The organism is Microcoleus sp. N3A4 (assembly GCF_036701805.1).
Taxonomy (GTDB): Bacteria; Cyanobacteriota; Cyanobacteriia; order Cyanobacteriales; family Microcoleaceae; genus Microcoleus.
The window spans coordinates 57,672-113,139 of sequence record NZ_JAUBRJ010000007.1 but is presented as its reverse complement, the minus strand read 5'-3'; the positions used below and the strand labels follow the sequence as shown (position 1 = coordinate 113,139).

At 46.1% G+C, this 55,468-nt stretch carries 55 protein-coding genes and 28 tRNA genes (2 of these 83 only partly in view); 15 read left to right on the top strand and 68 right to left on the bottom strand.

Annotated elements, in window-relative coordinates; translation table 11 throughout:
• The 7 genes from QUA56_RS06575 to QUA56_RS06545 all read right to left on the bottom strand — a co-directional run.
• A protein-coding gene (locus QUA56_RS06575) for a carbamoyltransferase (RefSeq protein ID WP_333354763.1) crosses the window boundary here: on the bottom strand, nucleotides 1-1,792 show its 5' portion. The gene continues 185 nt to the left of window position 1, outside the view; only the first 1,792 of its 1,977 coding nucleotides appear in the window; the start codon lies at nucleotides 1,790-1,792; the stop codon falls past the left edge of the window.
• Between the two features lie 168 nt (nucleotides 1,793-1,960).
• The gene (locus QUA56_RS06570) at nucleotides 1,961-2,446 is read right to left on the bottom strand and encodes a hypothetical protein (protein WP_333354760.1); all 486 of its coding nucleotides are present in this window, start codon (nucleotides 2,444-2,446) and stop codon (nucleotides 1,961-1,963) included.
• Nucleotides 2,447-2,683: 237 nt separating this feature from the next.
• On the bottom strand, nucleotides 2,684-3,604 hold the full coding sequence (locus tag QUA56_RS06565; protein WP_333354757.1) for an NAD(+) kinase: 921 nt from the start codon (nucleotides 3,602-3,604) through the stop codon (nucleotides 2,684-2,686).
• A 370-nt stretch (nucleotides 3,605-3,974) separates the two neighbouring features.
• Nucleotides 3,975-5,633: a hypothetical protein gene (locus QUA56_RS06560; protein ID WP_333354754.1), complete on the bottom strand. Its 1,659-nt coding sequence runs from the start codon at nucleotides 5,631-5,633 to the stop codon at nucleotides 3,975-3,977.
• Between the two features lie 88 nt (nucleotides 5,634-5,721).
• Nucleotides 5,722-9,897, bottom strand: a complete 4,176-nt coding sequence (cobN, locus tag QUA56_RS06555; protein WP_333354751.1) for a cobaltochelatase subunit CobN — start codon at nucleotides 9,895-9,897, stop codon at nucleotides 5,722-5,724.
• 24 nt (nucleotides 9,898-9,921) lie between these two features.
• Nucleotides 9,922-10,659, bottom strand: a complete 738-nt coding sequence (locus QUA56_RS06550) for an ABC transporter ATP-binding protein (protein ID WP_333354748.1) — start codon at nucleotides 10,657-10,659, stop codon at nucleotides 9,922-9,924.
• A gap of 214 nt (nucleotides 10,660-10,873) precedes the next feature.
• Nucleotides 10,874-11,686, bottom strand: coding sequence for an ABC transporter ATP-binding protein (locus QUA56_RS06545; protein WP_333354746.1), 813 nt, complete (start codon nucleotides 11,684-11,686; stop codon nucleotides 10,874-10,876).
• A 202-nt stretch (nucleotides 11,687-11,888) separates the two neighbouring features.
• Here QUA56_RS06545 and QUA56_RS06540 point away from each other — a divergent pair, with 202 nt between their 5' ends.
• Both QUA56_RS06540 and QUA56_RS06535 read left to right on the top strand, forming a co-directional pair.
• Nucleotides 11,889-12,749: a Uma2 family endonuclease gene (locus QUA56_RS06540; RefSeq protein ID WP_333354744.1), complete on the top strand. Its 861-nt coding sequence runs from the start codon at nucleotides 11,889-11,891 to the stop codon at nucleotides 12,747-12,749.
• 72 nt (nucleotides 12,750-12,821) lie between these two features.
• The gene (locus QUA56_RS06535; RefSeq protein ID WP_333354741.1) at nucleotides 12,822-14,690 is read left to right on the top strand and encodes a tetratricopeptide repeat protein; all 1,869 of its coding nucleotides are present in this window, start codon (nucleotides 12,822-12,824) and stop codon (nucleotides 14,688-14,690) included.
• A gap of 193 nt (nucleotides 14,691-14,883) precedes the next feature.
• Here QUA56_RS06535 and QUA56_RS06530 read toward each other — a convergent pair whose 3' ends face one another.
• Nucleotides 14,884-15,519, bottom strand: coding sequence for a L,D-transpeptidase family protein (locus tag QUA56_RS06530; protein ID WP_333354738.1), 636 nt, complete (start codon nucleotides 15,517-15,519; stop codon nucleotides 14,884-14,886).
• Between the two features lie 672 nt (nucleotides 15,520-16,191).
• Here QUA56_RS06530 and QUA56_RS06525 point away from each other — a divergent pair.
• Both QUA56_RS06525 and QUA56_RS06520 read left to right on the top strand, forming a co-directional pair.
• Nucleotides 16,192-16,692, top strand: a complete 501-nt coding sequence (locus QUA56_RS06525; protein WP_333354735.1) for an autotransporter — start codon at nucleotides 16,192-16,194, stop codon at nucleotides 16,690-16,692.
• Nucleotides 16,693-16,789: 97 nt separating this feature from the next.
• Entirely contained in the window at nucleotides 16,790-18,145 is a 1,356-nt protein-coding gene (locus QUA56_RS06520) for a PQQ-dependent sugar dehydrogenase (RefSeq protein WP_333354732.1), read from the top strand.
• A gap of 427 nt (nucleotides 18,146-18,572) precedes the next feature.
• Here the strand turns inward: QUA56_RS06520 and QUA56_RS06515 are convergent, their stop codons facing one another.
• The 5 genes from QUA56_RS06515 to QUA56_RS06495 form a co-directional block, all read right to left on the bottom strand.
• Entirely contained in the window at nucleotides 18,573-19,139 is a 567-nt protein-coding gene (locus tag QUA56_RS06515; protein WP_333354729.1) for a DUF924 family protein, read from the bottom strand.
• A 144-nt stretch (nucleotides 19,140-19,283) separates the two neighbouring features.
• Nucleotides 19,284-19,640, bottom strand: coding sequence for a peptidoglycan-binding domain-containing protein (locus tag QUA56_RS06510; RefSeq protein ID WP_333354726.1), 357 nt, complete (start codon nucleotides 19,638-19,640; stop codon nucleotides 19,284-19,286).
• A gap of 202 nt (nucleotides 19,641-19,842) precedes the next feature.
• Nucleotides 19,843-20,403, bottom strand: a complete 561-nt coding sequence (locus QUA56_RS06505) for a peptidoglycan-binding domain-containing protein (RefSeq protein ID WP_333354723.1) — start codon at nucleotides 20,401-20,403, stop codon at nucleotides 19,843-19,845.
• A 15-nt stretch (nucleotides 20,404-20,418) separates the two neighbouring features.
• On the bottom strand, nucleotides 20,419-21,057 hold the full coding sequence (locus QUA56_RS06500) for a ThiF family adenylyltransferase (protein ID WP_333354900.1): 639 nt from the start codon (nucleotides 21,055-21,057) through the stop codon (nucleotides 20,419-20,421).
• 211 nt (nucleotides 21,058-21,268) lie between these two features.
• Entirely contained in the window at nucleotides 21,269-22,096 is an 828-nt protein-coding gene (locus QUA56_RS06495; RefSeq protein ID WP_333354720.1) for a hypothetical protein, read from the bottom strand.
• A 257-nt stretch (nucleotides 22,097-22,353) separates the two neighbouring features.
• Here QUA56_RS06495 and QUA56_RS06490 point away from each other — a divergent pair, with 257 nt between their 5' ends.
• Nucleotides 22,354-22,746, top strand: coding sequence for a DUF4189 domain-containing protein (locus QUA56_RS06490; protein ID WP_333354718.1), 393 nt, complete (start codon nucleotides 22,354-22,356; stop codon nucleotides 22,744-22,746).
• A gap of 141 nt (nucleotides 22,747-22,887) precedes the next feature.
• On the opposite strand, the gene QUA56_RS06485 is transcribed toward QUA56_RS06490, so the two are convergent.
• Entirely contained in the window at nucleotides 22,888-23,229 is a 342-nt protein-coding gene (locus QUA56_RS06485; RefSeq protein ID WP_333354715.1) for a hypothetical protein, read from the bottom strand.
• 441 nt (nucleotides 23,230-23,670) lie between these two features.
• Between QUA56_RS06485 and QUA56_RS06480 the strand changes: the two genes are divergently transcribed.
• On the top strand, nucleotides 23,671-23,925 hold the full coding sequence (locus QUA56_RS06480) for a DUF433 domain-containing protein (protein WP_333354713.1): 255 nt from the start codon (nucleotides 23,671-23,673) through the stop codon (nucleotides 23,923-23,925).
• A gap of 73 nt (nucleotides 23,926-23,998) precedes the next feature.
• Here the strand turns inward: QUA56_RS06480 and QUA56_RS06475 are convergent, their stop codons facing one another.
• The 13 genes from QUA56_RS06475 to QUA56_RS06415 all read right to left on the bottom strand — a co-directional run bounded on the left by QUA56_RS06475 (nucleotide 23,999) and on the right by QUA56_RS06415 (nucleotide 32,942).
• Complete coding sequence (locus QUA56_RS06475) at nucleotides 23,999-24,625, bottom strand: Uma2 family endonuclease (protein ID WP_333354710.1); 627 nt, start codon at nucleotides 24,623-24,625, stop codon at nucleotides 23,999-24,001.
• A 58-nt stretch (nucleotides 24,626-24,683) separates the two neighbouring features.
• Nucleotides 24,684-25,097 (bottom strand): type II toxin-antitoxin system prevent-host-death family antitoxin, encoded by a 414-nt coding sequence (locus QUA56_RS06470; RefSeq protein WP_333354707.1) that lies wholly within the window; start codon nucleotides 25,095-25,097, stop codon nucleotides 24,684-24,686.
• Between the two features lie 280 nt (nucleotides 25,098-25,377).
• Entirely contained in the window at nucleotides 25,378-25,836 is a 459-nt protein-coding gene (locus QUA56_RS06465; RefSeq protein WP_333354704.1) for a DIP1984 family protein, read from the bottom strand.
• Nucleotides 25,837-25,909: 73 nt separating this feature from the next.
• On the bottom strand, nucleotides 25,910-27,349 hold the full coding sequence (locus tag QUA56_RS06460) for a hypothetical protein (protein ID WP_333354701.1): 1,440 nt from the start codon (nucleotides 27,347-27,349) through the stop codon (nucleotides 25,910-25,912).
• Nucleotides 27,350-27,376: 27 nt separating this feature from the next.
• Complete coding sequence (locus tag QUA56_RS06455; protein ID WP_333354698.1) at nucleotides 27,377-27,898, bottom strand: hypothetical protein; 522 nt, start codon at nucleotides 27,896-27,898, stop codon at nucleotides 27,377-27,379.
• An 83-nt stretch (nucleotides 27,899-27,981) separates the two neighbouring features.
• Nucleotides 27,982-28,039, bottom strand: a tRNA-Leu gene (locus tag QUA56_RS06450).
• A 39-nt stretch (nucleotides 28,040-28,078) separates the two neighbouring features.
• Nucleotides 28,079-28,765: a hypothetical protein gene (locus QUA56_RS06445; RefSeq protein ID WP_333354695.1), complete on the bottom strand. Its 687-nt coding sequence runs from the start codon at nucleotides 28,763-28,765 to the stop codon at nucleotides 28,079-28,081.
• 397 nt (nucleotides 28,766-29,162) lie between these two features.
• Nucleotides 29,163-29,233, bottom strand: a tRNA-OTHER gene (locus QUA56_RS06440).
• 210 nt (nucleotides 29,234-29,443) lie between these two features.
• A complete protein-coding gene (locus QUA56_RS06435) occupies nucleotides 29,444-29,644 on the bottom strand; it encodes a hypothetical protein (RefSeq protein ID WP_190657014.1) in 201 nt (66 codons plus the stop codon).
• Between the two features lie 704 nt (nucleotides 29,645-30,348).
• Nucleotides 30,349-31,311 (bottom strand): GNAT family N-acetyltransferase, encoded by a 963-nt coding sequence (locus QUA56_RS06430; RefSeq protein ID WP_333354692.1) that lies wholly within the window; start codon nucleotides 31,309-31,311, stop codon nucleotides 30,349-30,351.
• A 210-nt stretch (nucleotides 31,312-31,521) separates the two neighbouring features.
• A tRNA-Lys gene (locus QUA56_RS06425) sits at nucleotides 31,522-31,595 on the bottom strand.
• A gap of 303 nt (nucleotides 31,596-31,898) precedes the next feature.
• Nucleotides 31,899-32,117 carry a hypothetical protein gene (locus QUA56_RS06420; protein ID WP_333354689.1) on the bottom strand — a complete coding sequence of 73 codons (219 nt, stop codon included), beginning with the start codon at nucleotides 32,115-32,117 and terminating at the stop codon, nucleotides 31,899-31,901.
• A gap of 252 nt (nucleotides 32,118-32,369) precedes the next feature.
• Entirely contained in the window at nucleotides 32,370-32,942 is a 573-nt protein-coding gene (locus QUA56_RS06415; RefSeq protein ID WP_333354686.1) for a dihydrofolate reductase family protein, read from the bottom strand.
• A gap of 236 nt (nucleotides 32,943-33,178) precedes the next feature.
• Here QUA56_RS06415 and QUA56_RS06410 point away from each other — a divergent pair, with 236 nt between their 5' ends.
• The 3 genes from QUA56_RS06410 to QUA56_RS06400 all read left to right on the top strand — a co-directional run bounded on the left by QUA56_RS06410 (nucleotide 33,179) and on the right by QUA56_RS06400 (nucleotide 34,097).
• Nucleotides 33,179-33,343, top strand: coding sequence for a ribbon-helix-helix domain-containing protein (locus tag QUA56_RS06410; RefSeq protein ID WP_333354683.1), 165 nt, complete (start codon nucleotides 33,179-33,181; stop codon nucleotides 33,341-33,343).
• A 77-nt stretch (nucleotides 33,344-33,420) separates the two neighbouring features.
• The gene (locus QUA56_RS06405) at nucleotides 33,421-33,651 is read left to right on the top strand and encodes a hypothetical protein (protein WP_333033740.1); all 231 of its coding nucleotides are present in this window, start codon (nucleotides 33,421-33,423) and stop codon (nucleotides 33,649-33,651) included.
• A gap of 119 nt (nucleotides 33,652-33,770) precedes the next feature.
• Nucleotides 33,771-34,097, top strand: a complete 327-nt coding sequence (locus QUA56_RS06400) for a hypothetical protein (RefSeq protein ID WP_333354681.1) — start codon at nucleotides 33,771-33,773, stop codon at nucleotides 34,095-34,097.
• Here QUA56_RS06400 and QUA56_RS06395 read toward each other — a convergent pair.
• The 27 genes from QUA56_RS06395 to QUA56_RS06265 form a co-directional block, all read right to left on the bottom strand.
• Nucleotides 34,067-34,633, bottom strand: a complete 567-nt coding sequence (locus QUA56_RS06395) for a 3'-5' exonuclease (protein WP_333354679.1) — start codon at nucleotides 34,631-34,633, stop codon at nucleotides 34,067-34,069. The two genes, QUA56_RS06400 and QUA56_RS06395, sit on opposite strands and share 31 nt — an antisense overlap.
• 226 nt (nucleotides 34,634-34,859) lie before the next feature.
• Nucleotides 34,860-34,945: transfer RNA gene (locus QUA56_RS06390), tRNA-Ser, on the bottom strand.
• Between the two features lie 164 nt (nucleotides 34,946-35,109).
• Nucleotides 35,110-35,183, bottom strand: a tRNA-His gene (locus tag QUA56_RS06385).
• A gap of 5 nt (nucleotides 35,184-35,188) precedes the next feature.
• Nucleotides 35,189-35,261, bottom strand: a tRNA-Ala gene (locus QUA56_RS06380).
• Between the two features lie 61 nt (nucleotides 35,262-35,322).
• Nucleotides 35,323-35,399 (bottom strand) — tRNA-Ala (locus tag QUA56_RS06375).
• A gap of 7 nt (nucleotides 35,400-35,406) precedes the next feature.
• Nucleotides 35,407-35,480 (bottom strand) — tRNA-Arg (locus QUA56_RS06370).
• A gap of 475 nt (nucleotides 35,481-35,955) precedes the next feature.
• Nucleotides 35,956-36,028 (bottom strand) — tRNA-Arg (locus QUA56_RS06365).
• A gap of 66 nt (nucleotides 36,029-36,094) precedes the next feature.
• Nucleotides 36,095-36,165 (bottom strand) — tRNA-Gly (locus tag QUA56_RS06360).
• A gap of 50 nt (nucleotides 36,166-36,215) precedes the next feature.
• Nucleotides 36,216-36,659, bottom strand: a complete 444-nt coding sequence (locus QUA56_RS06355; RefSeq protein ID WP_333354676.1) for a retroviral-like aspartic protease family protein — start codon at nucleotides 36,657-36,659, stop codon at nucleotides 36,216-36,218.
• 145 nt (nucleotides 36,660-36,804) lie between these two features.
• Nucleotides 36,805-36,876, bottom strand: a tRNA-Thr gene (locus QUA56_RS06350).
• 95 nt (nucleotides 36,877-36,971) lie between these two features.
• Nucleotides 36,972-37,045 (bottom strand) — tRNA-Leu (locus tag QUA56_RS06345).
• Nucleotides 37,046-37,149: 104 nt separating this feature from the next.
• Nucleotides 37,150-37,223: transfer RNA gene (locus tag QUA56_RS06340), tRNA-Leu, on the bottom strand.
• 28 nt (nucleotides 37,224-37,251) lie between these two features.
• A tRNA-Leu gene (locus QUA56_RS06335) sits at nucleotides 37,252-37,327 on the bottom strand.
• 4 nt (nucleotides 37,328-37,331) lie between these two features.
• Nucleotides 37,332-37,405, bottom strand: a tRNA-Pro gene (locus QUA56_RS06330).
• 1 nt (nucleotide 37,406) lies between these two features.
• Nucleotides 37,407-37,490: transfer RNA gene (locus QUA56_RS06325), tRNA-Leu, on the bottom strand.
• 23 nt (nucleotides 37,491-37,513) lie between these two features.
• A tRNA-Leu gene (locus QUA56_RS06320) sits at nucleotides 37,514-37,590 on the bottom strand.
• Between the two features lie 29 nt (nucleotides 37,591-37,619).
• Nucleotides 37,620-37,693: transfer RNA gene (locus tag QUA56_RS06315), tRNA-Gln, on the bottom strand.
• Nucleotides 37,694-37,698: 5 nt separating this feature from the next.
• A tRNA-Gln gene (locus tag QUA56_RS06310) sits at nucleotides 37,699-37,777 on the bottom strand.
• Between the two features lie 10 nt (nucleotides 37,778-37,787).
• Nucleotides 37,788-37,862, bottom strand: a tRNA-Asn gene (locus tag QUA56_RS06305).
• Nucleotides 37,863-37,868: 6 nt separating this feature from the next.
• Nucleotides 37,869-37,941, bottom strand: a tRNA-Phe gene (locus QUA56_RS06300).
• Between the two features lie 9 nt (nucleotides 37,942-37,950).
• Nucleotides 37,951-38,035 (bottom strand) — tRNA-Ser (locus QUA56_RS06295).
• Between the two features lie 8 nt (nucleotides 38,036-38,043).
• A tRNA-Tyr gene (locus tag QUA56_RS06290) sits at nucleotides 38,044-38,117 on the bottom strand.
• 35 nt (nucleotides 38,118-38,152) lie between these two features.
• A tRNA-Tyr gene (locus QUA56_RS06285) sits at nucleotides 38,153-38,234 on the bottom strand.
• Between the two features lie 13 nt (nucleotides 38,235-38,247).
• Nucleotides 38,248-38,322: transfer RNA gene (locus tag QUA56_RS06280), tRNA-Lys, on the bottom strand.
• Nucleotides 38,323-38,327: 5 nt separating this feature from the next.
• Nucleotides 38,328-38,402 (bottom strand) — tRNA-Glu (locus QUA56_RS06275).
• A gap of 79 nt (nucleotides 38,403-38,481) precedes the next feature.
• A tRNA-Cys gene (locus QUA56_RS06270) sits at nucleotides 38,482-38,555 on the bottom strand.
• Nucleotides 38,556-38,763: 208 nt separating this feature from the next.
• Nucleotides 38,764-38,837: transfer RNA gene (locus tag QUA56_RS06265), tRNA-Asp, on the bottom strand.
• Between the two features lie 435 nt (nucleotides 38,838-39,272).
• Here QUA56_RS06265 and QUA56_RS06260 point away from each other — a divergent pair.
• From QUA56_RS06260 to QUA56_RS06250, 3 genes are all read left to right on the top strand, one after another.
• The gene (locus QUA56_RS06260; protein WP_333354673.1) at nucleotides 39,273-39,407 is read left to right on the top strand and encodes a hypothetical protein; all 135 of its coding nucleotides are present in this window, start codon (nucleotides 39,273-39,275) and stop codon (nucleotides 39,405-39,407) included.
• A gap of 233 nt (nucleotides 39,408-39,640) precedes the next feature.
• Nucleotides 39,641-40,573 carry a polysaccharide deacetylase family protein gene (locus QUA56_RS06255; protein ID WP_333354671.1) on the top strand — a complete coding sequence of 311 codons (933 nt, stop codon included), beginning with the start codon at nucleotides 39,641-39,643 and terminating at the stop codon, nucleotides 40,571-40,573.
• 294 nt (nucleotides 40,574-40,867) lie between these two features.
• Nucleotides 40,868-41,674 (top strand): biotin--[acetyl-CoA-carboxylase] ligase, encoded by an 807-nt coding sequence (locus QUA56_RS06250; RefSeq protein ID WP_333354669.1) that lies wholly within the window; start codon nucleotides 40,868-40,870, stop codon nucleotides 41,672-41,674.
• Between the two features lie 490 nt (nucleotides 41,675-42,164).
• Here QUA56_RS06250 and QUA56_RS06245 read toward each other — a convergent pair whose 3' ends face one another.
• Both QUA56_RS06245 and pdxA read right to left on the bottom strand, forming a co-directional pair.
• On the bottom strand, nucleotides 42,165-45,773 hold the full coding sequence (locus tag QUA56_RS06245) for an OmpA family protein (protein ID WP_333354665.1): 3,609 nt from the start codon (nucleotides 45,771-45,773) through the stop codon (nucleotides 42,165-42,167).
• Between the two features lie 120 nt (nucleotides 45,774-45,893).
• Complete coding sequence (gene pdxA / locus QUA56_RS06240; RefSeq protein ID WP_333354662.1) at nucleotides 45,894-46,991, bottom strand: 4-hydroxythreonine-4-phosphate dehydrogenase PdxA; 1,098 nt, start codon at nucleotides 46,989-46,991, stop codon at nucleotides 45,894-45,896.
• A gap of 70 nt (nucleotides 46,992-47,061) precedes the next feature.
• Between pdxA and petM the strand changes: the two genes are divergently transcribed.
• From petM to QUA56_RS06225, 3 genes are all read left to right on the top strand, one after another.
• A complete protein-coding gene (gene petM, locus QUA56_RS06235) occupies nucleotides 47,062-47,166 on the top strand; it encodes a cytochrome b6-f complex subunit PetM (RefSeq protein WP_172189541.1) in 105 nt (34 codons plus the stop codon).
• 196 nt (nucleotides 47,167-47,362) lie between these two features.
• Nucleotides 47,363-48,340, top strand: coding sequence for an NmrA family NAD(P)-binding protein (locus tag QUA56_RS06230; protein ID WP_333354659.1), 978 nt, complete (start codon nucleotides 47,363-47,365; stop codon nucleotides 48,338-48,340).
• Nucleotide 48,341: 1 nt separating this feature from the next.
• Nucleotides 48,342-49,259 (top strand): NAD(+) kinase, encoded by a 918-nt coding sequence (locus tag QUA56_RS06225; protein ID WP_333354657.1) that lies wholly within the window; start codon nucleotides 48,342-48,344, stop codon nucleotides 49,257-49,259.
• Here QUA56_RS06225 and QUA56_RS06220 read toward each other — a convergent pair.
• The 12 genes from QUA56_RS06220 to QUA56_RS06165 form a co-directional block, all read right to left on the bottom strand.
• A complete protein-coding gene (locus QUA56_RS06220) occupies nucleotides 49,223-49,447 on the bottom strand; it encodes a hypothetical protein (RefSeq protein WP_333354654.1) in 225 nt (74 codons plus the stop codon). The two genes, QUA56_RS06225 and QUA56_RS06220, sit on opposite strands and share 37 nt — an antisense overlap.
• 85 nt (nucleotides 49,448-49,532) lie before the next feature.
• A complete protein-coding gene (locus tag QUA56_RS06215; RefSeq protein ID WP_333354651.1) occupies nucleotides 49,533-49,940 on the bottom strand; it encodes a hypothetical protein in 408 nt (135 codons plus the stop codon).
• A gap of 3 nt (nucleotides 49,941-49,943) precedes the next feature.
• Nucleotides 49,944-50,156, bottom strand: coding sequence for a hypothetical protein (locus QUA56_RS06210; RefSeq protein WP_333251646.1), 213 nt, complete (start codon nucleotides 50,154-50,156; stop codon nucleotides 49,944-49,946).
• Nucleotides 50,157-50,335: 179 nt separating this feature from the next.
• Nucleotides 50,336-50,557, bottom strand: coding sequence for a hypothetical protein (locus QUA56_RS06205; protein ID WP_333354649.1), 222 nt, complete (start codon nucleotides 50,555-50,557; stop codon nucleotides 50,336-50,338).
• Between the two features lie 239 nt (nucleotides 50,558-50,796).
• Entirely contained in the window at nucleotides 50,797-51,921 is a 1,125-nt protein-coding gene (locus QUA56_RS06200) for a PD-(D/E)XK nuclease family protein (protein WP_333354646.1), read from the bottom strand.
• 380 nt (nucleotides 51,922-52,301) lie between these two features.
• Complete coding sequence (locus QUA56_RS06195; RefSeq protein ID WP_333354643.1) at nucleotides 52,302-52,697, bottom strand: type II toxin-antitoxin system VapC family toxin; 396 nt, start codon at nucleotides 52,695-52,697, stop codon at nucleotides 52,302-52,304.
• Nucleotides 52,694-52,933 carry a DUF2281 domain-containing protein gene (locus QUA56_RS06190; RefSeq protein ID WP_333354641.1) on the bottom strand — a complete coding sequence of 80 codons (240 nt, stop codon included), beginning with the start codon at nucleotides 52,931-52,933 and terminating at the stop codon, nucleotides 52,694-52,696. The genes QUA56_RS06195 and QUA56_RS06190 overlap by 4 nt, the downstream gene beginning before the upstream one ends.
• 230 nt (nucleotides 52,934-53,163) lie before the next feature.
• Entirely contained in the window at nucleotides 53,164-53,529 is a 366-nt protein-coding gene (gene vapC / locus QUA56_RS36755) for a type II toxin-antitoxin system VapC family toxin (RefSeq protein ID WP_445242877.1), read from the bottom strand.
• 34 nt (nucleotides 53,530-53,563) lie between these two features.
• Nucleotides 53,564-53,764 (bottom strand): type II toxin-antitoxin system VapB family antitoxin, encoded by a 201-nt coding sequence (locus tag QUA56_RS36750; RefSeq protein ID WP_445242875.1) that lies wholly within the window; start codon nucleotides 53,762-53,764, stop codon nucleotides 53,564-53,566.
• A gap of 176 nt (nucleotides 53,765-53,940) precedes the next feature.
• Nucleotides 53,941-54,225: a DUF6887 family protein gene (locus QUA56_RS06175; RefSeq protein ID WP_333354638.1), complete on the bottom strand. Its 285-nt coding sequence runs from the start codon at nucleotides 54,223-54,225 to the stop codon at nucleotides 53,941-53,943.
• Nucleotides 54,225-54,347: a DUF6888 family protein gene (locus QUA56_RS06170; protein ID WP_333354635.1), complete on the bottom strand. Its 123-nt coding sequence runs from the start codon at nucleotides 54,345-54,347 to the stop codon at nucleotides 54,225-54,227. The genes QUA56_RS06175 and QUA56_RS06170 overlap by 1 nt, the downstream gene beginning before the upstream one ends.
• A gap of 10 nt (nucleotides 54,348-54,357) precedes the next feature.
• On the bottom strand, nucleotides 54,358-55,468 hold the 3' portion of the coding sequence (locus tag QUA56_RS06165; RefSeq protein ID WP_333354633.1) for an ATP-binding protein. 440 nt of this gene lie beyond the right edge of the window; 1,111 of the gene's 1,551 nt are visible here — the last part of the coding sequence; the start codon falls outside the window, past its right edge; the stop codon is at nucleotides 54,358-54,360.

Sequence of the window (55,468 nt, the reverse complement as noted above, 5' to 3'; positions counted from 1 at the left end):
TCGAACAGCCCGATCGCTCTTCAAAATGGCTGATTAAGTCATAGTACCGAGGATTGGTTTCTTTGTGAACAGTTTGGATGCGAGCCGAGTAATCGACGTGGGTGACAGCCGGAATTTCCGATCGCGGAATGTTGAGCTTTTCAATGCCAAACAACTGCTCTTGTTCCGCAGTCATCGGAATGCGGAGACTGGACTTGACAGGAGCTACCAATAGCATATAAGGGCTAGAATGGTCAATCTCGAAATAATCCGCAACTCGTTCGGCTAAGATTGACGGCGCAAAAGGTCGAAATGATTCCCGATATTTAATTTTCAGGTTCATCACGGACTGCATTTTAGCACTGCGGGGATCGCCAACGATCGATCGACCGCCCAGAGCCCGCGGCCCAAATTCCATCCGCCCTTGGAACCATCCCACCACATTTCCCTGTTCCAAAATCTCAGCCAACTGCGGCATTAATTCGGCATCGTCCAATCGGTGATAGCTGGCTTTGACAGCATCCAAATATTCGAGAATTTCTGCATCAGTAAACCTCGGGCCCAAATAAGAACCCCTCATTTGGTCGTGACAAGTTAAATGAGCAACAGACTTCGCCACAGTTGCCACCGCTTGGTTTGCAGCGAGAACTTCAGTCCTCTCCTCAACCGCTGCGTTTGTAGTGACAAGTTCAGTCTTGAGGGATTCTATACTATTTGCTGTCGAGTTCGCGCTCGCAGTGCGAGTTTGTTCTGAATACTGATACCAAACCGCCAAAGCCGCGCCCAAAGCACCGCCAGCATCTCCCGCCGCCGGCTGAATCCAAATATCTTTGAAAATACCTTCCCGCAAGAGTCTGCCGTTAGCAACGCAGTTGAGAGCAACGCCGCCGGCAAGACAAAGATAATCGACATTCAATTCTTTTTTAACTGTTCTGCAAAGCCGCAAAACAACTTCTTCGGTAACAACTTGAATGGAAGCTGCAATGTCCATTTCTCGCTGAGTCAATTTTCCTTCAGCTTGACGCGGCGGGCCTTCAAACAGTTCGTCAAACTTCTTGTTTGTCATGGTTAAGCCAACAGTATAGTTGAAATAATCCATGTTCAAACGAAAAGTTCCGTCATCTTTGAGGTCGATTAAATAGTTGAGAATTTTGTCTACATACTTGGGTTCGCCGTAAGGTGCTAAACCCATGAGTTTGTACTCGCCAGAGTTGACTTTGAAGCCTGTGTAATAGGTGAAAGCTGAATAAAGCAAACCCAAGGAGTGGGGAAAATCGATTTCCCACTGAGGTGTAAGTTCGTTGCCGTCTCCCAACCAAACCGAGGTTGTTGCCCACTCGCCCACGCCGTCGAGGCACAAAACGGCTGCTTTTTGAAACGGGCTGGGGAAAAATGCCGATGCTGCGTGGGATTGGTGGTGCTCGGTAAATAGCAGAGATGGCAGTTTATTTGTTTTGCAGTTTGCCATTTCTGCGAGCTCTCTTTTGAGCATGGTTTTGAGGTAAAGCTTTTCTTTGAGCCATATCGGCATGGCTGTTAAGAAAGAGCGAAAACCTTGGGGTGCGTAGGCTAAATAGGTTTCGAGAAGGCGCTCGAATTTGACTAAAGGTTTGTCGTAAAAGACTATTCGATCGAGTTCCCGCAAATCTATGTTCGCTTCTTTCAAGCAATAAGCGATCGCATGCTTGGGAAATCTGGCGTCGTGCTTTTTGCGGGAAAATCTTTCTTCCTGCGCTGCGGCTATAATTTCTCCGTCGCGAATTAAGGCTGCGGCGCTGTCGTGATAGTACGCCGAGATTCCAAGTATGTTCATTCGTCTCCTCACAAATCGCAATGCGTTTGTATCTGACTATTTAGAATAGCTATCGATTATAGCTGCTTCAGTGCTGATTGGGAATTGAATTTTGCGATCGGCTCTAATTTTACCTGGATCGATCCCGGTGCGCCACCCTCGGCCGATCGGCTGTTTGAGAGCATCAAGCTAGCGCCGGCCAATCCTGCGCCCCCAAGCTCTGAAGTAAGTTGCCACCGGGAATTGATAAAATTCACCTACCAACCACAGCACAATGCCTAAATGGGACAAAAAAGCTAAGCCCGTCCAAGCTGCGGGCAGCCACGACAACCGGCTGCCGGGAACCGGGGGAAAATAGTAAGCTGAAAGTCCCAGCAAGATAGTGGGAAGGGAAATTAGACCGATCGCTGCTGCAAAGTAGGGCCATCCGAATTCTACGCCTTCGAGGTGGGCTCCTATCCACTGTTTGCCGTTCCAGTGCCAAGTTACGGGCGGTTGGCGATCGGCCATTTGAAGCGATTGTCTTTCAACGCTGGCGGTATAAATGTGCTGGCAGAAGTTGCAAGCGAGGGCTTCCATCATCGGCATGGTAGAAATTTGACCGGTGCGGCATACGGGACAGGGATATGTATCTTGAGGGTTGAAAGGTCGGGTTGATTTTTTGAAAGTTTGCATGGATCGGGCTGTTTGTCAAGATATTGAGCGATCTTAACAGAGTACAGAAATTGTATGTTGAGTGAGGGCGGGTTTTGTATCTAGATTGTTGGTGATTTCACAGGTTTTTTGACGCCGATTCGCCCCTACAGGTTAATGCGGGTTGATATTAGACCTCTCCAATAATTATTATTGTGGAACAGGCATCCTGCCTGTTCAAGACTGGCTTTTCTGGAGATTTCTATTGAATGATTCGGATTAATTGCGGTGATTGTTGCTGTACCGAATTCTGGCTCCTGCCCAGTGAAGTTTTTCCCTCAAAGTACCGTAATAAGAATAGTTTTCCCGCAAAATGATAAACTTGGCTTCGCAGTCTGCCCTCCGCACGTCTACGCGCTGTCCCGGCCAAATTGCAGTACCCAAAATGCCGTCTGTCCAGAGTTTTGTACTGAGTTCGTAATCTGCTAAAGGCCAAATGCTGACGACTGAACCGGGCGGCAGGACGATCGCCCGACTGGATAAACTCAAAGGGCAAATTGGAGTAACTGCGATCGCATCCATGCCGGGGTGAATAATCGGCCCGTTGGCAGATGCGGTGTAGCAAGTCGAACCAGTGGGAGTTGCCACAATTAAACCGTCGCCTTGATATTGATCGACTACTTCGCCGTCAACTTCCATTTCTAAAATACAGCTCGGCATTCGATCGGCAGAAGCAGGTTTGACGCACATTTCATTGAGTGCCAAAAAGCGCTCGCTTTCCGGTTCGAGATTGGTTCTGTTTCCCTCAAAAATCGCCGCCTGCAACATCATCCGCTTCTGCACGGCATACCTGTCTTCCGAAAGTCTGTCCCAAATCTCCTCAGTATTTTGGAAATCCTCAAAAGACTCGGTTAAAAAACCCAGATGTCCCCCCACATTCGCTGCCAAAATCGGGATGCCGTCAACAGCCAAATTCCGCGCCGCAGCTAGGGCCGTACCGTCACCCCCAAGCACCACAGCTAAATCAATTGAGCTGTTACTAGAAGCTAAAAATACCGGATACGGGTTATCTTTCGGGCCGCTGGGCCCCATTAAAACCTGACACCCGCGACTTTCTAATTGGCGGGCACACTGTTCTGCCCACCGCTGGCTGAGGGTATCTCTGGCTTTGTGGGCAATAATTACTTGTTTTAGTTGCACAACCTATCGATTTTAGATTTTAGATTTTGGATTTTGGATTGTTAGATTATTAGATTTTAGACTGAATCGCCACGAGCGGGACGCTCGCATTGTACCTGGAAAAATATTATTCCGATGCCCCAGGAAATCTCCCCTCGGAGACTCTCCCTCTGGTTTATAGCAGTTGCAAAAAGTAATCCAATTTTTGGAAAGCTCCAAACCATTATCTCATATCAATTCCGGTTAGATCGGAATGATTAAACCACAGAGGACGCAGAGGATACAGAGGAAGGGAAGAGAGATGAATAATTCCGATGAAGGGCGGATTTGATATCATCTGTCATTCCCAATTCTTTAATCGAAAATCGAAAATCGAAAATCGAAAATGGTATTACCCGTCGCTGCGCCTGGATTTGGGCTGCGGCCAGATAATGCTGGAATCGGCGGCGAGGATGCGAGAAACTGCGATCGCCCCAAAGCGGTTGAGGTGGCTGGGGTCAAAAAAATAGTCGTTGCGGCCGGGCCACCGCTGCGACAAGTCGCGGAAAGCGAAGCCTTGTTGGCGCGAGAGTTGCTGCATTCGCTGCCGGAACTGCTGTTCTGCCCGCAGGCGAGTTCCGTCTAAGTAGTCGTTGGTGAGGGGCAAATTGACGAAAATCAGGGGAATTTTGCGGGCTTTGGTAAATGCTACAACTGAATTAAAGGCTGTTGCTTGTTTGCCTTCGAGGTTGAAGTTTTCGTAGTCGCGATCGTACTGGCCTGAAACGTAAGCGCGTTCTCGATAATAAGTGTTGGGATTGTAACGGCCAGATATAGGCATGAATCCGTTGGAGTCGATCGAATCTGCCAATTGGCTGACTTGCCTCATTGCTACTGTTGTGCGTCGCGAGACTGGAATTAATTGTGCTTTTTGGGTTGCTGCATCGGCTGCGATCGGTTTTAACTCATATCTTGCAGCATTCTCAGCAACGGGTAAGATGCCCGTTCCACTAGACAGGAATTTGATTGTGGGGTGGGTGTTAGCAACGGGCAAGATGCCCGTTCCACTAGAGAGGGATTTGATTGTGGGGAGTAGGGGGTGGGCATCTTGCCCGGCCGTGAAAGGTCGATCGACAGAGGTAAATGCTTTGCGGAAAGTTTTGTTAGCGCAGGGCTGCGGGAATTTATAACACAGCGGAATCACATTCGGTTCATCGGACTGCTGTTCGGGGCGAATGCCTGCTGCTAAAAGTTGGCTGCCTTCAGAATCGACGATCGAATTAAAAGTGCGATCGTCCCGGCCGCTGTTAAATCCCCGCACACCGTCCGCCCAGACAATCATTTGAGGCAAATGATCCGGCTTCAAAAGCCGCCGCAGTTGAAAGTCAACTACTTGTGCAGTTGCGCCGTTGACTGAAAAGTTAAATACTTTTAAGCCCGGACGGCCATTTTGGGCCAAAGATTGTTTTAGCTGTTTGGGATCGACGCCCTGCAATGCCCGGGAACTACCGACGATCAAAACGTCTGGCGGGCCGACGGCAGCAACGTAGGATAAGTACAGTTCTAGCTTTTCGTCGAGCAAATCGCTGCTGAAGCTGACTGTACTGGCTTGCGATCCGTTTGTCCCCGCTTGCTGTTGGGAATAAACGAGGTTTTTCATGTACTCGATGACTTTTTTCTCCGCAAACGCCCGCCTGGGACTGCCTGGGGGAACGGCTTGCATCCAGGCGACGGCCTGCACCCACAAAGCGGCTACTTCGTCCCAGTCTTGTTTTGAATTGGCTGATTGAGCCAAATTAGAAGCTTGGGTGGCAAAGTTAACTGACTCCGTGAAGCCATCGTTTTGAGGGCATGAGGGAACGCTGACGGATTTTTGGGTTTGGTTGCCGTTTTTAGCTAACAGAGAGGTTGGCGGCTGCGCTAGGACTGGGGATTCGCTCGAACCAGAAGCCGCTGCGGTGTTGGGCGGCTTGGGAGGCGAACATCCGACTGTTAGCGCGAGCACGGCGGCTGCGGCGAAGGTACGTTTGAAGATGTTGGTACTGAGGCTAGCAATGTAGCGGCGAATCATACAGCTTTCACCGTGGGCAAAATATTACTAGATATTACCGCAAACTGCCCATTCGTCTCCCGCGGCGATCGTGACGTTAACTGAGTATTTATGTATGGGATTCGATGACTGCTTCGGCTTGCAGGGCGATCGACCTCAATTTATCCAATGTATCCTGGTTCGCACTCTGCCACAACCCCCGCTGGCGAGCTTCTAGCAATCTTTCCGCCATATCTCGCAGCGCCCAAGGATTGTTTTCTTGAATAAATGTCTGCACTTTCTCATCAAAAATGTAAGCCTCTGCGATGCCTTCATACATAAAATCCTCTACACAATTTGCCGTAGCATCGTAAGCAAACAAAAAATCAACAGTTGCGGCAATTTCAAAAGCACCTTTATAACCGTGACGCATCGCACCTTCTATCCATTTGGGATTTACCGCCCTGCTGCGATAAACCCGCGCAATTTCTTCTTTCAGTTTTCGCACTTTCGGATTCTCTGGAATCGAATTATCGCCAAAATAGGTTTCAGGATTTTTGCCTTGCAAATTGCGAATTGCGGCCGCCATTCCGCCTTGGAATTGATAATAATCGTCGGAGTCAAGGATGTCGTGTTCGCGGTTGTCTTGGTTTTGCAGAACTATTTGCATTTGGCCGAGGCGTTTTTCAAATGCTTCGGGTGCTGAACATCCCCATTCACCCCCCCTAACCCCCCCTTGTAAAGGGGGGGGACAAGAGTTGGAATTAGCCTCAGAACTTAATTCACCCCCCCTAGCCCCCCCTTGGTAAGGGGGGGGACAAGAGTTGGATTTAGCCCCCCCTTGATAAGGGGGGGTTGGGGGGGTATTCTCTGGTTGTAAAGGAGAGGAATTAGATTTAGCCCCCCCTTGATAAGGGGGGGTTGGGGGGGTACTTGTATAGGCGTAACTGCTCCAATTAATGTAAGCTTTTGCTAAATCGCTGTCGTCTGTCCAGTTTTGAGATTCAATTATGCCTTGAAGTCCTGCGCCGTAAGCACCTGGTTTTGAGCCAAATACTCTAAATTGCGATCGCCCTTGCGCCTCTTCCTGACTCAAACCTGTCGATTCCCAATACAAAATCTCTGCTTGAACTTGTGCGGCTAAAGGATTGTTTTCTGCCGATTCGTCTAAATCTGCCACAGCTTTTACCGCACTGTCAAAAAAATCAATTAAGTTAAAAAAAGCATCGCGGAAAAAGCCAGAAATTCGCAAAGTAACATCAACGCGCGGCCGTCCCAAAACAGAAATCGGCAAGATTTCAAAATCTACAACCCGGCGCGAAGGGCCATCCCAAACTGGTTGAACTCCTATCAGCGCCAGCGCTTCGGCGATGTCGTCTCCCCCCGTCCGCATGGTGGATGTTCCCCACACTGACAAACCCAAAGTTTTGGGATATTCGCCGTTTTCTTGGGTGTATCTTTCGATTAAAGTTTCAGCAGCAACTCTGCCAACTCTCCAAGCGGTTTCTGTGGGAATGGCGCGGATATCTACTGAGTAAAAATTGCGACCTGTGGGCAATACATCGGGTCGGCCGCGAGTGGGTGCGCCGGATGCGCCGCTGGGTATGTGCCGCCCATCTAGTCCGCGTAAAAGGTTGGTAATTTCTTGGTTTGTTTGGAGGAGTGAAGGTAAAAGATAGTTATTTATCCATTCTAATTCTTGTTGGGTTGCTTCTCCTATTTGGGGACTTGGGGTCGCAGATAAACGCGAATTAACGCTTAAATTTTCGATTAAATTATCTACTAATTCAGCGGCTTTTTGTTCTAATTCTTCTACTAAATCGCCCGCTGTGCGGTGCTGAATTATTGAGGTGGGGTCGGCCGTTAACGGGTCGAAGTCTAGGTCTAAATCCTTAGCTAGGGCGCGTGTTAAGCCCGATCGCCCGTTGGTGGGATGGCGGGCGATCGCAATTATCAAATCGCGCAACTGTCTACCTTCGGGACACTGCCCGAAAATGTGCAATCCGTCGCGGATTTGGGATTCTTTGAGTTCGCAAAGATAGCCGTCTGTGCGGGTGATAAATTCGGTAAATTCCGATTTATTTAGTTGTATTCCTAAGTCTTTATCTAAATTTTCTTTGTTGGTGAGGGCGAGAATGCGATCGCGAATCATGGGCAATCTGGACGGATCTAAGCTTTGGGCTTCGCAATATTCGTCGATTAAGGCTTCCAACTGCTGCAAAGGCCCGTAGAGTTCGGCGCGAGTCATCGGCGGTGTCAGGTGGTCGATTATCACGGCTTGCGATCGTCTTTTTGCTTGAGAACCTTCCCCGGGATCGTTGACAATAAACGGATAAAAATTCGGCATCGCGCCTAATGCTACTTCTGGATAACATTTGTTAGACAATGCTATACTTTTACCGGGCAACCATTCTAAATTGCCGTGTTTTCCAGCATGAATTATAGCGTCGATTCCAAATTTTTCTCGCAGCCAATAATAGTAAGCTAGATAATTGTGAGTTGGTTCTAAATCCGGTGCGTGATAGTTCAAACTCGGGTCAATTTCATATCCGCGCGATGGTTGAATCCCCACAAACACATTGCCAAACTGAATCCCCGGAATCGCAAAGTAGGGACACGGCAATGCCGTGTCCTTCCCCAGGACGTAGGGACACGGCAATGCCGTGTCCCTACCTTGTGTATGACCTTCCGCCAACCCCCATCTATTGCAAATTCCATCTTGTACTTCCTGCGGCAAACTAGCAAAATATTCTTTATATTCTGCCAAATCCAAAGATTGATGAACAGGGCGCAATTCGCGTCCTTCCGGGTCATTTGTTACGCCAGAAGTTAACAGTTCAATTAACTCGTTGCCGCTAGCGGGGATGTTTTCAATTTGGTAGCCAGCTTGCTGCATAGCTTTGAGGATTTCGACACAGCTAGCGGGCGTATCTAAGCCGACACCGTTGGCTAAGCGGGCGTTGCGAGTGGGGTAATTTGCTAAAATTATGGCGATGCGTCTGTTGGCGGCTGGGGTTTGTTTCATCTTCACCCAATTCGCGGTTAAATCTGCTACAAATTGAATGCGATCGCCCGCTGCTACATAGCCTACTACATCTGTTTCTAATTCGCTGTTCCAAGTCTGTACCGCTTTAAAAGAAACAGCCCTAGTAATGATTTTTCCGTCTACTTCCGGCAATGCTACATTCATCGCCACATCGCGGGGCGAAAGTCCCTGAAGTTCCGTTTCCCACTGTTCCAAACCGCCACCGCTGAAGATTGCTTGCAATACGGGAACGTCTAAGGATTTTAAGCTGTTTTGTTCTGGTTCTTGACTGCTGAAACCGGAGACTGCAAAACTGGTTGTGTTGAGCAATAATTGAATTGGTTCGGATTCTTTGGGTTGAAAATATTCCAGCAATTCTATTTGCAAATCTGGTTCCCGCAGAGAAGACACAAAGACGGGAACTGGTACTAAGTTTCGCTCTGCTAGAGCTTGACAAAGTGCATCAATTGGTGCTAAGTTTCCTGATAAATAATGAGCGCGATAAAATAAGATTCCGACTTTAGCTATAGTTGGTAAACCCGGAGATCCCCCCCAGCCCCCCTTAATAAGGGGGGAGCCTTCTTTAGGCTGTGTTTTCAAACCTCCCGATCCCCCCCAGCCCCCCTTAATAAGGGGGGAGCAAGAAGTTGTCAAAGTCCCCCTTCTTAAGGGGGATTTAGGGGGATCTGAATCTGATTGAAAAGTTTCAAAACACGCCTCCCCGCGCCCGATCCAATCATAAATTCCGACGCGGAAAACTGTTTGAGGTAGTGGCGGGTTGTAAGCAGTTTTCAGGCAAGTATCGGCGGCAAATTTGAGTGCGTTAACAAAGTTTTGGACTCCGCCTTCTGTGAAATAGCGCCACAGTTGATTTACTGCTGATAGCGATACATTTGAATGGCTGATTAAATCGGGATCTGGACTGTCTTCTCCCGGCATTACAATCAGTGATGCGTTAGTTTTCTGCACCGTATCGCGCAGAATTTCTAACCCGTAAGACCAATAAGAACGCCCTCCTAACAGCCTGATAATTATTACTTCTGCGCGTTCTAAAATTTCCTCGGCATAGGTATCAATCGTTAATTGTTGCTGCAATTGCAGCAGATTCACCGCGCGGAGTTTGGGGAATTCTGCTGGCAGTTTTGATGCGGCGGCCGCGAGAGTTTGAATGTCGGTGTCAGCAGCACTAATAAATACTATTGGTGCTGGGGTTTGCTGAATAAAAATTACTCCTTCTGCTTGAGGGTTCCAACCTCCTGGTGTGGCGGCTATTTTGTGCATTAATTTCTCCCTATATTAACTAAATTAACCTAAATATGCTTTCTTTACTTGTTCGTTGTTAAGTAAATCTGATGCTATACCTGTGAGGGTAATGTTACCAGCTTCTAGTACGTAACCCCGATCGGCAATTTGGAGTGCTAAATTGGCGTTTTGTTCGACTAACAGGATTGTAACGCCCGTGGCGCGAAGGTTTTGAACGATCGCGAAAATTTCTTTGACGATCGCCGGTGCTAAGCCTAAACTGGGTTCGTCTAATAATAGCAGTTTCGGGCGGCTCATCAGCGCACGGGCGATCGCCAGCATTTGCTGTTCCCCGCCGCTGAGGGTTCCTGCTAGTTGACGGCGCCTTTCTGCTAAGCGCGGAAATATTTCAAATTGGCGCTCTAAATCGGCTTTTACTGCCATAGAGTCCGATCGAATATAAGCGCCCAATTCCAAGTTAGCTAACACCGTTTGCTGCGCCAAAACCCGCCGCCCTTCTGGACTGTGGGCAATTCCCAATTTCACAACTTCGTGAGCTTGGCGGCGCGTTATATCGCGCCCGCTATAAATAATTTGTCCTTGTCGCAAATTAACTATTTTAGAAATTGCTCTCAGGGCGGTACTTTTGCCCGCACCGTTGGCACCGATGAGACTGACAACTTCCCCTGGATTTATGATTAAATTGATATTTTGTAAAGCTTGAATGCCGCCGTAATTGACAGAAAGGTTTTTGAGTTCTAAGAGGATGTTTTGAGTTGTGTTGGGTGGGCGGTCGTGCATTTTATGTGACTTTGAGTTTGAGGTACATTGCGATTTACTGTTGGGTGGGGGCGGGTTTATGAGATTGTTATTTTTAGGCAATTATTGGCAGGTTTACCCGCCCCTACAGAATGTGTAATAAGGGTGCAATATGTGAGTTGTTAATATTACTCTTAGTCAGCGTAGGCGGACATTGTTTGTGTAGACGCGATTTCCAATCGCCGGGTTTCCTTAGTTATTTTTCATCTCCCAAATAAGCTTCAATTACAGCAGGGTCATTCCTCACAACAGCAGGCTCGCCCAAGGCAATAAGCTGACCGAAATGCAACACGGCAATTCGATCGCACAATCCCATAACCAGGGGTACGTGATGCTCGATCAATATTACAGTTAAATTGAACTTTTGGCGCACTTCTCGGATAAATTCACTTAATTTGTGCTTTTCATTCGGATTCATGCCCGCCGCTGGTTCATCTAACAGCAATATTTGCGGTTCTAGAGCTAAAGCGCGGGCAATTTCCAAACGTCTTTGGTCGCCGTAGGCCAAGTTTTTGGCTTGTTCGCCCGCGCGATCGCCCAATCCGACTAAATCCAACAATTCTAAGGCTTTTCGCTGGGTTTTGCGTTCCATTGCGTTAGATGCTGGCAAGCCGAAAATCCCTGCCAGCACTGATAAAATTGGATTGCCCGATCGGCTGTGGATGTGTCGGGCGATCGCCACATTTTCCACAGCAGAAAGTTCCCCAAACAAACGGATGTTTTGAAAAGTTCTGGCAATACCTTTATTGGCAATTTGATAAGGTCGCAGTTGGGAAATGTCCTCGTTTTGATAAATCAGTTTTCCGGTGTTGCTGGGTATCAGTCCAGTCATAAGATTAAATAGAGTAGTCTTGCCAGCGCCGTTAGGGCCGATCAGTCCAAATATCTCGTGTTTTTGAACTGTAAAAGATACGTCATTCACAGCAATTAAACCGCCAAAGCGGCGAGTTAATCCTTGTGCTTCTAAGATGGGATTGCTTTTGGAGAGGGAAACAGTTTGTGAAATCACAAAAAACGAGAGAATATCTGCAATTTAATTATGCCTCAGATTGGCATTTAAATAAATAGCCTCGCGCTCTCAAATCAATTACTCATTACCAATTACTGATTGTTAATTAGCAGGCATCTAGCTGATTCAAGGGAAAACCGCTATAATATTACAATTACCGTACCGCCTCAATCTCCTCAAGCCGTCTCGCCCGGGTAATCTTATGACGATGTACGTACCGGATTCGCAGCATTCCCAAACAAAAGTGCTCCCTACGATGTACGATCTACCCAGTGAAGACCCGGAGGAGCCCGGTTTGCCTGACGAATATCACCGGTGGCAAGCACAACTTTTGTGCGATAGCTGCCTCCCTTCTAATTATCCAGCCGATCGCGTATTCTCTGCCAGCGATCTCAATCTATACTACGACTCCAACCATCCCAATTGGTACAAAAGACCCGATTGGTATTTAGTTGTCGGGGTTTCGAGATTTTACAGAGACGCAGATTTGCGCCAAAGTTACGTCATTTGGGACGAAGCAGTAACTCCTTTAATCGCGATCGAATTTCTGTCACCAGGTACGGAGGATGAAGATTTGGGACTGACAGAATCAGAACCAAACAAACCGCCGACTAAGTGGCAGGTTTACGAGAGAATTTTGAAGATTCCTTATTACTTTGTTTTTAGCAAATACAACAACCAATTAAGAGTATTTCGCTTAGTTGGCAACCGTTACCGCGAACAAGTGTTAACAGGTTCTCGTCGATTCTGGATACCCGAAATACAGTTGAGTTTGGGTTTGTGGGAAGGTTCTTTCCTGCAAAATCAAAGGTTGTGGCTGCGCTGGTACGATATTAATGGCAATTTAGTTCTGACTCCTGAAGAATTTGAAAGACAGCGAGCTCAATTGGAAAGCCAACGAGCTGAATTTGAAAGGCAGCAAGCTGAATTTGAAAGGCAGCAAGCTGAATCTGAAAGGCAACGAGCTGAATCGGAAAGGCAACGAGCTGAATTTGAAAGGGAGCGAGCCAATCGTTTAGCCGATCGCCTCAAAGCAATGGGCATTAATCCAGATGAGCTGTAAAATTAAATAGCAGCATGAAATGGTGCAAGCTGCAAGCGCTGTCCATAAAAATTTATTAACCAAAAATTACTTATGCCAGAATCTACCTCATTGCGCGATCGCTACCTAACACTGATCGATAAAATTGTCGAAATCACCCTCAAAGGTCAAATTCGCTCTAAAGAACAAGTCTATCAAATGCTGGTGCAAGACATTAGCACCGGCACCGGCGAAATCTTTGAACGCTGTTTCGGCGAACGCCTTGATGCCACCGAAAATCAGCTCAGAAATGAAAAAGACGAAATCAAACAAGCAAAGGCAAATCGCACCCTCCGAGCGCTCAAAACCATCCAAGGAGAATGGGAACGCTGGCAGAAAGATAACCGCATCGATCGCGAAATTGCATCTTCAATCCAACAAATCCTTACCGCCGAATCTAACGGCCGCCTCCTGGCATTATTGCAAGTAATCGATCCGAATAAAGAACATCCGCTGACTCTCGATCAATTGCAGCAATTGGCAAAATCTCTGCACCAACAAATGCTGCAAACGGCCAATCCAGAAACCGAGCGAGATTTGCAGCAAATCACGGCCGGCATTGCCAAAGGTTTAGAATCTTGGCAGCGGTTGGAACCGGAACTCGTGGGCTGGATTTATCAGCCGCAGCAGCTAGGATTTGCCGGTAGTCCCGAACAAAATGGGCCTTGGGCTTTTTGGGCAAAAAAAGTTAACAGTCCCTTTCCCCGCGATCTATTGAATACTATTGCGATCGGTGAATCTGTAGTTCAATTCGCAGCCAAGCAATCGAATTTAGAGTTAAGCGTATTGGTGGAATTAGCGATTATCTTGCAGTGCTTGCAGCGCGCCTTGGCGATATGGTTTGACAAGCAAGTTTACGATTCCAAAGTGTCAACAAAAGCTTCTATTTCTACTTACATTACTTTTGCTGTAATTTGGAGCCAGCTAGCTAGTGGGTTTAATAATTCTACCAAGAGCGGCGAGCAGTTGGCAAATGCTTGTTTTCAAGTAACTTTGCAAATTTTGCGCGCTTTTTCTCAGCGGGAATACTTTCCGCTTTACGGCGGAATTTTTGCTTCGTTTGATGGTAAAGCTCTGCGGCATACTTTGGATTATTTAGACGAACCGCTGCGGCGAGTTGAAGGCACTCAAGCGAAAGCTCGGATTCTGACGCTTTTGGGTTATTCGATGCAGGCGGCTGGGGCCTACGAGCGATCGATCTTGCTGCACAAACAAGCGCTGGAAATTGCCCGCATGGAAGGAGACAAAGCTTGCGAAGTTGCCAATCTCAATCACATCAGCCGCAACTATGTTGCTCAAAAAAATTATCAGGAAGCGATTAATTACAGCCAGCGGGCTTTAATTATGTCACGACAAGCGGGAGAGCGACAAGGCGAGGCAAATGCCCTGGCTAATTTGGGTTACAGCGAAGTGTTTCAAGCGCGGCAGTTGGAGGAGGTGGAACCGGAGGTTTATGAGAGTGCGATCGGTTATTTGGAACAAGGTTTGTTGCTGTCGGAAAAATTGGGAGACAGGCAAAGTCAAGCTTTTTGTTCCAGCAGTCTCGGTATCGCTAAAATTGCCCTGGAAAATGCTGAAGCTGCGATCGAATATTTGCTCAAAGGTTGGCAAGCGGCTCAATTCTCAGGGGATTTATATTTGCAAGGTCTGAATTTGGCTTACTTGGCTCAAGCTTATTACAGAATCAACTCACTAGAAAAAGCGATATTTGCAGGCAGTTTGGGGATGTATACTTTGGAGCAAATTGGTGCGATGGAGTGGCGTCAATCGGCTGGTTTGCTGACTATTTTGCGGGGTCAAATGGGGGCGGAATCTTTTAAACAATCTTTGGCTAAAAGTCGAGCGAATATCATTCCGGCGATCGGTGTTGACGGCTACGATTACATCCCGGAGTTGCTGGAAAAATACCAGCAATCTATTTAAATCTTTGTAGAACAGGCATCTTGCCTGTTGCTGAGAGGGGTGCAAAATGTAAGTTTTAACTCACCCAATAGCTGCATTATCAATAAGTCTTTCATGGGCGGGCAGGATGCCCACCCCACAACCAAATTTAAGTCTTTGTGGAACAGGCATCTTGCCTGTTCATGTGTTTTTGTGCACCGCAACCTCCGAATAATTAATGCTCAACTATCACCGGCGTTCCAATTGCGACTTTCTCAAATAAAGTCTGTGCGTCTTTATCAAACATTCTCACGCAGCCGTGAGAAGCCGCCCCCCCGATCGACTCTGGATTCGGAGTACCGTGAAAACCAATCACATTCTTGCCATCCGTCCAAAACCCCATCCACCTACTGCCTAATGGATTGTCCGGCCCAGCAGGAATAAGTTCTCCCGTCCAAGGATTTTGCCAAACAGGATCTTTGATCATTTGAATAACTTTAAAACTGCCTGTAGGAGTTTCCCAGCCGCCTTTTCCCACAGCAACCGGGAAACTGGCTTGCACCTTATTTTGTCGGTACAGATAGACGCGGCGTTCTCGCAATTTCAGCACTAAACGCACTTCTTCAATTGGATTTACCGGAGGTTGTGGTTCCTGCGGAATATGCCGAAATGGTTCTCCCAAGGGCGGTAGTTCTGGGGCTGGGAGATTCGGCAATTTTGCCTCAGATTTGGGTCGCTGCGCTGCGATCGCGCTATTACTTGAATTAGCAACAGGTTCGGCAGCCGCCTGCTGCTGTAGGACGACCGACAGCGCGGCTGCACTCAAGCTCAACACAATTAACTTGTTCAACAAAAATTTGCTGTTCACCATTGTTTTGTTCGTTAAATTCCTCACCAGCAGTTCCTACAAAGTTCCTATCTAATTATCCGCAAACCGCACCCGGTTACTAAATTTTTGAGAGGGTTTTTTGAGTGCAAATGCTACGCAGTTCCTAGTTTAAATTCCACAACTGATAACTTGTAAGTCAACACAATACTTAGGCATAAATACCAAAAAAACCTGGTATTTATCAGGGGATCGGTGGCGAGCCGCGAGAAATTTTCGTGAAAAAACCCGGTTTATGCCTAAATCCTGCAAGAAAATGATTAAATTTTACCTCCGACTAATTTGATTTTTTAGCAGTGGCCGGCTGGCGATCGAGAATTGAAACTCTGGCGCTGCAGCATCCGGCAAGCACAATCTGTCTTTTGGCAGAGTTTCCCGCCCAGCAGCAACACTGAGGTTGGCTTAAAAAACTGCAACGGTCGATCGAACAAACTCAATATATCACGCCAACACTCTAGAGATGCGAACCGCTGAACTTGTTGTAAATCGGGAACTTATGATGTAAAATTTAGTCTTTCAATACTTGTTCGATAATCTTTTTTTGAGATTGTCCTAAATTTCCTACTCTGGGGATTAAACTGGATTAGGTATAGAGGTTGGGACTTTCGCGCAGCGGAAGCAAACCCGACCCTAAATAGCAGTTAATGTGAGGTTTCAATGCGTCTTCAGAACATCAAATTATTGACAGGTGCAACCCTGTCGGTGCTAATTTCGGCGGTCTCAGTACATCCTGCGATGGCTAACCCTGCAACTCAAATAGCCCAAACGCAGACCACAACAACAGCAAGCACTCGAACTGTTATCGGTTTTGTCAAAAGTATTGTCGGCGACGTAGTAACAATTCGCGAAGAAAACGCGCCGTACAGAACTCTCAGGATTCAAAAATGCGTCCTGAAAATTATTGGTCTCGTACCGGGAATGAAAATCAGAGCCACCGTAGCTGGAGCTCAGGTGGAAAACATCGTAGTGATCCCCGATTATAAGGTGGTAGCCACAACCGTTGTTCGTCCCCCAATCCCAGCACCGGCACCGCGCCCGGCCCCATTACCGGCTCCGGCACCGCGTCCGGCTCCGCCACCGCGTCCGGCTCCCGCTCCGATTCCGGCTCCCCGTCCGATTCCGGCTCCGGCTCCCGCTCCTGTGAGAGGACTGTGGTAGAGCTAGATTTGTAAACGGAATTAAGCCACCGCGTCGGCGGTGGCTTCGCTGTTTAACAGCAGTTAGAATAATAGAATTGTCCAGCAATTGTTGAGAAATGGCTGCTATGTATTACCTGCGTTTCTTGTTGCTAATTCTGCTGTTGCCGGTGATTGCGTGCGATCGAGCTACAGATGCGATCGCGCCTGCTGTGGGCGACAACGGCCCCCTGTCGCAAATTCCCTCCCGTGCACCGCTGGCAAATGTTGGGACAAGTCAAATTGTACCGACCAAACCGCTTTCACCGCAGCCAATCCGCATTGTTGCAACTTCTTTGCCGCAGCCAGGAGCCAGCGAAAGCGCCTCAAAACCTCCTCAAGTAGTACCGATTCCCGCATCGCCATTGCTGCAAGTACCTCCTGGCTTTGTCGTCAACGTTTTTGCTGACAATTTAGACGCTCCCCGATGGCTGGCTTTGACGCCCACAGGCGATGTTTTGGTAACAGAAACCCGGCAGAATCGGATTGCGCTGCTGCGGGATGCCAACGGCGACGGCGTTGCTGAGGTTCGCAAAACTTTTGCAAGTGCCCAAAACGGGTTAAATATTCCCTTTGGCATGGCTTTTGCCGATCGCTATTTTTTCCTCGGAAATACCGCTGAAGTCCGCCGATTTCCCTACACACAAGGACAGGAACAATTGACCGGTACCGGTCAAAAAATTGCCGATTTACCGGGCGGCGGCTACAACCAACACTGGACGCGAAATGTTGTCGTTTCCCCCGACAAGAGCAAGCTTTTCGTATCAGTTGGATCGCAGTCTAATGCCGATGCCGAAGCGCTGCCGAGGGCGTCTGTTCAAGTGATGAATTTGGACGGCAAGAACCCGCAAATTTTTGCTTCCGGTTTGCGAAATCCGGTGGGATTGGATTTTCACCCAAAAACCAATCAACTCTACACAACAGTCAACGAACGCGACGGTTTGGGAGATGATTTGGTGCCGGATTACTTGACAAGAATTCGTCAAGGCGAGTTTTACGGCTGGCCTTACGCTTATTTTAAGCCGAATTTGCTCGACCCGCGCCACGTCCGAAACGGTACGAGCGATCGACCTGATTTAGCGGCTAAAACATTAATGCCAGACGTGCTGTTTCAGGCGCATTCGGCGGCTTTGGGACTTCAGTTTTACGACGGGAAAACGTTTCCCAAAAGATTCCTCAATGGGGCATTTGTGGCGTTTCGCGGCAGTTGGAATCGGAACGCTGGAACTGGTTATAAAATCGTGTTTGTACCTTTTAATGCGGCGAACGGACGCCCTCAAGGTTATTATGAGGATTTTCTGACAGGTTTTCTGACAGATCCGTCGGGCCCGAAAACTTGGGGGCGGCCTGTTGGTTTGCTGGTTTTACCTGACGGGAGTTTGCTGTTTACTGAGGAAGCGAATAACCGGATTTATCGAGTGCAGTATCGCGGCTGACGATCGGGCGATCTATAGCAATCCTAAATGATTTGCTTGCATTATACGCGAGCTTTCTGGCTCGCACTGCAAGGATTCTGGTCTTGCTCGATTTTGCGACTGATGCGAGGATTGCTATATTGATAATTTAATACTAATTATCAAAACTCATGCAACAGTATCTGTAGGGTGCGTCGCCACCCTTAAATATTAAATTAATATCCACAATCTTTGAGCGACGCACCGGTGCATACAGGGTGAGCGCAAACAAACCCACACTCATCATTGTTGCTTTCTGGAGGCGAGAATTGGTATATAGCCTTTCTCAAAAAGATGAGGTATGATTGACAGATTATATAACCACTTAAACTGAGAGGGGCTGAAGCCCAACTACGTACCTCATCTTTCTGAGAAAGGCTATAAGTAGCCTAAAGGTTTTGCGATCGCTTTAAAATCCCGAACCGGGTTGTCTCAGAAACTCTGCTTCTTCGGGGGTTGTTTCTCGTCCGAGAATTTGATTGCGGTGGGGAAATCTCCCAAAACGCTCGATTATTTCCAAATGCTGCTGCGCGTATTCAATGAGTGAATCGCTGTCAGGTTCGCCGCTGAGTTGGCTAAATAGTTCGACAGATTTTTGCTGGTTTTCTAAGTTTTCGCTGTGTTGAAAAGGGAGATAAATAAACAATTTTTGTACAGTCAGCAATTCGCGATCGAAGTTATGATTAACAGCGTATTCGGCGGTAGCTAAAGCTTTGCTGTCTGTGGCGAATGCTTGAGGTGTGGCGCGAAACATATTGCGCGGAAATTGATCGAGCAGTAGAATTAATGCTAGGCAGTTTTCGGGGGAATCTCGGCAGGAATCGAGTTTACCGGAGGCGGCTAGTTCGTATTGCGGCAGAAAGCCCGATCGCACTTCGGCATCAAAATCCGCATCTTTTTCAAACCATTTCTTGTGGACTTTGCCAAACTCAGGAGAGTGCGATGGACCAAACCAAAAATCTAAAACTTCATTCATTAGCAATCTAGATATGCGATTGATTGTTGATTAAAGCTTCTGTGTCTGTAGTTGCACAAAATGCGCTATCTGTCCAACTACAAACCGCAGCGATTAATGATTAGCAATGATGACTTAGGAACCTTTGTTGTCCGGTGCTTCAAGTTACGAACTAGCAAACAGTCTGTCCCAAGTTTTGCCTCCCACAACTCCGTCTACAGGAATATCCGCTTGTCGCTGAAATCTTTTCACTGCATTTTCGGTTGTCGGACCGAAAACGCCATCAATTACGATCGGGTGTGAGGACAAGCCCCGCGCGTTCAACAACTTTTGCAGTTTCTTCACATCTTCCCCTTTCGAGCCGCATTTTAAAATCCTTTTATGGTGTCTCACCTCTGGTCTATGGCAATCATTAGTGTGGCAAACTGCGTCGCCCGCTGCATAGTTGGCTCTACTTGTGCCCGTCAAAACTAATAGCGCGAGAACTGCTAGTAAATAATAAAAAGTCTGCGATCCTGCCATATTTTCCCTGTTAATTTTTCATTCGATCGACCAAACCAAAAATCTCAAACTTCATTCATTAGCAATCTAGTAGACGATTGATTTTTGATTGCAGCTTCTGTGTCTGTAGTTGCACAAAATGCGCTATCTGCACAACTACAAACCGCAGGGATTAATGATTAGCAATGATGACTTAGGAACCTTTGTTGTCCGGTGCTTAAAGTTACGAACTAGCAAACAGTCTGTCCCAAGTTTTGCCTCCCACAACTCCGTCTACATGAAGATGATTTTGCCGCTGAAATTTCTTCACTGCTGTGAGAGTTGTCGGCCCGAACACGCCATCAACTACGATCGGGTGTGGGGACAAGCCCCGCGCGTTCAACAACTTTTGCAGTTTCTTCACATCTGCCCCTCTCGATCCGTGTTTTAAAATCCTTTTATGGGGTCTGAATTCTGGTTCGTTGCAATCATCGTGCGGCGCGCAAATTGCGTCACTTGATGAAGCAGTATATGCTCCGCCACCGATACCAGTCAAAATCAATAGAACTAGAAATGCTAGTAAAATCACAAAAGGCGACTCCGGCTTCTTCTTAGGCGGAGGCGGAGGCGGGGGAGGGGGCGGTTTTGGCTTGCATTCTAGTGAAATAGTACCAGTACAAACTTGTTCGGACATACTTTCCCTGTTAATTTTCTCAAGCGTTTTTTGCAAGTTGGACGATTGTTTGAGGGTGAGAAACCGGGTTTCTGGGATGGACGTATCCAATCTCGACCGGGTTTCTGGCAACAGTCAACCGACATTCTACAATATAAGTGGCTTAACGGCAAAATCTCCGATCGTGCAAGTTAAATTTTGTTGCTCTTTGGTAGCAGCAAAGGTAACAATTACTTCGCAGGCAACTGCAACTGTCAGCATTACCAAGTTTCTCGCCAGCGGGTAATCGCAAACGTCATCATTCGCCGCTGAAGGAACCCGATAGTGTTGGTTCCAAATTATTTCTGAGTAATCCGCAGCTAATCCGACGTGCACGCAGGGAATCGAGACACTCGCACAGTAATCCTTGACTGCTTGCCGGCCGACACTGTTATCAAAAGTATCGATGACAGCGGCACTGTTAGCAAGCAGCCGATCGGCATTTGCGGGTGTCAATTCTTTTGAGTGCGCGTCAATGCTGACTCCCAAAGCGCGGTAGAGGTTGTTGGCGAGAATTTTGGCTTTGAATGCGCCGATGTCCGATCGATAATAAGGTTGAGTGGAAAGGTTGCGTTCCTCGATGCGATCGCGATCGATGACTTTTAACTGACAAAAGCCCGATCTCGCCAGACTTTCTGTTATATTCGCACCCAAAGCGCCCGCGCCGCACACCGTTACCGGGAAATTTTTTATCAGCGACATCACTGCGGCACTTCTGTAAAGTTGTTCGTGAAAAAATATACTCATAGTAATTGCGAATTGGGCATTGGGCATTGGGCATTGGGCAAACAGGTCATTGGGCATTGGGCATTGGGCATTGGGCATTGGGCATTGGTTATTTCTTGATTATTTTTTATAAAAACCAGGATCAACTAACAACTAACAACTAACAACTGACAACTAACTATTAGATATTCTCCGATGCCCCATGCCCTGTTTGCCCAATTCCCCATTCCCATTATCTATCTTCAACTACTCCAACTAATGATTGCAAGTCGAAGTCTTTGTCCAATCCGCTGAGACAAATGCCAGCACTCATAACTGTCAAATCATTTTTGGCGATCGCAGAAGTGTGATGTTCTCCACTCTCGCTAGTCCATTCAACCAGCCAATAATTTTGGCGATCGCAAAAATCCCGCAACTCGCCGCCGCCCATCTTCAACGCCCGCTGCAAACGCTGTTCGGCCTGCACATTCGGATCGAAATATTTAATATTTCGGGACACCAATTCGTAAACAGTTCGCATTTCTGGTGTCATCCCTTTAAAGCGAACATCTTGAGGCAAAATCAACTCTTTCAAAGCTATTCTTAACTTTTCAGAATGCAGCGGATTGGCGCGCCTGTCAATTTCTTCAAACCAAAAACAATCACCGTCCCACCGCGCCACACTCTGCTCGAACTGCGAGCCTTTAGTTACTAAATGAACAGGTACGGGTTTAGCAGCACCAGTGCGCTGTTTAGCGTCAGATTCATTAACAGGATAAGCCAGCCAAGTTTGCCCTTGTAGTACGCAAGCCAAATGCAACCGAATCGGCATGAGTAGTTGCAAATACTCTGCCACTTGCGGCCAAATAGGCTCCTCAATTACAGCAGCAACGTTCTCATTTACAGGCTCAAAAATAGCCCATCCTTCAAAGTTTTGCGGCTGGGGTTGAAACAGATAAGTCATGCCACCTATCCTTGTCCGCACCCTTCCCCCCCGCACGCAAGGAGCCAGGAATTGGGTATCGAGTAGCTGCCCTTCTTGGGCGGCGAGTTTGCTGATAATTTTGCGGATATCTGCCACTGAAATGACCTCCGTAATCTTAATTTTTTTTACCTATAGCAGTTCTCAATAAAGTGAGGTATGCCTTATGCCCTATGCCCTATGCCCTATGCCCTATGCCCTAGAGCCGAGAGCACCTCATGTTACTGAGAAAGGCTATAACACACTTTTAAATTAAATAAATATAAAGATTTATAAATACTGTTGACTCGAATCAATATCCTAATATAATATTGAGCGAACCTCGCAACTTGACCTTGTAAATATCTTAAGTAAATATGCTGCAAAAGCTTTTTTCTAAGTGGGTTGTATTCACAGCTTTGACACTTCCTATTTTTGGCTCAGTCCAGGTAGCTAAAGCTCAGAACACCTATGGAGCTACTGCTTATTCTCCGACTTCTGATGCCACTGGTATTAGTTGGGATCATGCTACAGAAAAAGAAGCACTAAACGCAGCAGTAGCCGTCTGCAATGAACAAAGCGAAGGTGCTAACGACTGCGAACCGCTGACATCTAATAGCAATAATTGTGGAGCGATCGCCGTAGGCAAAGGAGGAGCAGGTGCGGGCTGGGGCGGCGATAAAGCAGCAGCAGAAGCTCAAGCTCTCGCCGGTTGCAGCGAACTAGATGGCGGTAACTGTAAAGTCCAGCTTTCTGCTTGCAACAACTAATTAAACAGATAAATATTGGTCGGAGCCGTGTAGATTTTCGCTGGTAAAACAGGTTAGAAAATAGTACGTTTAAGGTGCGCTGGGCGCACCTTACCGAATACAAATCGGCTAAAAGTAGAGTGCACCATGTGCACCTTACAGTTAATCTCCTACTTCGGAAGTAACTGCATCGGGTGGCAGCAAACTTTCTAATCTATCTTTAGACCAGTATTCAGTAGGATAAGCTAGTGCAATAATATCAGAGAGTCTAATCAGCCACGTAACTTGTCCGTAAGCATCGATATTTTCCGCCTGTTCGTTAGGGGGAACTATCACCAAAAGTTCCGCAAACTCCCCGAACAGATTAATCGGGATGCCGCCGAAACTGCTATTATTTGTTTTAATCCAAACTTTACTGCCTCGATCGAGAGCTTGTTGCAGTCGCTGGCAGAGCAAACTGGATTTTTTGACCTGGGATTTTTGGGCTTTCGACTTTTTTCCCATAGTTTTAAGAAGTTAAAGTAGTTGTATTGTGGGTTGCACAGTGGGTTGCACAGTGGGTTGCACAGTAGGTTGAGATTTAGTGCGATCCTCTTCGAGGGCTTCGCTAACGCCGTTTGGTATTGAAACGGACAAAAGGAAAAAGGGCGATCGCCCCGTCGCTACCCCATCACTCTACTCTATAAGAAAGTGCTGTACTGCGATCGTAATAACAATTTAATCGCAAAATCGGGAAATGACACCAGCTCAAAAAAAATGGGACTCTAGCCAAACTCCAAACCCTTAAGTCATCAGTGATTCCCAATCTAAAATCTAAAATCTGAAATCTAAAATGATATGACCTGCGGTGGCACTGTTGCAAAGTCAGTCAACGAGGCCCGTGTTTCTACTGTGTCCAAATGCAGTATAATCGGCGGAATCTTCCCAAATCGTTTAAGTAAAACAATGGACTGGCGAAAGCTCATTCATCCAAACCCAAAAGCTTCAACAAGTCAACCAGCAGCGCCAGAAACTCGATTGTCTGTAGAATTCTTGCTGGGGCTCTTTGCTGCGGGATGGACGGAACAGCAGGTGTTAGATAAATATCCCGCACTGACTTCAGAAAAGTTGCGCGCGGCTTTGGCTGCTGCGGATTCCCAGTTAGTGTCATCCATCGCTAATCCAGAATTACTAGAAATTATCGCTCAAACTAGAGAATAATTGAAAATAGCTAAAAAGTTGTCGCTTGAGGATATTGAGGGAGATGTTTGGGAGTAAAGATTGATATTAAATGTCAACTTCCCCCTAAATTTTCTCTAACTCTTTCCCGAAACTCCAACACCGCCTCAAGGGGGTCGGGGCGTTGTACATACTCTGCAATCAGTGATAAATCCAAATTCGGCAACAACTCGCTTGGCTGCATTTTTTCATATTCCTCTCCCCGAAGATGATAAACCTCAAAGCGACAATTTTTCCAGAACCAAACCTCTCTGATTCCGAGCTTTTTGTAAACTGCTAACTTGTCCAGGCCGCCACTGCTGAGTACAACCTCGATCGCTAAATCAGGAAATTCTTTTTCTGTACCGATACAATAGCACTCATCCGGTTCTGTACCGCCCTTTTTTGCTTGAATGCGGAAGGTAGTTGAACCCAATCCCCAAAACCGAGTCCGTGTTTCTTGAAAATACGCTTCTAGCAGCATCCCAATATTGGTTTTATCTCGATCGTGACGGCGACTTGGGGACATAATTTCCAGCACTTCATCTAAATAAGTAACCCGATACCAAGGACTATCTCCGAGTTGAGTCAGTAGTTGTTCATACTGTTGCCAACTTACCCCGCTGGTAATAAATCTTTCCACGGGGTCTTCGGTGAAAAGCTCTAATTCGGTTGCTAAATCTTTGATTAATATTGAAGTCACCAACTGCTCCTCCCAAGTTTAGAGTATAGTAGAAGATTGTGATTCTGTCATCAATGGTTTAACTGGCGATCGCTACCTCATTTTCACTATCATCCTCTTCATTAATTCCAAATTTTTGGCAAATTTCATCGAGTGTCTGAGGTTGAATGACTCTTGATTTAGCTCTCTTTAATGCTGCAAACAAACGAGTTGCATTGGCAGGCGACCTCAGCAAATAAAGCGTTTCTAGCAAACTTTCTAATTCTGCCTCAGAAATCAAAACTGCATTTTTGCCGTTAGGTCTAGTAATAACTATTAGTTCCCCAGTTTCAACAGCGCGATCGCACAGATTTTTTAAATTTGCTTCAGCTTCAGTGTATGTAATCTCAGTTGACATCATAAGCTGTTCGGCATTTAAAAGACGATTGTAGGGTGCGTCAGTTCTTTCATCGTTTCCCATGTAAGCGGAGCGTGTTCGCGAATGACGCACCATACCTAGATCGTTAGTGGTTTAAATGCTCCACAGCTTACTGGAATTCGCAATACTTTTTGCAATTGAGCAAGAAACCCCTAACCCACCCTCACCAATATCAATAGACCAGCACGCGGTAGTAACTTTAACAATGCCCTGTACGCTTGTGACAATATTGGGCTTAATTTGTGAGATTTTAGAATGACCCCTCATTCATCTAAGCCACTTAGCATGGCAGATGCCAACTTAACCCAATTGGCTGGGTTTGTGCTCGCTTCTATTGCATTGGCTACCAACTTGCTCAATCGATAAGTTCAGTATTCCAGTTTGCTTGCTGTATTTTAGTATCTAACTCCCGATACTGTCTAGACATTCGAGCCATTTGCGTTTGCAATTCACCAACGTCGATCGTACTGAAAAATTTGACTTCCGATCGAGTATAGCGGTCTTGCCTAACAGCGGTTTCGTCAACTAAAGACTTGTAGATGCCGCGCTTGAGGGCGAGAACATCTCTCTTGGCTAAAGCATCTGATAAAGTCACTCCATCTTCCAGAGTTGTCAGCGAATTAGTCTTGTTAATTTGCTTAATTAAGTCTTCCAGTTCTTGCACCCCTGCATCTACTTCGCTAATCAGTGCTTGGGGATTTTCGGGAGGTTCTTCTCCTTCCTGTACTTTAGCACTTCTTGTCAATCTGGATCGCAGTTGTTCCATTCTTTTTTGACAGTCTGCTCTTAAAATTAAAGCTTCAGCTAGTTTCATAGTGTCTTGTCCTTCAGCTCCGTGCCAATTTTAGCATATAATAAGTAAGGTGCGCTACGGCGCACCCTACAATTTACTTATCATCCCTCACCGGCAGCGACGTGTCGAGAATTTCCATCAACAATTCCAAGCGCGAAGGACGATTCAACATCGGCACTAAATTCGGCAAGGAGTAGTAATCGCCGGCAAACGTAAAGGTTTCCACCGATACTTGTTTGTCCTTCAATTGCTTCTCAACATCTTTGCACCAAGCACCAACTCGCACAATTACAACATCAGGAATTACTCCCAACCTGCTGCAGTAATTAGGATAAGCATCCACGAAGTAAGGTGAAGAGTTTTCGCCTTCATCTGTTACGATGATAAATTGATCGACTACCTGCTTTTTAATCCGCATTGCTTCCACCGCGCAACCGCAACTTGTGCCGCCGCCAGCGTGGATGTGCTTGAAAGCGCGTTCCCAGTCTGTCAATTCGCTGCCGTTTGCTTGCACTGGATACGGCATGGTGTCAAAGGCGTAGACGAACAGTGCAGCGTCGGAAATGCCGGAAATCAAGGCAGCGAGACGCTTACCGATTTCGATCGCACTTTCCATGCTTCCCGACTTGTCAATCAACAAACCAGTTGCTTTCGCAATCTTGCCGCGCTTCTTCACCTGTTCGTTTGTCACCGCTTCCAGCTTCGCCACCGTTGCTGCGTCGAAGTTCGCGCCCGCACCCGCAACACTCGCTTTGTAAGCAGAAACCCGATCGCACTTTGCCGCTTCATCCAACTTGGAATCAATCAACTGCTTGACTTCCGGGTGTTCCATCGCGCCGCGCGACTGAATCGATTTCAAATTGTTGATGACTTCCTGCGGCGACATCGAGTTAATCAGCGCGGCCAAAACTGTTGGCGTTAGCTGTTTGATCGCACCAACTGCGATCGTATACGGAATCTTGTACTCAACAATCAAATTCGCCTGTTCCGCAGGTGTCGCCGCCTTCGCCAACTGCTTCAAAACGAATGCCAGAGAGTCTTCCGGCGGATTGTCTTTGAAGAGAATAGCGTTAGCGCGATCGCTCGGCTTGACGTGCAGCGTTGCGTACAAATGCTTCATCGCCTTGCGGTTGCGGAGGGCGGCGCGATCGAAAAACTGCGGATTCTTTTCCCGCGATTTCAGATAGCGAGTGACAGCAGTGCGCGCGCTGCGGGGCACCTTATTCTGGTGCCGCTTCATAAAGTCCACAATCCGCGAAACCTCGTAGGGAGGGAACTCTTGCAGCATCATAAAACCCGCATCTCGGTGTTCCGTCAGCGCCGAAGTTAGCAAGTTTCCGGCAAAAACTTCCTTGTGATCGCGCACGTCGCCGTGACGCTGATACCACACTGCTAAATGACCGTAAAAAATGGGGTCTAATTCGATAATTAACTTGTGAATTTCTGCTACTTTTTCTAATACACGGTGAGGAGTGGTTAGCAGAGAGTTGAGCAGTTCCAAACGTAAATCCCGCTCGGCTGCATTCATATTCATTGTACAATCTCCCATTTTGATTGTTAACTAATATTTTGTGCTTATCGCCTCATTCCGCGATGGATTGAAATCCCTGGCTGTTTCGGATTCGAGGGGCTTCAAATCGGGTTCAACCCAACTATTTCTGGCTTCCCAGGACATCAGGCGATCGCGGGTGTAATAGCGAAATGGTAAAGTGCGTGAAGCGGAGCTATCCCGTAGGGAATCGGCATATTTTGCAATCAAACCGTTAGCCAGATGTACGATCGAGCGATTGTGACTTTCACCGGCGAGATACCGGCGAACAATTCGCACCCAAAACAGCGTTAGCGTTTCGTGATACCCGCTGTTTTGTGTGGTTTCAATTCCTTGAACCGAGTTGTAAAGTTTAATGCCATTGCGAATCGCATTGATTGCTTCTTGCTCTGAGTCATAAAACAGATACCACAGAGCAACGGTTAAATGCGCTTCGTGCGTCCATTGACTTCGCGGCAAGCTGCATTCTTGGAAAGCATGAATCAGACTGTCTATCTCGCTGGGCGATCGGTAAATTATAGTTGTAGTTTTCATAATTTAATTCTCCTTCCTCACCACTTTCACATCTAAAAATTAGGATAAAAATCACTTCGCGCAAGTTGAAAAAGTCGTTTGTTCACAGGATTTGAACCTGCATATACTTGAATTTAAGTCAAGCGCCTTACCGTTTGGCTAGTATGTAAACTTTCTCGATTGGGGCGCGAAGTAAAAAGACTAATTTTTGCTTAGTCGTTCCATGATGAACTTAATTTGTTTCTTGTTGCACTGACGTTTGCTCGCAACGTACTTCTCCCGGTTCACAGAAGATTTATTTGTGTTTATTGCCAAGGGTTCAATATCTGCTAGCTCGAACGCATACCACAAATCATCTATTTTGCGATAATGATGATAAGCATCTACGAATACAAAATCATCTGGCTTTTTTTCAGGTACTTTCGGAAGTCTCTTAGCTAAGCAAAGAATTCCAGTCTCAGGATGGACGTAAAGTTGCTTGTACCAATAACCAAGAGGAAGAGCTGTATCGTAAAATTCACGGTTTTTATGATAAGGAACTCCATCAACTAACACAACATTCCGTTCCACATAGCCCCATACATGAGAGACAATATGTTGGCCGGATAAAGTAGTGATATCGAGAATTTGACACAGTTTGCTGTAAACATCATCCCAATACTGACCTACATGAGATTGCAGCCATTGGTACAGCGGCCCCAGACAATCGGAAAACCATTTTGTCTTGTTTCTCGGCTTAATTAAGTAGGGGCTAAGCAGTCCATCTGTAGTAGCTTCTTCAGTTAGTTTTACCAGAGATGTTTTTTGCCCTTTTATCTTTCTTGAGCTGATTCTCAACCCTCCCCGAGGCCGCTCAATGACATTTTCAGCTAAGCGATGTTCGCTCATAAGTCAACTTTGCCTAAGATACTAAATCAGCGTTAAAAATCCATTGCGTACTCGGTTTAAACCGATCGAGAGTCAAACAAAATCCCTCTCTAAGAGACTGAGAAAGGAGATATTGAAACCGGATTTGATATGAGATGTTCCGCGCAAGTTAGCAAAGCGTTTTGACAGGCCGATCGCTCTACCCCTGAGCTACAGTCCCTTAAACGGGACTGGCAGGATTTGAACCTGCGACCAATTGGTTGAATTGTGTGTATGCGCTTCATTTGTTAGGGCGCAGAACAGGATTTTTCTCATCTATAAACTAGAAAAATTTGACTTTTCATTTCTCCTAAACTGCTAAAAATTTTTTGCTTTTTTATAGTAAATAAAGTCACTTCGCGCAAGTTAAGAAAGCCATTGGCACATACGCAGGAGTTGAACCTGCGACCTTTTCTTTTAAGAGAAATGCTCTACCAAGAGCTAGTATGTAAGCTTCCTTTGTTTGGGCGCGAAGTGGAACTTTTAAGCGCCCGATAGATATAAAAATTTCAGCTATAAAAGGCAGCGCACAAGTCAGAGAAGCTTTAGCCTCGCGGCAAGTAGGACTCGAACCTACAATTCGATTTTAAGTCGAACGTATCCAGTTTGTAAGCTTCTTTAGTTGGGGTGCGCTGCCTAATACGTGCTTTAAGTGAATTCCTAGCCGTAAACAGCTTCTGGGCGGACAATTAAATCCCCGCTGGGACGGCGATCGAGCACGTAAGACTCGAAGCGATCGCCCTTGACATCAAAATGGTTGGCCAGACGTTCTTTAATAGCCTTGTCGCTCATTCCTGCCGCGATACCCAGTTGGTTTTCTGCCACGTCATAGGAACGTCCTTCAAAACGAATGTGAACCATTACCGATACCTCCTAGAGCAATTTTGGATTTGAAATTGGTAGCTTATCTGCTCTCGACTTTGGCTTTTTGTGAGACTTAGCAAATTGCCAGTATCGGTAAAGATTCACGAAATCTGATAATCTTTACTAAAATAAGCGCCGTTCTAAATGATAAACTTGTTTGATTTTGCGGATTTCCTCAGCCTTTTTGGTTGATTGAAATCTGGCTGAACTTGTCTGTTCTGAATCCGCATGAAATTCGTTGAAATTAGACTGATTTCGTACAGCATCTGACTCGGGCCGAGTCAGTTTGTAACCGAACAGTCTCGTATAAAGTAACAACATGACAATCGAGTCTCTATTGCAAGACTTTCAAATTGATGTTCCTTAAAAATTGAGCAATATTTAGTTGTCAAGGTTCAGAATTTGCACGGAAAATACAGGTTTTTGCTTGTCCTGCGCTTTCCATATTTACATACTACATACGTACTACATAGATGTCAAGGGGGTAGCAAAAGTTTTTTTAGATCGGATATCTTGCACTATTGTCAGGAACAGGCAAGATGCCTGTGAAGCGAAGAATGAATTTGATTGTGGGGAGTAGGGGTTGGGCATCCTGCCCGCCCGTGAATTTGATTGTGGGTTGGGCATCCTGCCCGCCCATAATTAGATAGGACTTATGCACGGGTAGCCAGAAACCGGGTTGTTTCACCAAAAAATATCAATCAAACATCCTTAACATAGGAAATGCTGTTGCGAATATTGTGAAAGCCGACTGATTCGTAAAGCCGCAATGCACCTGATGAATTTTCAGCATCCACGCCGAGAATAGCAGTAGCCACACCCGCAGCTTTCAGTCGATGCAAACCAGCGAGCAACATCGCTCGTCCCAATCCCATTTTGCGGAAGCCGCGCCGAGTGCCGAGACAAGCAATCCAGCCTTCATTGCGCCCGGTACGATCGCACTCTTGCACACTAATCTCGCAGTAACAAAAAGCGACAAATGTGCCGTCATCAGCAACAGCAATCAAGTCTAAATCATTTCTGTAATCGGGTTTAGCTAACTCGTGCTTAAATTTATCCACGGTTAAATCGTGATGATTCCAGTGATCGATAAACGACTGGTTGAACATTTCTACCCAAGCTTCCGCATCCTGTTCGCCGGGGAATTGACGCAGGGCGAAACCTTGGGGGAAGTGCGGTTCTGGGATTGGTTCAGACAGCGATCGCGCCATGCGGCAAAAATAGCGATCGACTTTAAAACCGCAACTTGTCAGCACAGAAATGCGATCGCAATCCTCAGCGCGCGCGTAGGTTCGCAGCTTCACGCGCGCGCCCCGCACCGCAGACACTTCGCGCATCCGCACTTCACCCCAGGCGATCGCGGCTGCTTCCACATCGCCTCCGCGCGCGTCGGGGTGGACGCGAAACCACAGCCAACCGTCAATTACTTCCCCAGGCTCAGAAACCGACAACTGAGCAAAACCGATTAATTTTCCCTCCGCATCTTCCCAAAGGCAGATATCGCGGGCTTTGTCTAGGGACGGTGCGTTAAATTCTTGTTGTAGTTCCGAGATGGAAGTGCCTTCATCGAGCCGATCGACTTCTTCGCAAGTATTGATTAAATGTGCGATCGCATCTAAATCGCGATCGCCCGCATAGCAGCGCCCCGAGAGATTTGCCATCATAGCTAATCACCATTTCCTGTTGTTATTCAGTTTAAAAATAGCTTGGGCGATCCTCTTCGAGGGCTTCGCTAACGCACTTTTATCGATCGACAGATCCGATCGGTCGATCGACATTAAAAATCCCACAACGCAAACACTCACACTCATCCAACCGCTACAGCCGTTGACTGCACTCGTGAGTTTCGATAAATTTGGGTTCAGGATTTGGGATGGGAGTAGAAGGACTTGAACCTTCGACCTTGAGATTAAGAGTCACCTGCTCTAACCAACTGAGCTATACTCCCGCATCTAGGCTACTATAACACAACTGTTCTGAAAATTCAACTATTTTTGTATAAATTTATGACGAGCGATCCCAATCACCCGAAAAGTCTCTCAACGGATACGCGAATGTCGGGAAATGCCATCTGAGACAGAAATAGACAAAGACAACTTACCGATACTGATTTTGATAGTAAGTTCCCACAGACTAGCTTGGCCGATCTAGATTTCATTTACAGGATTAGCAATCAACGCTCGCACATCTTCATCAAGGCGATCGTTACCTTCAACAAACCAAATTAGAATGTGAGTGTCAATTAGATATTTCATGGCAACATATATTCTTCAAAACCAGGAGGTTTTTCATCAAAATCATCTGCAACGTAAGTAAAAATCCCTTTGCCACAGCCAAATTGACGAGGTTGGAGGACAGCAGTCTTTTCAGGTGACTTTTCTTTCAGTTTTTGGATTTCGTTTAAAAGTTGAATATCCTTCAATAACAAAATCCACTGAATCAATTCTAATTTGAGAACTTGAATGCTCATGGCTTCTATGTTGAATGACTAGCAAATCTAGAATTATTATAAACCAATCCACTCCTAGAGGTACTGCCCCTCCTGTCGCCGCGTTATCAGCACGGTCTCACTTTTCGACTTCTGGTGGAAACAGGAAGCTGGAGGAATCGAACTCCTACAGTTAACTGCACTCTTGTTTTCAAGACAAGTCGCCGTCCCTGCGGCAGCACCTTCCATCCCAAACTTTTTATTGATGCTATTTGATACGATCGCACAAACACCTCATTTCTGCAATCGATAATGAAACAACATGAAACCGTTGCTGTAGATTTTGCGATCGACCAATTCCAGATTTGTAGGTGAGATAGCCCTCGAAAACACAGGGATTCCTGCTCCGATAATTACCGGATTTAACTTGACAATCATCTCGTCAATCTCGGAAACAACTGTTGCCGCTAAATCGCCACCTCCGCACAGCCAGATGTCTTTTCCTGTTTCCTTTTTCAATTTCTTAACCAATCCAACAGCATCATCGGAAACAAGTTCGACATTCTCATCTGGACTGGCTTTCATACTGCGCGAAAACACATACTGCTTCAGGGTGGGATAAGGATTAGTCATACCAACATTTAGTCCTACTTCATAGGTTTTGCGTCCCATCAAAACAGCATCAAACTGCTTGTTCTCTGCACGAATGCCTCGTGCTTCCTGAAAGTGAGCCGGAAAAGTTTCAGGAAAGGAATCGAACAAATCAGCAAAATGCTCTCCTGACATCGGAAAACAATCAAATGAGCCATCTTCGCGAGCAATAAACCCGTCAACTGTACAAGCCACGTAATATTTTAATTTTCTCATGTTTCACCTTTTTTATTAAGTTGTTTGGTTACTGCTTGCTTCTGAATGTAACTAATATATCCAATCGCTCCCTTGGTTAGATATTTGCGATCGACCTTTTTATTGGTTAGCGCACAGTTTCGCAGCAGCAGCCATTTTATCGCGCTGCGCCCGCATCCCTACAGACGATCGCAGCCAGCCGCGATCGGTACTCCGAAAGAGGATAAGCTGGTGTCAACTAAACATGACTGCTTGAAATGGCTGACAAAGAAGAGACTGCTGTGATTAAAGTCACAGTTCCCAAGCGTTTGCACGAAAAACTGAGAAAACTCTCCCAGCAGACTGGAGTTCCCATGTCAACTCTGCTAGTCATGGCGGCCGTCAAGGAATACAACCTCGTGGACGAAACTGAGGACAAGTAACTATTGGTATACTTGAAGTACCTTTGAAAGGTACTATATGGTATATTTCAGGAATAGTCAACCCTGGAGGTGTGCTTGTGACCCAAGATGAACTCGAAGCCCTAGTCGATGAACTCGGCTTAGTGTCAGTCGTCAGCCTGCTAGCGAATATCTGCCACAACAAAGCCCGACAAACCTTGTGCCTGAAGGGACAAGGGGCTACTCCTTATACCGCTTGGAACAGCAACGGCTTCTTGCTGAAGCAGTTGATGACCAGACTGCGGCCAATCGGCAGCTACGATCGCGATTTAGACCTCAAGAACAACTGAGGTTCTGAGGTTCAACCCGTGCAAGTGCGTAAAGCATTGGTTTTAGTCGGTTAACAGCCGAGTATGTATGCTTTAACTGTTAGGGCACGGGTTGAAACTCTTCGATTTGGACTTGAACCTTGAATGGAGAGGACGGGACTCGAACCCGCATCGATCGACAGCAACTTTCAGGAAACGCGCTTCCTTACTGCCGGCAAGCAGACGGGAACTGCCCCCATCTCGGACTGTTAATTCCTTTCAGTGCCTCCGCAACCCGCTGCCAGTTTGCGTTTTCAGGGAACGTCGCGAAGCAACTTTTTACCCTACTCAACCAACCCGATCGTCCTTTTGGGAGCCGCTTTTCCAAAGTTTTTACGGTGCCATTCCACTTAGGCGACCTCCCCATAATTTTGCTCGCTGTATGTACGATCGCCAATCAGGACAACTGTTTGCGCTCCAAAATGTAAGGCAACAGTTTGGCGATATTTCTCGCATCATCAATGCCTCGGTGATGAGTTCCTTCTAGCGGTAAACCCGCGAGTTGCAGAGCTTTCGCCATGCCATACCTTTTTCGCAAACCTTGCTTTTCTGTAAACAATTGTTTGAGATTGACATGAGGATAAGCAATGGGAAAAGGTACTTTGTGAAAATTGCTGTCTTGTTGAAATTGTTTGCGATCGAAATCGCCCCAAGAACCAAACACGCCGTTTGAGTAACCAGACAGCCATTTTTTCAAAAGTGCGATCGCCTCCGGGTAAGTGGGAGCTTCCTCGACTTGTGCCTGAGAAATAGATGTTAGCGATTTGCAGAATTCAGTCAGGATAGGATGGCGAATAGGTTTGATGAAACTTTGAAATTCATCAACAATACTTAGAGATTCTGAATGCACCATCACCGCTCCTATTTCGATAATTTCCATTTCCTCTTTTTTGAGATTTCCGCGATCGCAGCAAGTTGCTTCTAGGTCAACCACCAGATAGTAATTGTAATGTTGTAAATTCATATAAATTTAACCTCACATAATATAGCGGTTCTCAGAAAGATTCGCGGACGTTGTTGGGCTTGGGCCCTCTTAGTCTCTGGGTGGTTATGTAAGCTGTCAGTCATACCTCATCTTTTTGAGAAAGGCTATATCTTATTATAAACCAATTCATCCACCAGGGAGGTACTGCCCCTCCTATTTCCGCGTTATCAGCACGGCGTCTCGCTTTTCGACTTCTGGTGGAAAAAGGAAGATGAAGGAATCGAACCCTTACAGGTGTTACCTGTACCCTTGTTTTCAAGACAAGTTGCCAACCATTTAGCGGCATCTTCCATTAAAAGAAATATCAAGGACACAGCACTGCTGTGTCCCTAGAATCATCGGTATAATTTACCGGATTTGATATTAAAAGGAAGATGAAGGAATCGAACCTTTACAGTTACCTGTACCCTGGTTTTCGAGGCCAGTTGCCAACCGTTTAGCGGCATCTTCCGAGGGGTGTCTGACGGGAATTGAACCCGCTATTACTGGTTCCACAAACCAGTGCCGCTACCGATTTGGCTTCAGACACCGCAGTGGAATCAAGGAGAATCGAACTCCTAACCTCTTGCGTGCAAAGCAAGCGCTCTACCAATTGAGCTATGACCCCGCGTAAAAGATTCACCTGTGGAGTAAATCTAAAATCTAAAATCTAAAATCTAAAATTGGTGTGGTGGATTGCGATCGGATTTGAACCGATATCTTTCTAACAGCCAGTTAGATGCTTTACCAGTTAAGCTACGAACCCCAGACAGCAGGAGCGGTAGGACTTGAACCCACAACATTCGAGGTAGAAGCTCGACACTCTATCCAGTTGAGTTACACTCCCGTATTTTTTGTTAATATGCGATTCCCTACGGGATAGCTGCGCTTCACGCACTTTCCGTGCAAGTTTTAAGAGCATTGCGTTTTCTCAGTTACTAGAGGGACTCCGCCGATGAGTTATTACACACTCTTTAAAGGATAGCTACCTTTAAGCCAACCTGCCGGGTTCAATGCACTCCCCGTTCTTCAAACGCCCGCCGATTTTGACAGCGTTACCTTTCCTCTCGTACTAAAGTATGTAGGCTCCAAAGATTGGGACACGCAAAGGGCGATCGATCTTGCTATAGCGGTTCTCAAATAAGTGAGGTACGTAGTCGATGCTCTAGCCCTCTTAATTGTGCTTATGTAGCTTGCGTGAGGTAAGCACCGCCATCAACTCCCATTACCAATTAATACTCATACCTCATCTACCTGAGAAAGGCTATATAAAAAATTATCCATTCAATGGAATCAACCTCCTTAAATTAAAGCAAAAACAACGAGAGTGGTAGGACTCGAACCCACAACATCCGCGTCCGAAGCGCCGCGCTCTATCCATTGAGCTACACTCCCATAAACCGATTTTAGATTTTAGATTTTAGATTTTGGATTGAATAAAACCTGTACCGATTTTAGCCAAGCGGATAACGGGACTCGAACCCGTATCGCGAGTTTGGAAGACTCAGATGCTACCGTTGCACCATATCCGCACTTCAATTAGTTTTACCGATTGCAACTATTAAATCTCAACATACAGCCTCTACAAAATTGTCAAGTAAGTTTGCGTTGGACTGATGGGTAAAATTATTAACCGCTGATTTTTCAAATCTAATTCAATTCCCAACGCTTCCAAAGGAATCACGCCTAATAGAGGATTCATACCTCCCGGCAATTCCAAACACTCAAACGTTCCTTCGCGCCCTACCAAAGAAATTTTAGCATCCTGAAAAATTCTGGCTTTCCCAATACCATTAGCCGTCTCTACATCCACTTCTTTGAGCAGCGATAAACCGAGTTGGGCAATAATCTGCGGTGGCAAGCAAAGAGTGGTTGCCCCTGTATCAACTAGCACATTATCCAGAGTTACAGAACGTACTTGTTCGGGAGCGAGAATCCCGCGTTCTACTTCGGCCTGGTCGATCCGGTTAGTCACGGTCAGCGCGGTAATAATTTTTCCCATTGAGGTGTTGTCAGTTGTTAGCATAGTTTAACCTTGAACTACTCTACCTCAATTATCGCCAATTTTTGGAAAAATGAGTGCGATCGCACTTCCATAAAATTCTATTCTTTGGCAATTTAGATTACTTTTTATGACATTAGATGCGTCCCTCATTATTTAAAATTACCCAAGCAGATGGCGAGATTTGAACTCGCAAGAAAGCTTTACAAGAGCCTCATGTTGCCAGTTACATCACACCTGCATTTTTGGTGGCGGGGGCAGGAGTTGAACCTGCTATTAAGAGGCTTATGAGACCTCCAAGCCTACCCAGGCTACTTCACCCGCGATGTCACCAAATACCCCTGACTGGCATCGAACCAGCACTGACTAGATCCTAAATCTAGCGCCTCTACCGATTGGGCTACAGGGGCAAAGTTTCAGTTGGCGATTCCCTAGGGAATCGCTGCGCCGCGCGTACTTTTTTCCTAAACTTTTCTAAACACTGTAACTTCCTCCTATATTTATTAAAAATTCATGCTCTCGACAGGATTTGAACCTGTAAAAAACTAGGCTCTCGACCTAGCGCGTCTGCCGTTCCGCCACAAGAGCAAATAGCAGAAATTGGCTGTTAGCCAAATACCCCTGACAGGACTTGAACCTGCAAAAAACACTCGTTCTGAGCGAGTGATGTTTTCCAATTACATCACAGGGGTAAAGTCGGGATAGCAGGATTTGAACCTGCAACCTTCGGCTCCCAAAGCCGCCGCGCTACCAAGTTGCGCCACATCCCGTTGGTACTCCTGGTGAGACTCGAACTCACAATCAAAATAGAACAGATTTTAAGTCTGCCGCGTCTGCCAATTCCGCCACAGGAGCAAGTAAAAACTTAGTTAAAAATTTGGTACTCCTGGTGAGATTTGAACTCACACAACACAATTTTTGAAATTGCGGCCTCTACCAATTGGGCTACAGGAGTGTAATTTATCTGCTTTGGTAATAGCAGAACTGGGAAGGCAGGGATCGAACCTGCATTTTTCCGCTTTCAAAGAGCGGTGCCATACCGATTAGGCGACTTCCCAATAATTGGATGCCGGGGTAGGCTTTTAACCTACATAAACTCCTATTTCAGAGATAGGCGACTGTACCAATTTGTCTACCCGGCAATTTAAAAAATGGCTGCCCCAGTAGGACTCGAACCTACAACCTAGCGGTTAACAACCGCTTGCTCTACCATTGAGCTATAAGGCAACGCAATCCCCCAAGTCAGTATCGAACTGACGACCTCTTGTTCTTCACACAAGCACTCTACCAACTGAGCTATCGGGGGAAATTTCAACGGAGAGGACAGGATTTGAACCTGCGTCGGTTTTATCCGATTCTGTTTAGCAAACAGGTGCCTTAAGCCTCTCGGCCACCTCTCCTCAGCGAGCGAGAACGGAGGGATTTGAACCCTCAATCTTCAGTTTTATTAACTGAGATGTTATCCGGCTACACCACGCTCTCTTGTTTTACAACTGCATATTAAATACAGTTGCAAATGGGTCGGGCTGGAATTGAACCAGCAACGCTTTAAGCTACTGTTTTACAGACAGCTACCCACGCCAATAGGAGGGCCGACCCAAGATAGAAATTTTGGTAGGTCGTCGAGGAATTGAACCTCGATCCATCCGCTTAAAAGGCGGCTGCAAAACCATTCTGCCAACGACCCACGAGAAGTGCTGACGGGAGTTGAACCCGCAAATCACTTGGGTGAAAACCAAGCGGCTTAAACCATTTGCCTACAGCACTATCGATTTTAGATTTTAGATTTTGGATTTTGGATTGCTCTTTGAGATTTGAGATTGCTCCTGCGAATAAATAGGAACAGAGGTTAGGGCGGGATTTGAACCCGCGAAATTCGGTTTTGCAGACCGACGCCTTCAACCACTCGACCACCTAACCTGGGAGTCCCGACGAGGTTTGCACTCGCAATCTTCACGCCAGAGGGGGAGACGGCTTGACTTTTGCCTGCGGGACTTTGACCCCCGCCGAAAAACGCATACTTGCTTTCCGACAGGAGGTGTGGATTTTAGACCAAAGTTCCAGCTTCCAGATTCTTCTCCTGTGGAGTAAATCTAAAATCTAAAATCTAAAATCTAAAATCGACTGACGGGAGTAACGAGACTTGAACTCGCAACCTTTCGCTCGACAGGCGACTGCTCTGACCGGTTGAGCTATACCCCCGCGACAATGGACAATATTTTGTCCTTGAATTACTGAAGTTGGGACGGGTGGCGGTTGATTCCGCGTACTACAACCCGATCGGGCTATTGTTGCCGGAGTCTACACCGCCAATGTCCGCAATTATGTGACACGATTAACTTCCTATTCTGTTTTCAAGGTTCATATTGCTTGTGGGACAAAGCTTTGAAGCTCTTTCCCCTTCGCGATACGTTTATACTACATTGTGTGTTACAAGACTGTCAAGGGGGTAATACAACTTTTTTTGAAATTGGGTTTTTTAAAGGGGTGCCGATCGCTCCAGCCAACACTCTATGTTACCCCAACCCCTTATAAATCAAGATATTTGGCTGCTAATCTGGTGGTGTCGCGCCAGGTAAATCTGAGGCTGAAGTTGTACTACACTCCGATCTCTCGGAATTCTCGCCGTCGCGCGAGGTGGCACTTCTGGAAAAACAGATTGCGTTTGAGCCGATCGCACTTAACCTCGACGGCGACCAATTTGGGCCGGATTTTCTGGCAATTAACCCGTCTCACCGCATCCCGGTTTTAAATGCTGCGTTCCAGAGGTGAGGGGTAATAACCCTGCGAATTCGCCAACAGTCTCTTGAAATCGCGGTTATACAAACAAAGTCCACCTGCGTGGACTCAAGAAACTCTTAACCTTTGCCTTGCGGGTTTTGTCTGTGTAGGCCTGCATTCGATCGCTGTCAATCCCCGCTGAGACATATTTATCAAAAATTAGGTTTCTTTTCCCTGAAGTTCCCATTATCATAATCTGCAGTGTGGAGTGAAAGGAATCTCAAGTGACCGGAAATCATTTGTTTCAAAGACTGCGAAAAAAATGGCGTTTTGTGGCGATCGTCCTTGCAGCGACTGCGATTAGCTGTATCATCGGTACGCTGATGGCACGAAACCCACAGCGAAGCGACAATCCTGCTGCAACCGCTGCGCTGCAGGTACACAACCTTAACCAATCTTTAACGGTAAATCCGTTAGTAAAGGAAGTTGGGAACGATCGAACAGCGTTTAATCTCGATCGCACTGTTGAAAAACTTCTTACCGTATTGGAATCCCAAGAAAAGCTTTTGACTTTTGTGCCGCCGGAACAGTTTCAGGGAACAACAGTTTTTGAGGGAAAAGTCAAAGATTCTGAGAAAGTTATTGCTTTAACTGTTGATGACGGGCCGTGGCCGGAAATAACGGAACAAATGCTGGATATTTTTAAGCAAAATGATGTTAAAGCAACCTTTTTTTGGCTAGGTAAATCTATCGAAAATTCTCCTGAAATTGCTCGCCGAGTTGTGGCCCAAGGTCACGCGATCGGCAATCATACATGGCATCACTGGTACGATCCGATGGATGCGGCGACGGCGGCTGATGAAATCGATCGCACGGCAAAACTTATTTACGAAACGACGGGAGTTAAGACATCTTTCTTTCGCCCGCCGGGGGGAGTTTTGAATAATGGCTTGGCTAAGTATGCTAAAGAGCAGAATTATGCTGTTGTGATGTGGTCGGTAACTTCTGCAGATACCGATCCGCGCGCTCAACCGTCGGCTTTTGTTAAGAATGTGTTGAAGGGTGCGAAGCCGGGAGCGATTGTTTTGATGCACGACGGCGGGGGCGATCGATCTCGTACTATTAAGGCTTTACCGGAGATGATTGCTGGTTTGAAAAAGCAGGGATATCGGTTTGTGACTATTCCTGAGTTGCTGGAAATGCAAGAGCAAGCGTAGCTAATGGTTGAAGCGATTAATCTTAATTTAAACAGTGCCTGTAGCGGCGGGTTCACCAACAATATATAACGATGAGCGACAATATATATAAACCCGCCCCCGCCCCACCAATAACCCACATCAACCTGACATTTACATTGAATATCAAAATGTAGATTTAGATTGTTTGTTGGGTGGGGCGGGTTTTCGAGATTGTTTATTTGGGGCAATTATGCTTGGTGAACCCGCTCCTACAGAATGTATGAAAATGGTAAAATATCTCCATTCTTTCTTCTTCCTCCGTCATTGATTCCCGTGCCCGCATCCCCAGAACCCGATCGCCCAAACCTTCCTCTTCCTCACTGGCTGCACTCCTTAGATACTTGTCCGAGTACCAACAGTTGGGCTCACGCCCGCGCGGCCAAACTCCACCACGGAGATGCAGTATTTACCAAGCGGCAAACCAGCGGGCGCGGTCAATACGGGCGCACCTGGCACGCCCCAACCGGTGTTTTGACTGTTAGTTTTGTACTCGACAACCTCAACCCCAATCTGTTGCCCGGACTCAGTTTAGCAGCGGGTTTAGCCGTGATTTACGCGATCGAAGATTTGGTTCCCGACTGTCGCGATATGCTGCGCCTGAAATGGCCAAACGATGTCTGGATCGATCGCCACAAATTAGCCGGAATTCTCTGCGAAGCCACTTGCGGCAATACTTCGGAAAAAACTCGCGCTGTTGTGGGAATTGGACTCAACCGCTGCGTAGATTTCGCGGCTGCGGGATTGGATGAACAGGCGATCGGCAATGCGGTAAGCTTGCATTCTATTGCTAGTAAAGTGCCCGATGAACTGTGTTTGCTCGATCGACTGCGGCACTATTTACTTGAACTAGCCGATATGTTTTCCACCACAGACAGGCCAGCCTCCAAGTCCGGTTTAGCGCTACTTTTGCCGGAATTGCGCCGCCGCGATGCGTTGATTGGCTGCAATGTGGCGATCGAACTTCCGTCGGAAACCATCTGCGGAGAAGCCGCGGGCATTAATGGAAGTGGCCAGTTGTTAGTATGCTTGGCGGGCGATCGAATACAAGCCTTTACCTCCGGGCGAGTTCGATTAATTTAAGAGTCATTAGTCAGTAGTTATTTGTTATTTGTTATTTGTTATTTGTTATTTGTTATTTGTTATTTGTTATTTGTTATATAGCAGTCCTAAATCTGTCGCAAAATCGAGCTAGATCGGAATCCTTGTAGTGCGAGCATCTTGCTCGCGTACTATTTTTCAAATCATTTAGGATTGCTATATCAAATCCGGTAGCATCGCAATACGGTTCAGTTAGTGCTAAAAAAACCGATCGTGCGTTGGGTTGAGGAGCGAACCCTCCGTTTCACTCCGCCCAACATTTTCGCTACAATTTTCATTAACCCAAGCGTATTGGGTAGCATCTGAATTATCAGCGTGCGAGCGTCTCGCTCGCGATCTAGGCCGTTCGCTATGGATGCTCGCATATATCATCCAAATATATTATTCCGATGCAACCGTCCATGATATTATTTGCTAGCAATTCCCTATTCCCTATTCCCTATTCCCCATTCCCCATTCCCCATTCCCCACTTTAATTTACCACCTCAAATATTACTAATCTGTTCAGCCACAGCGGTTGATTGGCCTCCACACCTTCAGGACGACCCTTAGTAGAAGCCACTTGTATTCTGTTGCCATTTATCCCTTGTTTAACCAAAGCAGCTTTCACATTTGTCGCCCTTTCCAGTGCCAACTTTTGATTTTCTGCCGGATTGCTTTTAAAATCGCTGTAGCCAATTATCCTCAAATTCTTCGTGCTATTTTCCTCCATGTATTCCTTGACTTTGCTAAGCTTTTGTGCTACGTCTTTCGGCGGAGAAATTGCCGAACCTGCACCGAAATAAAGGCGAACTCCCATTATTTTTGACTGCGGTTGACTTCCTATTATCACTGTATTTGTTACAGACTTCACCCCCGGAATTTTTTCAAAAGCTTGAGTTATTTTCTGAGCATCCGGCACTTTGCTCACGCTGCCTGCAACGGCCACTTTTCCCTCTGCATAGCGAGCCGAGATATCAATGCTTTCTAATTTATTCAAAAGAGCTGCTGTCCGTTTGATATCGGCTTCGACTAAAACCGGATCGGGAGGTACTTCAACGGCTATAATTTTATTGTCAATTCTTAATGTGGGAGCCGCTTGCTGAGCGATTTTTTCCGCTTTCGAGCGCAGCTTTTGATTCGGCACTCGTCCCGAAATCTCCAATAATTTATCTTTAACATCTGCCGCGAGGCGATAAACCGATAACTCTGGAGCAGATTGTAAAGCTAAATTTGTATCTGCTTCTAACCTCGCTGCAACTGAGCTGCGGTATTGATGAATTCCCCAAGGTACGCCAATTAAACCTAACGCTGCTAAGCCAATGATTGGTAAAATTGGAAGTTTAGGAGATTTAACTTTTACATCTGTATCGATTAATTTTTGCAATTTCGAGTTTACCTCTGGTGGCACAGTGGCTGGATCGCCGTTAAATGATTGAATCCGATCTCCGTATTCTTGAACAATATTTTTGAATATCGATCGCATTTTGTACTTAAACCACTGGCGAGTTTCTCCTTGCATCACTACTGCTAGATAACACGAACCCGCTACTTCCAGTACGATCGTAGATGTGCCGTATTCTATTGCATCAATCTCTGCAATATTTCCAGACTGAGAGATGCAATCGTTGACAAAAGCCCGAATAGCAGTCAGCATCCCCGCTACCATGTCTGATTCTAGCTGTTCGCGTTCAGACTGCTGCACTGCTGAAATTACTAAGCCCGATTGTGCTTGAATTAAAAAAACAGCTTTAACACTCAGTGGTGTTGTTTCTTTCATCAGCAATTCTGCTTCTGAAATTCCCTGTAATTTGGCTTTAATTTTACGACTAATTCGCTCGGTACTTAAAGATGATTCGAGTTTTTCATTAATCTCCCGTATCATCTCGGCGATGTATTTTAAAATCGTGCTGCCGATGATCGGATAAAGTGCATCCGACATTGCTTCTCGCTTGAGATGAATTTGCTGTTTGATAGCCGTGGCCATTTCCGGCGCGATCGCCATTGCAATTTCATCGGGCGATTCACTGATTCTGTGGCTGATTCCCACAGAAAGAGCCGGCGATATGGCTACTCCCATTGATTGCCTGTTTTCTCGGGTTTTGGTATTAATTACTTCATCAATTATCGGAGATATTGTTTCGGTAAACGATTTTTTTGACTCATTAATTGTTTGAAGCATCATTTCGGGAAAGATGACTTTAATTCTGGCCACTAATTCTTCCCGATCGCCTCCCCATTCAGCATCAGTAATTTTGCGATCTAGTTCCCCTACTTTATCGTTGAGCCTGTAATTATAACTTACAACTTCATCTAACAATGGTAAAATAGATTCGATGACCGACTTTTGCAGTTGGGCGTGATGGCTAACCATCAGCTCGTCAATCAAAGGTTTCAGTAAATCGGTAAACAAGTCTGTCGATTCATAAATCCGGTGTTCGATCGCCACAATCTTTTGTTCGATCTTCCCGAGTCTTTCATCAATCCTTTTATTCTGAACGATCGCATCGACAGCGGGGGCGATCGCAGATTCTATCTCTAGCTTTGCTTCCCCGATGTTTCGGGACAGCATCTCTACAATTACTGGCATTATTCTTGCCATCAACCCTTCTATCTCGGCTAAAACTTGCTGCTGAACTTCGACAATCTTACTTTCATTATTTAATATTTGTGCTGCAATACCGCTGTTTTGAATAGCGGTGTTGACAGCCGGCGCGATCGCCTCTCTCGCCTCTAACTTTGTCTCGTCGATTTTCCGGTTCAGCGACTCAATCATTAACGGCATCAACCTGGCCATTATTTCTTCCGGCTGAGACTTTTGCTGTCGCTGAAGATTATTTAGTCTACTTTCTACGTCGCTCAATTTTCCTTGAACTTCTCTTTGAAGAATTGCTGATTCTATCAAAGGTTGGATCGCCGCTGCTACCTCTAATTTTGATTCATCGATTTTCCGGTTCAGCAAATCAGTTATTGCTGGCATTAGCACCGCCATTATCTCTTCTGGCTTCTGAATTGGCGACTGTTGCATAGCCAGCCGGCGCTCGATGATGCTCAATACTTTTTCTTCAATTTCTACCCAAGCTATTCTTACCTGTACTGAGGGGGTGACAGCTTCTACAACCTCTAACTTTAATTCACTAATTTTGCGAGTCAGCAACTCGCTAACTACTGGTACTAGCTGCTTGATTAAATCTTCCGGTTGCTGCTGGTAACGCTGCTGAATATTCGCAAGTTTATCTTCAATTCTTACTACGTGTTCTTCAAGTCCGTTTTGATTGTGAATTACTTGATTGACTTTTGGTGCGATCGCCGAAGCTACATCTAACTTAGACTCCTCTACCTTGCGGTTGAGCAATTCGCCCACCACCGGCATCAGCCGTTTGATTAACTCCTCTGCATTCGGCAGTGGCTGCTGGTTGAAATTAGCAATTTGATTTTCCCAACCCGCTAATTTTGCTTCCAATTCGAGCCGATTAATTTTATTATTGCTCGCGAGTTCGATCGCCTTTTTAAATTCCGACTTCAACCCCTCTAATTCTTCTCTTACTAACTCAGGAATTAACGGTTTCAGTAAATTCATCAATTCTTGAGGCTCAGACATGAGCTTCTCAAAATTTTCTAACCTTTGTTCTACGCTCAAAACATTACTGTAAAATTCCGGCAAATCCCTTTCAAACAGCAGTTGTTGCAACTGTTTAAACTGCTCTACTGCTTGTTCTAATTCTTCCTCCGACGGCCGATTATTTTTGGCTACCTTCGCGGTTACAGATGAATCGGGTTCCTCATTATTGTTTTCTCGTCTTTGAGATGGGATCTCTTCATCGTTAGTTAATACTTCCGGTACAATACTCGGTGATTCGATCAGGAAAGACAATTGTTTGCGCCGATTTTCCTCATCCTCCAACCGCTGAACAGACTTTTCCGAAAGGGGTAATTTCAGCTCGCTCGGTTCTTTTTTTGATTTTTTTAATAACTGGAATTCAGTTAGTATGGTTAGCAATTCCTGAAGTTGCTCTCCAGCGTTAGAACTTGCCAGAGTAGCATCAGAAACCTCTTTTTCTGACTGATGTATTTTGCCTGAATTATCATTAGATGCTGACATATTGCGCTACCAAAACTTGATTTTAACCGACCGAAGGAAATTACCAGCTTGCTTGCCGCCTCACCCCAGCGGAAATCAATAGGAATGACACAATTTTTCCGATCGTCAGGCGTACTAAAGCTATCGCCCTATTTTAACTGCTGTTCTGCGACTAGCCAACTGGGCCGCCAACTGCAATGCTGCCTTCATGCTGGAGGCATCGGCAAGCCCTTGACCTACAATATCAAAAGCTGTGCCGTGATCCGGAGATGTGCGGACAAATGGCAAACCAATTGTAGTGTTGACTGCTTTATCGAAAGCCATCAATTTTACTGGAATCAACCCTTGGTCGTGGTACATTGCCAAGTAACCGTCGTGAGCTTCCTTGGCTAAACCGTACCAAACTTTAGCCGGTTTTACCCACAGGGTATCGGGGGGGACTGGCCCGTCTAACTGCACTTGAGGAAAGCGATCGCGCTGCGTTTCCAACCAAGGTATCATCCAGTCTTGCTCTTCATTTCCCAGTTTGCCATTTTCGCCGCTGTGAGGATTTAAGCCAGAAATCGCTATTTTCGGTCTTTCCAGCCCAAAATCTTCCCGCAAACAGTCTATCAGTAATTCTAGTTTTTCACTCAGCAATTCTGGACTCAAAGCATCGGGGACTTGACGCAGAGAAATATGTGTGGTAGCGAGTAAAGTGACGAGCGTCCAGCCGCTGTGGGGAGATGTGGCGGCAAACAGCATTCCGAACCGCTGCGATTTCGCCCTTTCTGCGAGGAGTTCTGTTTGTCCGGGATAATTGTAACCGGCCGCCTGCCAGCAAGTTTTGGAAATCGGGCCGGTTACGATGGCGGAGAATTCGCCGGCGAGGGTACGGGCGATCGCGCTTTCCATGTAAGCAAAGCTAGCCGCCCCGCTAGCTGCACTCCCGACACCGGGCACAATTTCGCCCCACTTGCTGTCTGGTTCGATATCAATAATGTTTAATGTTTCGGGATTTGCCGCTTCTGCTGCTGGATTGCTCGATCGCAACATATCGTAAGTTTGCTGCAAAACTCTCCTAGAACCTATAACCGTTACCCTCAAACCAGCAGCGGGCTCTGCCAAAGCCTTGAGAATCACTTCCGGGCCAATTCCCGCCGGATCTCCCAGAGTTACAGCTAGTTTTGATTCCCGATCGAGACTCAAGGCAGTTTTCTCCAACAAAATACAGGAATTTCGGCACTGAAATTTTAGCATTCATGTACCGGGTTGCCCCAAATTATATTATCTTTATTTAATGCGATCGCCCAATTGGACAGATAAAATCATGAATCCTGAAATTTTCAATGCAGCCTTTTTGTCCTTTTCCCTAATTTTCGTGGGTATAGGTGGAGGCTTCCTCCTGCTCAAATTGCAAGGCGGCGAAGAATAAGTTTTTTCAACCAATCCTTCAGAAGCCTTCTACCTTCTGCCTTCTAGAGTCTACTTGCTGCCGAAAGCAAGCCTTCTGGCGAATATCTCAAGCCTAAAATGAGAAAAATTCAGGTTTTTGTTAAGTTTTTATAACAAACTTAACAAAAACCTGATACCATCTTATAGAAAGTTTAAGATTCATAATTAATCCCTAGATGACTTTATTGATTTTAGGTGCCACCGGCACTCTCGGCCGCCAAATAGCCCGCCGCGCCCTAGACGAGGGCTACCAGGTGCGCTGTTTAGTCAGAAGTTACAGAAAAGCTGCATTTTTGAAAGAATGGGGCGCTGAACTCGTGCCGGGGAACCTTTGCCAGCCGGACAGTCTGCCTCCGGCGCTAGAAGGCGTCAGTGCTATTATCGATGCAGCAACAGCCAGTGCTGCGGATTCTGTAAGCATCAAAAGAGTAGACTGGGACGGAAAAGTATCGCTGATCCAAGCAGCAGCAGCAGCAGGCATCAAGCGTTACATATTCTTTTCCTTTCTCGATGCCGAGAAATATCCCCAAGTCCCCTTGTTGGAAATCAAGCGCTGTACTGAATTGTTCTTAGCAGAATCCGGTCTAGACTATACAATCTTGAGACCTTGCGGCTTTTTGCAAGGACTGCTGAGCCTGTATGCAATGCCGATTTTGGACAATCAGGCAGTCTGGCTGCCCAACAAGCCATCCGCCCTTGCCTACATGAACACTCAGGACGTTGCTAAATTTGCCGTCCGGGCCCTTTCCGTTCCCGAAACCGAGAAAAAAAGCTTTCCGGTGGTGGGAAATCGCGCTTGGGATGCTGAAGAAATCGTGCGGTTGTGCGAACGGCTGTCTGGGAAGCAAGCCAAAATTACGCGGACCCCAGACGCCTTGTTGAAGGCTACTCGTCAATTTGCTAAGTTCTTTCAGTGGAGTTGGAACGTAGCTGACAGATTGGCTTTTTCAGAAGTTTTGGCAGCCGGAAAACCCTTGAAAGCTCCGATGGATGACGTTTACAGTGTCTTCGGAATCGACCCTAAAGAAACTACTACTTTGGAGTCTTATCTCGAAGAATACTTTAATCTGATTCTGAAGAAGCTCAAGGAAATAGAGTACGAGCAGCTTAAAACTAAAAAACGGAGTAAACAAAAAATGCCCTTTACATTTTAAAGTGCCGAAAGCTGGGATTATATACAACGACGTTAAACCTGTGGCTTGTCGCATTGCCGCAGAGTTGGAAAACAAGCTGACTGCCCGCGGCTGGGAGGTCTGTTCGGTTTCTGGTTCTGGAGGAATTCTGGGCTATTCTAGCCCCGATCGCCCGATGTGCCACACTCCGATCGACCAACTCGTCCCCCCCGGTTTTGACAGCGACATGGAGTTTGCAGTGGTTTTGGGCGGCGACGGTACTGTGCTGTCGGCATTTCGCCAAGTCGCTCCGATTGGAGTGCCGCTGCTGACTGTCAATACCGGTCACATGGGCTTTTTAACAGAAACTTACCTGAACTTGCTGCCGCAAGCTTTGGAAAAGGCGATCGCCGGAGAATACGAAATCGAAGAAAGGTCAATGCTGGCCGTGCGGCTGTTTCGAGAAAACGACTGCCTCTGGGAAGCCCTTTGTCTCAATGAAATGGTGCTGCACCGGGAACCGCTGACTTGTATGTGTCATTTTGAAGTGGCGATCGGGCAGCACGCCTCTGTTGACATTGCCGCAGATGGGGTAATTATCTCGACTCCCACGGGATCGACAGCTTACGCCCTTTCTGCCGGTGGCCCTGTGATCATTCCCGGAGTGCCGGTGTTGCAGTTGCTGCCTATTTGCCCGCATTCAATGGCTTCGAGGGCTTTGGTGTTTTCCAACACCGAACCGGTCAAGATTTTGCCGGCGAGTCCGAACCGCCTGGTAATGGTGGTAGACGGGAACGGCGGATGTTATGTTTTGCCGGAGGATTGGGTGCAAGTCGAGCGAGCTCCGTACCAAGCCCGCTTTGTTCGGGTGCAATCTTTTGAGTTTTTCCACATTTTGCGGGAAAAATTGGGCTGGGGCCTGCCTCACATTGCTAAACCGAGTTCGGTTGAGTTGCCTTGATAGTTGTTGGTAATAAGCGGAGTGTAGCGGAGTGCTAAAGTCCCGTCCTTTTGGGGCGGCTTTTTCTTAGCGTTCAGGTTTCTAAGTTTTTGTGCAGGATAAGGCTCGATCGGAATCTCGTAGGGAATCCTTAATTCTCGATCGAGATTCCGAACCATCTCCTCGCGGAAGCAGCGTTTACGAGACAACGGTTCGATTCAGCGGCGACAGATATGACCAAAACGAAGCGCGAAAACCCTGTGCGTCCGCTCCAATAACTTGTTAGCTGGATGGTTACGGGGACTTCGGTTTGACTTCAAATTCCTTTTTGGAACGGTAGAAGCAAACATCAAATTCAAGAAAGAAATTCGTCTGCCCCAGAATCAAAGGTGTATTTGGACGCTTCACCCATGCAAAGACTAATTCAGTTGGTGGAAATTCTCCAATTCTGGCGATCGCAGAAAAAGGCATTGCTGGTTGGTTGCCGAGATTACCAGCTAATTGAATAATGGCTTTGCGATCTTCCCACACCCCGCCCAGTTGAAGACCAAGTTCGCAAGGTAGGACATTAACTGTAGCCCCACTATCCACCAAACCGATCGATTCAACTCTTCGATCTTCCCGGCCTAATGATAATGACAGTCTTGGTAAACTATCAAACTCATTTTGGGCTGGGCTGGTGGTTGAATACTTAAATCGCATACATCAATTGCTCTGTGTTGATTTTTTGAGGGTTTCCATCAAAACTGCACCCGCCCCAAAGCTATCATAGGTCGTTGGCAAATCATATGTTTTAAATGGTTCCAACGGTGAAATATCCTCAGCCATATCCAAATCCTCAGCCAGAATCCGAATTAGTCTGAGTTTTTCTGTTGCGGAAAGCAATCGTGCGGACGGAAGCACTTCAGCTAGTGTCATTTCATGTACCTATTTGCGAGAATTCATATTTATAGTTTACTCTACATGAATCAATCTCAAAAAGCTGGCCTGATACGCTAGCTTTTTATAAGCTATTGAACTGTGTCAATGGCAGGTACGGCATTCGATCGACCATGCCAAGACTGCTGTCAGTGATTTTGTAGGGAAATCTCTGAGCGTCAATCATTCTGTTCTTGTTGTTTTGTCGTCAGAAGATTCATTAAAATATTGGCAGCCTCAGAGCAATTGTAAGGCGACCAGACCGGATACTCTCGATCGGCAACAAAAAAGTTTGTTGCATCTTCTTCTTTGACCAGTTCTATTGCCAGAAACTGCATCAGCCGAAGCTTGTCAATTCTTGAAAGTTCCTGGATCTGTGAGATTAGTTCAGCCAATGGCATTTGAGAATCTCCTCGTTTGAGGTTTGGCGAAAAGATTGGATCTACTAGCTTGTTGCATGGTGCGCGATCGAAGCGTATCTATTGATTCTACCAATTTTCTGATTTGTCAAGCTCTCGATCGAGCTTCCGAATCATCTTCAAAGTCAGACAGCGTTTGCGAGATAACGATTGAGTTCAACGGCGGTTAGTAACCCTGGCATCCCCACCGATTATCTTTATTCCGCCGTTGCAACGATTTGTTAGGTAGCTGGCAACGTATCATCAGAGCTTTCTCCATTGCCTTGAATTGCTACCCAAGGAAGTTTTGAATACTGATCTTTGATCTTTTCTAACTCATCTAGTGCTTGCAGGAAAAATCTTTTGACAGCCACCACGTGGTCTTCTTCAGAAAGAAAATCCTGTAAACTTTTGTCTCGAACTATTCCTGCCCAGTCTTTTGAGCTATCTAAGTTATAACCCCTCCAACCGTACTGTTCGCAAATATCTTTCATCGTTTCAATAATTTCTGCTCGACGCGGTGAATTAGGATCTACTTCAAGTACGAGACGTACTATTGGGTAATCAGTTAAATGTGATGTCTTTAGAATAAAGCCTAGACCACACCACCATTTTCCACTTGGCATTGAGGCAGTCATTAAATACCGCCCATGCCATTGAATCTGGGTAAGAGCTGTAGACTTTTGCTTAATTGCTCCCAGAACTTTCTCAAAGCGCTGACTGACTTCTCCCCACATTGTCTCTTCCATAAGTTTTAGTGATTTTGTGAAATTTGCTAACGCAATCACGTCAATAGAAGAGAACTGATTGTTATGTGCCATGCGATACTCATCCATAAATGTCACAATTTCTTTAACAAGCATTGTATCTGCCTGAGATTTCAAAAATCGATAGAACTGATGCCACCTCAATTGCCTGAACTGAACGGTAGATTGAGAAATATTCTTGAAAATATCTGCTTGATCTTTTGGATCAAAATCACGAGTAATGTACAAAAGAAATTTGTGCTGGAACCCTGAAATTCCATGCAAAATCTCGGCATACCTTGAAAGCTGCTCGTAGCCTTCCTGAGAGCCAATCTTACTTTCGATAAAGATGATGCTACGACTTTTAGCATCTACTAGCTCAATTAAGATATCTGGGCGGCTAGCTAAACGATGATCATCAAGAGGCTCAAACTCCCTCTGTGTTGAAACATAGGCATCCAAATAAATATTTATATCCAATAAGTTTAAATTCTTAAGCCAAGAATAGAGAATTTCCTTGTCTGTACTGAAGAGGTAGGCGACCAACTCAGTGAAGAAATCTTCTAGCGGAATACTGCCTGTATTGAGATTTAAGAGCCGACTGAAAAGCGCCACTAACATTCACCTATGTTTTACTCTCAACAAGTGAGTTTACCGTACAGTCCTAGCCAGAGGCTCAAGCTACCTAACTTATAATGTATCGCATTTGCGGTACAACACTGCATATAGTCGAATAATACCGCCGCTTGAGGATGTATGTCAACCTCTTCTTACTCCCCATCAGAATCTCCTTTCCTCGATCGAGTTCGCCGCACAATTCAACTTAAACACTTAAGCCATCACACAGAAAAAAGCTATTTTTATTATATTTGAGATTAGAGAGCATTTAGAATCGATCGCACACCGTCGGCGATCGCCAAAATCGAGACACTCATTATAATTTCATCACGCTCGAATTACTGTAATTCACCGACGCATCCGGCTAGTCTGAATTTTAGTGTTCAACCGTTTGGGTCATGGAAGGGAGATTGATATATTTTCAAGCCTTGGATAAAACGAAAATCTTTGAGGTTTAGAGTATAGAGGCTAATGTTATGGGTTAGGGCGGTGGCGGCAATCATGGCATCGGGAATTGTGAGTTTATGGCTTAGGGAATATTGCGCCATGAGTTGAATGAATTGCTCTGAGATGGGTCGATCGATGGGAATATTTGGAAGTAAGTCGAGGTGTTTTTGAATGCGGTTTAGTTCGTTTTTGTTGAGTGCGCCATAGTACAGTTCTGCTCTGGTGATAATGCTAATGGTTAAGTTCTGGCTGCCGATTTGTCGTAGTTCTTGAATGATGGCGGTATTGTTTTTATAGAATTCGATGAGAATATTGGTGTCACACAAAATCATTGGTTTTCTTTGCCCCATGCGTCTTTGCGAATGTCGTCTAGAGTGATATTTTTGTCTTCCCAGATTCCGGCTAGCTCAAAAAAGGATTGTTCTCGATCAGAGTCATCTTTTTTTGGTTCTATAGTTTTAGTTTGGCTGGCTTGAAATTCTAGAAATTCGATAAATTCAATAACTTTATTGCGTTGTTCGGTGGAAAAATGTTGGATTTTTTGGATTGCCATTTCTAGGGTTAACATGGGTTTCTCCTGGTTGTTTTTGGTACTATTTTAACGATTTACACAAACATCTTTTTTTTGGATCTACTAGCTTGTTGCATGGTGCGCGATCGATGCGTGTCTATTTATTCTACCAACTTTCTGTAGGTCAAGCTCTCGATCGAGCTTCCGAATCATCTCCCAAGTCAGGCAGCGTTTACGAGATAACGACCCGCTTCACCCGCCACAGATAAACTCAACCTCCAACTACTTTAGAGAACAGATTTCAGTCCAAGACGATCGACGAATGGAAGAAAGTCCCGATCGGCAAATAAGAGTTCGTGATTGTTTTCGATGCAGAAGGTGGCGATAATGACATCGATCGTTTTGCGAACTGTGATGCCTTGCTTTCTGAGGGTGCGAAAGTTGTCAGCACTTTTGATGGCGAGGTCGGCTTCGAGGAAATTGAAGACGGTGAGATTGGTGAGGAGATGCTTGGCCCTGTTGTAGTCGGAGTCTTGGCGAAACCCTTGGAGGACTTCGGTGAGGATAAGGTTGCCGATCGCGATCGGTTGGGTGGTGAGGAGTTGGTCAAGGAGATCGGTTTGTGGGGTGGATTTTCCGTTAAAGTAGTCAATCCAGACGCTGGAATCAACAATAATTATGGGCTTACTATTGTTCCGTATCCGTTCTCATGCGATCGAGGTCGCCGTCCCAGGCGAGTTTACCCCTTAGCGCACGTAGGTTCTCTTGGTTTTTCATTTGGATCAGCAGGCTCAGGGCCAATTCGATGACTTCTTGTTGTGCAGTCAGTCCGGTGACTTGGAGCGCATTGGTGATGAGGGAGCTATCGATTTCGATCGTGGTTTTCATAGGTATTTTTGGGGTGAGTCTTATCGATCGCGCTTTCATCCGATTATAAGCGATCGCCCAACGGGGGCGATCGACATCTAGCGTATCTATTTATTCTACCAATTTTCTTTAGGTCAAGCTCTCGATCGAGCTTCCGAATTATCTCCAAAGTCAGACAGCGTTTGCGAGATAACGGCTCAAATCAGCGGCGGCAGAGTTTCACCGAAACGAAGCGAAAAAACTCTATTCCGTTCCACTGTGTTGTTAGCTGGCTGGCTACTACGCGATGCTTCTAATTTCTGCCGAATTGCTGCCTGAATTTTTGCGTCAAAATCGGGATCGATCGGGCTTGCAATGATTGATTTCGGACGCTGACTGAACCTGTCTAAATATGCCTGACAAGCAGCTCGATCTTGGCGATTTTCCAGAAAGTACCGTTTCAATTCGGCATCGCTCATAGCATCAAAATTCACTTGGCTCATCAGAATACCTCCCCATTCGGTACAATTTCACACTCAAGGTCTTCACCATATCCAGCTAGAACGTATACATTTCGAGTACGACGATCGCACACTGGGGCGATCGCCAGAACCAAAACATTCATCAGAACTTCTTCACGCACGAATCACTGTAACGGTTCGCCCCATTGGTGTCAGATGAATTTCAGTATTCAACCGTTCTTCTAATTCGAGCGCATTGTCGCGTCGATCGAATATCACCAACCACCCTTCATCTTGTCCCAATCGAGCCAAATATCCATCTAACTGTTCCAACCCTTTACTCAACGGATCGACTTTCCGAGTTCGCCAAACCTTCAGTTCAATTCCCAATGTGACTTCACCATAACGCAAACATAAATCCATTCTGTCGCGTCCGATCGCATATTCCCGCTCCAATGTTCCCCCACCATTAATCACCCGATGCAGAAATGCCATCAACACTAAATGCGGGGCAATTTCGGGATAAGATGCACTTTTGAGTAACGGTTCGCCATGCTGTAGCCAAAATCCCATAAAAGTTTTGAGTAACGCTTGCGTGTCTAATTTGCCTTCAGGAGTCAACCAACTCGGTGCAATTTGTGGCAGAGAAGCCATTGGCGTTACGGTGAGCACGCGGGGCAACACTTCTCGATAAATTGGATTGGCGATCGTCAATCCACCCAGAACATCCATCTTACACAAACCCAAATCGATTAAAAACTGAATATCATCATTGGGGATATTGCCCAGTTCCAAACCGGCCAACATCGGCTCGATAATGGCTTTGACTCGGTTTTCTCTGAGTCGTTCTGCCAAACTATCTAAATGCGTATCTTGCCGTTTTATTAAAATTTCTTTAGCTAACAAAATATGTTGTGGTGTAATTTCTATAGATTCATCTGTCACTAATTCTTCTACAATTTCCTTAGCTAAAGCATTCACTAACCAAGGTTGTCCCTGAGTCAGCTCAAAAGCTAAGGCTACGGCTTCAGGTGTAAAAACTTGTCCGGTATCTTGGGTATGTTGCGCGTAGAGTTCGGCGACTTCTGAGGCATTAAAATCTCTGAGAGTAATCGATCGCACTTTAATATTAAACGGACTGGATGTATGGAGTCGATCGCTTCCCCCCGCCGCCACTTTGTAATCGCGAACATCCCGCAAACCAATTAAACCCACCGATTGCGGAAACGCTTTCGGGCGATTGGGATAACCATCGCGCAGTTGGCGCAGAATAGAAATCAAAGCT

Excerpts from the sequence above, each read along its gene's own strand:
- QUA56_RS06455 (WP_333354698.1), bottom strand. The coding sequence starts at position 27,898 with ATGAAAACTACAACTATAATTTACCGATCGCCCAGCGAGATAGACAGT.
- QUA56_RS06500 (WP_333354900.1), bottom strand. The coding sequence starts at position 21,057 with ATGAGTATATTTTTTCACGAACAACTTTACAGAAGTGCCGCAGTGATG.
- pdxA (WP_333354662.1), bottom strand. The coding sequence starts at position 46,991 with ATGCTAAAATTTCAGTGCCGAAATTCCTGTATTTTGTTGGAGAAAACT.
- QUA56_RS06205 (WP_333354649.1), bottom strand. The coding sequence starts at position 50,557 with ATGCCATTGGCTGAACTAATCTCACAGATCCAGGAACTTTCAAGAATT.
- QUA56_RS06415 (WP_333354686.1), bottom strand. The coding sequence starts at position 32,942 with ATGAGAAAATTAAAATATTACGTGGCTTGTACAGTTGACGGGTTTATT.
- cobN (WP_333354751.1), bottom strand. The coding sequence starts at position 9,897 with ATGCACAAAATAGCCGCCACACCAGGAGGTTGGAACCCTCAAGCAGAA.
- QUA56_RS06490 (WP_333354718.1), top strand. The coding sequence starts at position 22,354 with ATGCTGCAAAAGCTTTTTTCTAAGTGGGTTGTATTCACAGCTTTGACA.
- QUA56_RS06510 (WP_333354726.1), bottom strand. The coding sequence starts at position 19,640 with ATGGCAGGATCGCAGACTTTTTATTATTTACTAGCAGTTCTCGCGCTA.
- QUA56_RS06210 (WP_333251646.1), bottom strand. The coding sequence starts at position 50,156 with ATGACACTAGCTGAAGTGCTTCCGTCCGCACGATTGCTTTCCGCAACA.
- QUA56_RS06200 (WP_333354646.1), bottom strand. The coding sequence starts at position 51,921 with ATGTTAGTGGCGCTTTTCAGTCGGCTCTTAAATCTCAATACAGGCAGT.
- QUA56_RS06170 (WP_333354635.1), bottom strand. The coding sequence starts at position 54,347 with ATGAATGTTTTGGTTCTGGCGATCGCCCCAGTGTGCGATCGTCGTACT.
- QUA56_RS06215 (WP_333354651.1), bottom strand. The coding sequence starts at position 49,940 with ATGCGATTTAAGTATTCAACCACCAGCCCAGCCCAAAATGAGTTTGAT.
- QUA56_RS06465 (WP_333354704.1), bottom strand. The coding sequence starts at position 25,836 with ATGAAACTAGCTGAAGCTTTAATTTTAAGAGCAGACTGTCAAAAAAGA.
- QUA56_RS06515 (WP_333354729.1), bottom strand. The coding sequence starts at position 19,139 with ATGAATGAAGTTTTAGATTTTTGGTTTGGTCCATCGCACTCTCCTGAG.
- QUA56_RS06245 (WP_333354665.1), bottom strand. The coding sequence starts at position 45,773 with ATGTCAGCATCTAATGATAATTCAGGCAAAATACATCAGTCAGAAAAA.
- QUA56_RS06535 (WP_333354741.1), top strand. The coding sequence starts at position 12,822 with ATGCCAGAATCTACCTCATTGCGCGATCGCTACCTAACACTGATCGAT.
- QUA56_RS06230 (WP_333354659.1), top strand. The coding sequence starts at position 47,363 with ATGACTTTATTGATTTTAGGTGCCACCGGCACTCTCGGCCGCCAAATA.
- QUA56_RS06435 (WP_190657014.1), bottom strand. The coding sequence starts at position 29,644 with ATGGTTCACATTCGTTTTGAAGGACGTTCCTATGACGTGGCAGAAAAC.
- QUA56_RS06410 (WP_333354683.1), top strand. The coding sequence starts at position 33,179 with ATGGCTGACAAAGAAGAGACTGCTGTGATTAAAGTCACAGTTCCCAAG.
- QUA56_RS06520 (WP_333354732.1), top strand. The coding sequence starts at position 16,790 with ATGGCTGCTATGTATTACCTGCGTTTCTTGTTGCTAATTCTGCTGTTG.
- QUA56_RS06570 (WP_333354760.1), bottom strand. The coding sequence starts at position 2,446 with ATGCAAACTTTCAAAAAATCAACCCGACCTTTCAACCCTCAAGATACA.
- QUA56_RS06550 (WP_333354748.1), bottom strand. The coding sequence starts at position 10,659 with ATGCACGACCGCCCACCCAACACAACTCAAAACATCCTCTTAGAACTC.
- QUA56_RS06560 (WP_333354754.1), bottom strand. The coding sequence starts at position 5,633 with ATGATTCGCCGCTACATTGCTAGCCTCAGTACCAACATCTTCAAACGT.
- QUA56_RS06460 (WP_333354701.1), bottom strand. The coding sequence starts at position 27,349 with ATGAATATGAATGCAGCCGAGCGGGATTTACGTTTGGAACTGCTCAAC.
- QUA56_RS06395 (WP_333354679.1), bottom strand. The coding sequence starts at position 34,633 with ATGAATTTACAACATTACAATTACTATCTGGTGGTTGACCTAGAAGCA.
- QUA56_RS06355 (WP_333354676.1), bottom strand. The coding sequence starts at position 36,659 with ATGCTAACAACTGACAACACCTCAATGGGAAAAATTATTACCGCGCTG.
- QUA56_RS06540 (WP_333354744.1), top strand. The coding sequence starts at position 11,889 with ATGACGATGTACGTACCGGATTCGCAGCATTCCCAAACAAAAGTGCTC.
- QUA56_RS06530 (WP_333354738.1), bottom strand. The coding sequence starts at position 15,519 with ATGGTGAACAGCAAATTTTTGTTGAACAAGTTAATTGTGTTGAGCTTG.
- QUA56_RS36750 (WP_445242875.1), bottom strand. The coding sequence starts at position 53,764 with ATGAAAACCACGATCGAAATCGATAGCTCCCTCATCACCAATGCGCTC.
- QUA56_RS06175 (WP_333354638.1), bottom strand. The coding sequence starts at position 54,225 with ATGAGCCAAGTGAATTTTGATGCTATGAGCGATGCCGAATTGAAACGG.
- petM (WP_172189541.1), top strand. The coding sequence starts at position 47,062 with ATGAATCCTGAAATTTTCAATGCAGCCTTTTTGTCCTTTTCCCTAATT.
- QUA56_RS06430 (WP_333354692.1), bottom strand. The coding sequence starts at position 31,311 with ATGATGGCAAATCTCTCGGGGCGCTGCTATGCGGGCGATCGCGATTTA.
- QUA56_RS06190 (WP_333354641.1), bottom strand. The coding sequence starts at position 52,933 with ATGTTAACCCTAGAAATGGCAATCCAAAAAATCCAACATTTTTCCACC.
- QUA56_RS06470 (WP_333354707.1), bottom strand. The coding sequence starts at position 25,097 with ATGGTGCGTCATTCGCGAACACGCTCCGCTTACATGGGAAACGATGAA.
- QUA56_RS06195 (WP_333354643.1), bottom strand. The coding sequence starts at position 52,697 with ATGATTTTGTGTGACACCAATATTCTCATCGAATTCTATAAAAACAAT.
- QUA56_RS06445 (WP_333354695.1), bottom strand. The coding sequence starts at position 28,765 with ATGAGCGAACATCGCTTAGCTGAAAATGTCATTGAGCGGCCTCGGGGA.
- QUA56_RS06480 (WP_333354713.1), top strand. The coding sequence starts at position 23,671 with ATGGACTGGCGAAAGCTCATTCATCCAAACCCAAAAGCTTCAACAAGT.
- QUA56_RS06485 (WP_333354715.1), bottom strand. The coding sequence starts at position 23,229 with ATGGGAAAAAAGTCGAAAGCCCAAAAATCCCAGGTCAAAAAATCCAGT.
- QUA56_RS06525 (WP_333354735.1), top strand. The coding sequence starts at position 16,192 with ATGCGTCTTCAGAACATCAAATTATTGACAGGTGCAACCCTGTCGGTG.
- QUA56_RS06420 (WP_333354689.1), bottom strand. The coding sequence starts at position 32,117 with ATGAGCATTCAAGTTCTCAAATTAGAATTGATTCAGTGGATTTTGTTA.